The sequence below is a fragment of the Microcoleus sp. A2-C3 genome (assembly GCF_036706065.1).
In the GTDB taxonomy this organism is placed as follows: Bacteria; Cyanobacteriota; Cyanobacteriia; order Cyanobacteriales; family Microcoleaceae; genus Microcoleus.
Window position 1 is genome coordinate 1 of sequence record NZ_JAUBVX010000051.1, and the last position, 46,051, is coordinate 46,051.

Below are 46,051 nucleotides of genomic sequence, written 5' to 3' on the forward strand. Positions count from 1 at the left end.
GACTTCTTGTTTCGCCGATCATATCTTAGGTTCTTCTGAACCTTTGTGTCAAGCTTAATGAAGATGCTCTTACCCTGCGCTATGTTCGCGGTTGAGTTGGCCTTCATTGGCTTGAAAATCCCAATTTAATTGCGCTAATTTATCTTGTAACTCGCGGTTAAGTGTGCCTTCATTAGCTTGAAAAGCAATATTCATTTCTGCGAGGTATTGCTGTAAATCTCGGTTTGATTCACCTTGTTCCCTTGTGACATCAAGGGTGGCTTGATGTTGCAAGGCTTGGAGAATAGAAATATTTTCTTGTAGTTTTATTTGTTTATTAGCGTTTTCTGAATTAATCTTGGCAATAGAAATCGCAGTATCTGCATTGATGTTAGCAATAGAGAGAGCGGTTTCAGCTTGGATATCTGCTTGATCTTTTGTCGGAAAAAGTTTCGCATTAGCATCATCTCTAATCTGAACCAAAACACTTTTTTTGCCTGGTAATGCTTTCGTCATAAAATTTCCTCCAGTGGTTAATGGTTAAAGTTCGTTGACAAGATTAAGAGAAACTTTCAATGCTAAACTGACTAATCTGCTCAAATCTGATGGTAACTCGCCCAACTTTCTGTCAAAAACTGACTCATTAACAGTGGTAATTTTATCCGCCCTAACTAGAGATGTTTTCAACAAACCAGTCTGCGGAAAATTTGAATCTGTATCTGCAATCAATACCCAAGTTGGAAGTAAATTACCAGGGGGAATTTTAGAAAAAATCCCTAAAATAATTAATTCTTGGCGGTGTCTAGCTACAACTAAAGCTGGCCTAAGTTTACTGATAGTTAAATCACTGAAAGGAAAAGAAACTAACCAGACTTCTCCGGGATTAGGTTTTTGACTCATAAATATCCTCCTCTGGATCGTACCACTCAGAGAAACCACTTTCGGCTAGCTGCATGAATTTCTCAGTTTCTATTTTTTCTTGGATTTGCTGTAGTAAGTCTTCTAATACTGAAACTGGTAGCTGTCCAATAATTTCTTTGATTTCTGCAATACTTAAACTAACGCTCATAGTTAACTATGCCTCGACAAAGGTATGTTACCATTATATATCGATCCTTTTGATTTCCTCTTTGTCCCCAAGAAACCGGGTTTTTCGGGAGTTCTTTCGTAGTAACGAAGTATTTCGGAAAAAACCCGGTTTCTGGGCCGCCGCGTAACCCACGATTAATCAATCAAGTCATCGCGCCGCCTCCTACTACAAATAAGAGGTGGGCTGCACCTTCCAGATTTGTATCAGCGCGTCCTATTTCTTTATGGTCTACATTATAAATGTGACCATTATCTATTTTACCGATAAAATTATCCGCTGAGTGATAATTATATTTATAGACTTCTCCATTGTCTTTGAAGTAACCCACTTCCCACCCAGATGAATTATACATGGCATGGCCTCGAACATCACCGACATCAACGGTGTGACCGTTGAGCTGATGCAGATAAATGTGCCCGTTATCCCGGATATCTATGTGGGGGCCGTTCATGGTACGATCGCCCCCAGGAACAGTTGCATAGGAAGAGTTGACTGTCCAAACTTGTTGATGATGTGAATCTAGGCTTGATGTTTGATGCGAGTCATGGTTTGGGTTACTGTCTGCCCGTGCAGCTTGAGATAAATCTGGTACAATGTCTGGTTGGTTAGTCTGGATAAAATTAGGCTGTTGAGAATAGTCCGGTAAATGATTTGGTGTTAAATTTAGATCTGAATGTTGCACAGTCTGCGGCGTGTCGGTGTCTAAAGATTGCAGAAAATCATTGAGTTGAGATTGCGGGTTATTGTGTCCGGGATCTGGCAGGGGATTATTCAGGGCGAGTCACCAAAATAATAACTATGTAACGATTGTAGTGGGAAAATCAATAATTATCCAGGAATTACGCAAAATTTGGTTGCACCAGAAAGAATTAGTTTAAAGCCTCTTCCTGTTAGAGAGAAATTAAAAGAAAACTATTGATTACGATCGTCCTCTGCTTTCCAGTTAGAAGTCGCCCTCATCATTCAACTGTCAACGATCGACTGTTGAACAACCTCTAACCATCCGCGTCCATCCGCGTCCACCGGCCGTTAAAAAAAATCTTCTGCCCTGAATGTAACTAAAAAATGATTTTATCCACCAAATTATCCAAAACAATTAAAAGGCAACTAAAACTAGCTGCTTGCATTTTACTTGCGTTAAATCTGCTAATATTAAGTGGTTGTCAAAATATCCCCAAAAATAGCGATCGAATTAAACTCACACTGTGGCACGGTATCAATCCCCCGCCCAATCGCGATGTATTTAAGACTCTCACCGACAAATTCAACGAAACACATCCCCACGTCCAAGTAGAACCAATTTATATTGGTCAACCCGACCAACAACTGCCAAAAATCCTCACATCAATAGTAGGAAACGCACCGCCAGACTTGCTGTGGAATACTCCCACAATGGCCGGTAAACTAGCAGAACTGCAAGCACTTAAACCCCTAGAAACCTGGCTCGATAAATCCCCCATCAAAGCCGAAATCGATCCGTCACTGTTCGAGTCAATGGAACTCGGCGGACACACTTGGTCAATTCCCCTGGCCACCAACAACACAGGAATATTTTACCGTCCCAGCTTGTTTGCCGCAGCCGGAATTAAAGAAGTGCCGCAGAATTGGCAACAATTAAAGCAAGCAGCCCGATCGCTCACACGAGACACCAACGGAGACGGCGGCACCGATCAACACGGCATAGTGCTCCCCCTAGGCAAAGGAGAATGGACAGTATTCACCTGGCTGCCATTCATGTTCAGCGCAGGTGGCGAACTCAAGGCCCAAACACCTCAAACTCCTGTACCCCAAATAGACAATCCGGGTTCTCTCGCGGCCTTGGAATTGTGGAAGGACTTATTAACAGAAGGTTCAGGAATACTATCAGCACCGGAGCGTGGTTACGAACTCGACAACTTCATCGCCGGCAAAGTTGCAATGCAAATCACCGGGCCGTGGACTCTAGCACAATTGCAGCAAAGTGCGATCGACTACGCAGTGATGCCTATACCCGCCCTCAAACGCCCCGCAACCGTTGTTGGTGGTGAAAACCTATTTTTAATGAAAACCTCGCCAGAACACGAGAAAGCAGCCCTTGAATTCTTAGAATACGTTCTTGGCGAAGAATTCCAAACAGCCTGGGCATTGGGCACAGGTTACTTGCCAATTAACTTAAAATCAAGACAGAGCAAAGCTTATCTAAGTTTTGTCGAAAAAACCCCTGTTTTGAAAGTATTTTTAGCACAAATGAACTCAGCCCGATCGCGCCCAATCATCTCAGGTTACTCTCGCGTGTCAGAAAACCTTGGCCGCGCCATAGAAGCAACTCTTCTCGGCCGCAATCCCCAAGACGCTCTTAAAGAAGCTCAAGAGCGTTTGACACTAACTTTAGATATTGCAAAGTGAGGTACAGATTTGTCAGTGGTCAGTGGTCAGTGGTCAGTGGTCAGTGGTCATTGGTCATTGGTCATTGGTCATTGGTCATTGGCAAGAGAAATGGCGATTATTCACGAAATTCGAGAATCACTCTATTGCAACAATCAAAGGGAAATAGAGAATGTTTTTTTGATGTAAATTCTCCGCTTTCACTGTATTCGAGGAAAGACTTCAAACCTCGATTAATTGGTTGAAAATCTCATGAAAATCATTCCCGCCTGCACTTCTAGTCAGAAACCGGGTTTCTTGCCACTAACTTACCTAAAATCTGAGATTTAGCTTCACTGTTATCGGCTTATTCGGTATAGCAACCGCCCAGACAGTGAAGACGTTCTTAATTTCGGAAACATGAGTTATTATATTACTTCTTCCTTCTTCCTTCTTCCTTCTTCCTTCTTTCTTCTTTCTTCTTCCTTCTTCCTTCTTCCTTCTTCCTTCTGCTATATTATTGAGAATGGTGCAAAATGTTAGGATGAATTGAGTTGCGATCGCCCGACACGAAAAGACACCCGCAGTGGCTCGGTCATAAATCTTTAACAAAAACCAAAAATTAACCCACCGAATGCTGAGCCATCACCGATATATTAGCAAAAAAGGGATGCTCCCGAAATTTATACCCAGATGCGATCGCACAGCAAAAAAACCGAACCCTCAACCGCTCCACAAAAAGTTATATCGGTTCTCAAAAAAAGTGAGGAGAGCCTCATGCCCTATGCCCTATGCCCTATGCGGTTCGCGTACCTAATATGAGAGCTCGAAAGGCTAGATCTCAACAGATTCTCCCCCTACCTACCACCCATGACCTACGATCACCTAATAGAAGGATTTTCCCTACCCTGTGCCCGTCCCGTGCCACCTACTGAGACCCCAACAACCGTTAACCTTTTCCCCAAACGACAATGCAGAAAAAGTTCCTTAACGCCATCAAAGGACATTCCTGGCGGTACTTCCTCGCAGTAGGGGCGATCGCCCTAATCTACTATTTGGCATCACAATTCGCAATTTCCACCCTCACCCTGAGTTCAGAAATCTACCCCATGTGGCCAGCAGCAGGAATTGCCCAAGTCGCCCTGCTGCTGTTCGGGCGGCAACTGTGGCCGGGAATTGCGATCGGAGGCTTCCTGTTCAGCATGAGCGCACCGTCGACCAACATCGCCACGGCATTGATCTCAGCGGGCGCCAGAACCTTGCAAGCGTGGACGGGAACTTATCTGCTACAGCGAATTAACTTTAGCGCCGGACTCGATCGGCTCAAAGACGTTTTAGGAATAGTCGGACTAGCAGCCTTCGCATCTACCCTGATCAACTCCACCATCGGCAGCATCATCGTGTGCCTGACTGGTTTATCTAAGTGGAGCAATTTTGGCACAATTTGGGGGACTTGGTGGGTAGGAGACGCGATGGGAATTTTGCTCGTCGCCCCGCTGCTGCTGACCTGGCGCAAATTGCCCAAAGTCCCAACTAATCCCAAACAGATAGCTGAACGAGCGATTTGGCTGTTGCTGTTGCTAGCAATCGGCTGGCTCGTCTTCTGCTCCCGCACCCGCGCCGCCTACGCCCGCTACCCCCTGGAATACTTACCATTTCCCCTAGTAGTTTGGGCTGCCTTTCGATTCGGCCAGCGCTACACGGCCCTCTCCAACTTCATCCTCTGCGGCTTCGCCATCTGGGGCATAGCCAGAAGCAGCGGCCCCTTTTTCAAACACGCCAGCAGCATCCCCCAAGCACTGTTATCCCTGCAAGCCTTCATCGCCGTCATCGCCGTCACAGGCTTAGTCTTGGCCGCCACCGTCGCCGAACGCAACCAAGCAGAAGCCTCGCTGCGCGCCAGCGAAGCCAGCCTCGCCAACGCCCAGCGCATCGCCCAGCTAGGAAACTGGGACTTAGACCGCAACAGCCAGCATTTGCGGTGGTCAGAGGAAATTTATCGCATCCTGGGACAGCAACCGGGAACTTTTGAACCCAGCCTCGAAGCCTTCTTGAAATACGTGCACCCCGAAGACAGAGAATTGGTCAAAAGCTCGATCGAAGCCGCTTTATTTCAGCAACAGCCTTACACCATCGATTACAGGCTCCTACTCCCCGACGGCAGCAACCGCACAGTCTGCGAACAAGCAGCAGTCAACTCCCTCTACATCACCAGCACCGTCCAAGACATCACAGACAGAAAGCGGGCCGAAGTCGCCCTGCGTTCTTCAGAAGAAAGATTTTCCAAGGCTTTTCACGCCTCCCCAGTCGGCATCAGCATCTGCACCCTCACAGACGGACGCTTCCTCGATGCCAACGAAAGCTTTTTGCGCTCATTAGGCTGGCGGCAGCACGAATTTATCGATCGCACCGCCAACGAATTAGGAATGTGGGTCAATTCAGAAGACGGGCGGCGGCTTGCCCAGATGTTGCAGGAACAAAATTCGATCGGCAACCAAGAAATCAAAATTCGCACCAAAGCCGGCGAAGTGCGCGACTGGCTGCTGTCTCTAGAACTCATCGACCTCGGCAGCAATCAGTGCGTTTTAATCATGACTAGCGACATCACCGAACGCTTGCGTTCCGAAGAATTCCGGCGGGGAAAAGAAGCCGCCGAAGCTGCAAATCGATCGAAAAGCATTTTTCTCGCCAATATGAGTCACGAACTCAGAACTCCTCTCAACGCCATCATCGGCTACAGCGAGCTCCTGCAAGAAGACGCGCGAGATATTGGTGCCGAAGAGTTCATCGACGACCTCCAAAGAATTAGCACGGCGGGCCAGCACTTACTAGCGCTAATTCAAGATATTCTCGACTTCTCTAAAATTGAAGCAGGCCGCATCGACTTGCACATCGAAACCTTCACCATTTTAAATCTGGTTGAAGAAGTAGTCGCCATGATCGCGCCGATGGCAGACAAAAATAGCAATATCTTAGAAATACAATGCCCTGAGGATATTGGATCGATGCAGAACGACTTAACTAAACTCCGCCAGTCCCTGCTCAATCTCCTCAGCAATGCCTTGAAGTTTACCTCATCGGGCGCGATTACTTTCACCATTACCCGCTGCGCCGAAACCCCCGCCGAGACTGCCCAGAGACGCAAAAAAATTGGAGCCTATAGAGGAATTAGCCCATCTGAAAATAGCTCCTCTTCCTTATCTTCCTCTCAAGATCGGATTGTTTTTACAGTCAAAGATAACGGCATTGGCATGAGTTCCGAACAGTTAGCCAAAATCTTCGATCCTTTCACCCAAGCCGATTCCTCAACTACTAAGAAGTACGGGGGCACTGGTTTAGGGCTGACAATTACTAAGAAATTCTGCGAAATGATGGGCGGAGACATTACCGCATTCAGCGAGTTGGAGAAAGGTTCTATTTTTACAATTCGACTGCCAGCTATGCTCAGCGAAACTTCGTTCTTCCTAGAAAAATCTGATCAATAATAATTTTTGTGAGTTGTCGGTATCTGCCAATTTTATTAGTTTCCGCAATTTGCTGATTCTTTCGCTACCAGCTAAAAAACTCCAATCATTTTATCATACCCGAAATACTCTCGATCCATCAACCCAGTTTTTTCACTTAAATCTAGCTATCCCCAAAAGCGAGTTGTGGTGCAGAATGATTTTTTTTAGCGTCATTTAACTTGCTCTGATGATACATTTTTTGAGTGAATTCGATATTCCGATGATTGGCTTGTTAACAATCTAAATTTATTTGATAATACAGCAACCGTCAAGAGGGCTAGGATGTTATGAATTGCTAAGATTGTCATTTTTATTGATTCTTGTTCCGGGATTTTGTTATAAATAGAAGTAGCACATTTTTAAATATTTTGGATAGAAATGCTCCAGATCGCCTGATCCATAAAATTTGTGATAGAGTTCGATCGCCTACCTGTTCACTAAATATCTACCTGCGTATATATACTATTAATTTAAAAGATATACTGTAAAAAGTTGCCTTCCCAGCGCCAGAAATTATGCATCCCCACCTCCAGCGCCAACTCGAACAGCTCGGTTTAGCCGGCGAGTCCCCCCCTCTCACTGCCGAGCAGTGGCAGCTATTCTTAGAGCAGGTAAGTTGTAGCTACGATGGCGCTCCAAGTCAGCAGCAACCGCTGGCGCTACAGGATTTGACATCCTCGCCCCAATCCCCTCAAGATTCTCCAACAGCTTCAGAATTCGATCGCCTGCGATCCACTGTCAACACTTTAGGGGCGGGATTGTGTATCCTAGACGGCAACGGGTTGGTGATCTCGGTGAATCCAGAGGCTGAGCGCTTGCTGGGGTGGCGAGAGTCGGAACTTACAGGCGTGGCGCTGCTAGAGCGCATCGCCAGTCAGCAACAGCAAGGCAAGAAATCCCCAGTTTTGACGGATCGGAAACAGAAACGAAGCAAAAGTGCAGATGGGGCGATCGCACCTACACTATCTTTACAACAGGCGATCGCCGACCGTCAACCTTGCAGCAATTGGGACGACGAGTTTCTCTGTCGCGATGGCAAAATCTTACCAGTTTCCTATTTTTTCAATCCCGCAGTTGATGGGAGCGAAATATCAGTTTTGGTGTTTTTTGACATGACAGAACACAAGCGATCACTCTCGATGCTGCCAGCAGTTCTAGAATCTACAGATGCTGGAATTCTCGCGGTTGACAACAACGGCAATGTATGCCACTATAATCAGAGATTTGTCGAGATGTGGGGTTGGTCTGAAGCAGCAGGAAAGTTGAGCCGATCGCCCACAAGCTCAATCAAAAACAACATCGCCACAGAATTCTCCTTCGCCAGAGAACAATTAAAAGACCCCCAAGCATTTATCCAAAAGGCGATCAAAGTGTCGGCAGATCCAGATACTCAAATCAGCGAGATATTAGAATTCAAAGACGGAAGATTTATCGAATTTAATTCATTGCCATCAAAAGTCGGAGCGAACATAGTCGGCAGAGTCTGGAGCTTTCGAGACGTTACCGATCGCCAAAAAGTAACACAATCTTTGCAGAATCGAGTAGAATTCGATGGGTTGATTGTCAGTTTGTCAACCGATTTGATCGGCCAGCTCGGATCGGAAATAGACAAAGGCATCGATCGCACTCTCGAAGCAATCACCCAGTTCAGCGGCTTTGATCGCAGTTACATCTACCTGTTATCTTTCGACAAAACTCGCGCCCACAAAACCTACGAGTGTTGCTGCGACGGCATTGCGTTAATAACAGATAGCACCGACAAAGAAATAGACATCGCACAAATTCCTTGGATTGCAGAAAAGCTCGATCGCGCCGAATGCCTGCACATCAGAGAAATCAGCGAACTTCCGCCCGGAGTCCAAGCCGAAATTGCCCGGTTGACAGGCAAAAATTCAGCAGAATTCCTGACTGATTCCCCATCCCAAACAGCGATCGCACATTCCCGAAAAACTAAATTAAAAAAACCGCAAGAAAATCCGCGATCGCTAATCATTATTCCGCTAATGTGCGGTAAAAACCTAGTAGGATTTCTCGGATTAGACAGTTGCAAACCCGCAGTCGATCGATCGACCGAAATATCCACTCCTCTAAAAATGGTAGGAGAAATGCTCGCCAATGTCCTAGAACGCCACCGCGCAGCAACAGTTTTAAGACAAGCCGAAACCAAATACCGCAGCATCTTTGAAAACGCAGTCGAAGGCATATTCCAGACCGCCCCAGACGGATGTTACCTCAGCGCCAACCCTGCACTAGCCGGAATTTACGGCTACGAAACAGTCGCTCAACTGCTCGCCGAACTCGCAAACCTCAACCGCCAACTTTACGTTGACCCCAACCGACGGGCGGAGTTTGTAGCCCAATTAGCCGCGCACCACCAAATTTCAAAATTTGAATCCCAAATATACCGCCGAGACGGCAGCACGATCTGGATTTCCGAAAACGCCCGCAGCATCTGTGACGAAAGTGGCAGGGTTTTGTACTATGAAGGCACAGTCATTGACATCACCCATCGCAAACTTGCAGAATCCGCCATGCAATCGGCCCTAGAAGTAGCAGAATCAGCCAACCGGGCAAAAAGCACATTTCTCGCCAACATGAGTCACGAATTGCGCACGCCCCTCAATGCCATTATCGGCTATAGCGAAATGCTTCAAGAAGAAGCCGAAGACTCTGGCGATCCAACCTTCGTCTCAGACCTCGAAAAAATCCGCACCGCCGGCAAACACCTGCTGTCGATGATCGATGACATCCTAGATATATCTAAAATTGAAGCAGGTCGAATGGATCTTTACTTAGAAAACTTCGACATTTATAACTTAATTGAAAGCGCTGTCGCCACGGCCAAGTCGCTAGTCGAAAAAAACGGCAACACGGTAGAAGTTTACTGTCCAGAAAACCTCGACACCATGCACGCCGATATGACCAAAGTCCGGCAAGTGCTACTGAACCTGCTCAGCAACGCTGCCAAGTTTACCAAAAACGGGAAAATTGCGATCGGAGTTGAAAGAATTACCAATGAACAATTAAGAATGAAAAATCAAGAGGAATCTGCCCAAATTTTAATTTCTAACTCCGAATTTTTAAGTTTCCGCGTCACCGACAGCGGCATCGGCATGACACAAGAGCAATTGCAGCGAGTTTTTCAACCTTTCACCCAAGCTGATGCCTCAACTACTAAGCAATATGGTGGCACCGGTTTGGGACTAGCTATCAGCCAGCGCTTCTGTCAGATGATGGGTGGTAACATTGAGGCAAGCAGCACCTTGGGCGAAGGCACCACTTTCACTGTACTCTTGCCCAGCGCCATCAAACAGCCGGAAATCGCCAACCAAGTCCGCGACAGCACTAGGGTAGCAGATGCACCTGCTGTCGGCACGGTACTGGTAGTTGACGACGACCCTATTTCACAGGATTTGATCAAGCGTGCCCTGGCTCGCCAAGGACTGCACATAGAAGTCGCCGGTAGCGGCGAGGAAGCCCTCATGCTCGCTAAGCAACTGCGGCCAGACGCGATTACCCTGGACGTGATCATGCCCGGAATGGACGGCTGGGCGGTGCTTTCCGCCCTGAAGGCAGATCCTGATCTTGCCGAAATTCCCGTAATCCTGCTATCCTTTGTGGGCAACAAAAGCCTCGGCTTTGCATTGGGCGCTTCGGACTACCTCACCAAACCAGTGGACGGCAAACGACTGGTTGCTTTGTTGAATAAGTACCGACGCGACAAGGACGGCGTTGTGGCTCACAGTTTGTCCTGTCAGATATTAGTTGTGGAAGATGATGATGCCACCCGCAAAATACTGCGGCGCATACTAGAAAAACAAGGCTGGGCTGTGACGGAAGCTGACTGCGGACGCACTGCTCTTGAACAGCTAGCGGTTGCTCGCCCCCACCTGATCTTGCTGGATTTGATGCTGCCAGAAATGGATGGTTTTGAGTTGATTGCTGAACTTCGCAAGTCGCATTCTGAAGATCCTATACCGATCGTCGTAATTACCGCTAAAGACCTGACTACCGCAGAAAGTCAGCAACTCAACGGTTATGTCGATCGGGTTTTACACAAGGGAGTCTACAGTTGCGATACTTTACTACGTGATGTTCGTTCTATAGTGAATGACAGGCTCGATCGCAGGTACGACTCGAAAGGCAAGGAGAACACCAATGGCTAAAATCCTGTTGGTCGAAGACAACGAAATGAATAGAGATATGCTTTCTAGGCGTCTGGCCCGCAAGGGACATGAGGTTTTTATTGCAGTTGACGGTGCTGAGGGGGTTTCGATGGCCCTCGACAAAGTACCGGATTTAATTCTGATGGATATGAGTCTGCCAGTGCTTGACGGGTGGCAAGCCACGCAGAAAATTAAGGCAGATCCTTCAACTAAAACGATTCCGGTGATTGCGCTGACAGCTCACGCAATGGCGGGCGATCGTGAAAAGTGTTTAGCGGCCGGGTGCGACGATTATGACACCAAACCGGTGGAATTTCCCCGACTTTTGAGTAAGATCGAAACGCTTCTGAAAGAGGCCATGCAATGAAAACTGGCGAAGGCAGCGTCCTGGTTGTTGACGATAATGAGGTGAACCGCGATTTGCTGGCTCGCCGACTTCAGCGTCAAGGCCACACGGTGACTGTTGCTGAAGATGGTGTGCAAGCTCTGGCACTGATGCGAAGCGAGCCGTTTGATTTGGTGCTTCTGGATATTATGATGCCGTTAATGAACGGCTATCAGGTGCTGGAAAATCTGAAAGCTGACGAGAATTTGCGCCACATCCCGGTGATTATGATTTCGGCGGTGGACGATATCGATAGTATTGTCCGCTGTATTGAGTTGGGCGCGGAGGATTATCTTTCTAAACCTTTCAATCCGGTATTGCTGAAGGCTCGGATTAGCGCTTGTCTGGAAAAGAAGCGGCTGCGGGATCAGGAACAGACGTATTTGCGGGAGTTGGCGCTGGAAAAGGAAAAGTCAGAGCGTTTGCTGCTGAATATTTTACCAGGCCCGATCGCACAACGCCTCAAACAAGGGGAAATTACGATCGCCGACAGTTTCGCTGAAGTAACAGTAATGTTTGCCGATTTGGTCGGTTTTACGAAGCTTTCGGCTCATTTGTCGCCGGCGGAGTTGGTAGAATTGCTCAACGAGATTTTTTCGGCTTTTGATGAGTTGGCCGATCGCTACGGACTTGAGAAAATTAAGACGATCGGCGATGCTTATATGGTGGTTGGCGGTTTGCCTAAGGAGACTAACGACCACGCCGAAAAGATTGCAGAAATGGCGATCGACATTCTAGCAGCAATCGCTAAGATTCGCACCAAGGGAGGACAGCCGCTCAGCATCCGCATCGGCATTCACACAGGCCCGGTGGAAGCTGGGGTAATCGGTACTAAAAAATTTACTTATGATTTGTGGGGCGACACAGTAAATACAGCTTCCCGGATGGAATCTCAAGGCGTACCGGGCGGCATTCAGGTGACAGTTGCTACCTACGAACGCCTGCAGGACAAGTACGTTTTTGAAGAGCGTGGCGTGATTCCAGTGAAGGGAAAAGGCGATATGATGACTTATCTGCTTGTGGGCCGAAAAGGCTAATTAGTCATTAGTCATCAGTCATTGGTCATTGGTCATCGGGTATCGGTAACTAATATCAACAGTCAACAGTCAACAGTCAACAGTCAACAAATGAACGTAAATTCTAATCTTTTAATGTACGCTCAATGGGCGGGAATTCTCACAGCAGCTTTGTTTGTTTTAACAATCATAGCATTTATCTTGAAATGGGGTTTTCGCTTCCGATTGGTAGGAGTGACCAGCTTTATGGCCGTAATCGCTGCGAGTGTATTCGGTCTCGGTTTGGGACTTTTTGCCCGCACGGAAATTCCCGGCGCAGTTCGCTATTCTTTAGTTTACGATACTGGCGGCGCTCAAACAGTAGTTACCGTGCCACCTTCGATCACTGAATCAGAGTTAGAAGCAACGATGCAGCAAGTAGCTGCGGATTTGTACTCTCCAGGGCGCTCTGGAAGTGGCAGAGACTACATGACAATCCGCGTTCGGACGATCGTACATCCCGAACCTGGTTTGTCGCAGCCGCTGTTTTTGGGCGAGGTGCGCCGATCGCTCGCGACTAGGTATGATGAGAAAATGGCGATCGACATCTTCCCCGAAAAAGTCGCAACCCTGAAAAAATACCAAGCCTAAAAACAAAGGTTCGTAGTGAGGAATTTATTCCTCTCTACCTAATTAAAGTTGTAGGGTGCGTCGCCATTGACAAGCCATAAATATTGACAGACAATCTCATAGCGACGCACCAGACTCACTGTCGAGTCGAGGAATAATAAAAAAATGATTGCAACCACCAAACAAAAAGTAAGTTTTAACGAATTTATTGAAATTTGCCCGGAAGATGGTGTCTATGAATTGGTGAACGGAGAGATTGTCAAAATGGCAACTACCAGAAATCACGATGACGTTGCTGAATTTGCAGACAGACAGTTTTATCAAGAGTGCGATCGGCAAAAACTCAACTATGTCGTAAAACGAGGCATCACGATCCAAACTACCACAAAAGAAGGTACAGAGCAAGGACGAGTTCCTGATGTCAGTGTTATCGATCGCACTTTGTGGCGTGCCCAACGCAAATCCTATACCGCACTCGAATCGCCGATTCAGTTAGCTGTGGAGGTAGTATCAACTAATTGGGAAGATGATTATGTTGACAAGCTAGATGAATACGAACGTTTGGGTATTGCTGAATACTGGATTATTGATTATTTGGCAATTGGGAAAAGAGAGTATTTGGGAAACCCGAAAGTTCCGACGGTATTTGTTTTTTCGCTAAATGCTGAAGGGAAATATCGGCGCACTCTGTTTCAAGGTGACGAACAAATTGTTTCGCCGACTTTTCCAGAATTGGTTTTGACGGCGAATTTGGTATTATTAGCTTAGTGGTAGGGTGTGTCGCCATGAAAAATTCTTAACTAAATTTCGACAATCTCATAGCGACGCACCGGACAAAATAGTGATTCTTAGGTGCGTCATGGCCGAAGATTTTAACCACTTACTCAAGGATTTTCCCCTGATGCACCCTACGGTTATACTTGGAAAATTGAGAGTTTGATGAAGAGGAATAAATGATGAATATAGAAGATGAACAAACTTTAAATGCCCAACAAAAACGGGAATTGCTGAGAATTCAAGCTTTAATTGATGAAGATGGGCAAACACCAGAACAAAAAGCTAAATTGTTTTTTGAACAAGCTTTACTTTATGGCTATTCTCAACAATATGCAGAGGCGATCACCTTCTTCGACAAAGCCTTAGAAATCAAACCCGATTATCACGAAGCCTGGTATTATCGGGGCAATACACTGTATAATTTAGGAAGATTTGAAGAGGCGATCACCTTCTTCGACAAAGCCTTAGAAATCAAACCCGATTATCACGAAGCCTGGTATTGTCGGGGCAATACACTGTATAATTTAGGAAGATTTGAAGAGGCGATCGCATCCTACGACAAAGCCTTAGAAATCAAACCAGATGACCACGCAGCCTGGTACAATCGGGGCAATGCACTGGCTCAATTAGGCTTGTGGGAAGAGGCAATAGCCAATTACGACAAAGCTTTAGAAATCAAACCAGATAAAGACGAAGCCTGGAACAATCGGGGTAATGCACTGGCTAAATTAGGAAGGGTTGAAGAGGCGATAGCTTCCTATGACAAATCTTTAGAAATCAAACCAGACCACCACGCAGCCTGGTACAATCGGGGTTCTAAACTGGCTCAATTAGGCTTGTTTGAAGAGGCGATCGTCTCCTGCGACAAATCTTTAGAAATCAAACCAGATAAACACGAAGCCTGGTACTATCGGGGCAATGCACTGGCTCAATTAGGCTTGTTTGAAGAGGCGATCGCCTCCTACGACAAAGCCTTAGAAATTAAACCAGATTATCACGAATCCTGGAACAATCGGGGCAATCCACTGGCTAAATTAGGCAGAGTGGAAGAGGCGATCGCCTCCTACGACAAAGCCTTAGAATTCAAACCAGATTATCACGAAGCATTTTATAATAAAGCTTGCTGCTATGCGTTAAACGGTCAAGTTGACTTATCGATGCAAAACTTGCAGCGGGCGATCGCCCTAAATCCTGACGAATACCGAGAAATGGCAAAAACTGACTCGGATTTTGACAGCGTGCGATCGCACCCTCAGTTTCAAGCCTTGATTGAAGAATAGTGATAGCTAGCAGACGCGATCTGATAGAATAATTAATAATGAGGCAAAAGAAAGATGACTCAACTAAATGTAACTGTAATTAATGGCAGATTTCCCGAACTCATCGCCAGTATTGAAGATAGTGGAGAACGAATCGTCATAGAACAGGAAGGAAAGGCGATCGCTGCTATCATTACTTATGCTGACCTGAAGCGACTGGAAGCACTAGAAGCTGCCCTCATTAACAAAGCAAAACTACAAGAATATGAATGGCTAAAAGCTGCGATCGCAAATCCAGCCTTTGATTCCCTTAGAGACTCAGCCGAAGATATCTACACTTTAGCTGATGGCAAGCCATTCTACGACTCAGAATGGATTAAAACAGTAGCGATCGATCCTGATTTTGGTTCGATTCTTGACCCCGAAGAAGACATTTATAGTATAACTGACGGTAAACCATTCCATGACCAAGGGTAAGATTTTCCTAGTACCGTTTCCCTATGATGACTTATCGGCCAACAAACTGCGTCCAGTAGCTTGCTTGACTAACCCTTTGGGAGCGAGGCGTCATGTTATTATTGCTTATATTACAAGTCGCCTGCCCACAAATCTACTGGAAACAGATATCGTATTAGATGCTTCTCATCCTGACTTTCCGGGTTCGAGACTGCGGGTTCCATCTGCTATCAGGCTGCATCAACTGGTGACTGTTTCTACAGTGATTGTTCAGCGTGAGTTGGGTGAAGTGTCATCAGATACACAGGCTCAAATTGCTGAGAAACTGTACAATTTTCTAAGGTGACATTTTCTAATTCAGTGATGGCCGATAGGTAAAAATTATATCTTGCGTGAGACTTGGGAATTCTTAGCCCAGATGCGATCGCCTCCTACGACAAAGCTTTAGAATTGAAACCAGATGACGACAACGCATTTTACAATAAAGCTGTCTGCTATGCACTACAAGGTCAGATTGACTTATCTATTCAAAACTTGCAGCAAGCCATCAATATAAATCCTGACAAATACCGAGAAATGGCAAAAACTAACTCGAATTTTGACAGCGTGCGATCGCACCCAAAATTTAAAGCGTTAATTTAAGGATAGTTCGTTAGCTAAGCCCTCGAAGAGGATCACACCTAACGCGGAATTGGGGCGATCGAACTTCTGTCGGCAGTACGAGCATTCCCATTTACCAGAATATAATTTGCTTGTTGCCTGATATCTTGAGTAGCACGATTTTTGACAATTAACTGATAACTCATGTCTGTTGCGAATCGCCACCGAAAACCGATGCGCGCAACTTCTGTCAGTATGCAGCAGTCATGGGTTCGCTATCTGAGTCTAAACCCTCTTGCAACAAATTTTCTAATTTGGCTTGTGCCTGTTTTCGCTGGCGATCTTGCTGCACCAAATCTAGGAAATACTCTACCGCACTGGTGTAAGCCCCTGCCTGAATTTGAGCTTCAATATAGGTTTGCAGATCTTCTGGTATGGCAAGAATAACGTTCATCGTCACCACAGATTTAGGATATCTATCATTGTAGCAACTGGCTCTAGGTACGGATATCAGCCTAAAATTTATTGCATAAATTGTCACCATCAGGTTTCTGACCTGCTGAGCAACACAACCGCTGCTACCGAATACGGTATAATTTCCTCATGACATAAAAGCATTTTATAATAAATATGCACTGCACGCTCGACTCGATTTATCCATGTAAGTTGGGTGAATTGTCATCAGATATACAGGTTCAAATTGCATAAAAATTGTACAATTTGTTAAGGTAACATTTTCTAATTCAGTGATGGCCGATAGGTGACAATTAGTTAACCTTATTTTAACAGTTATTCACCTCTCGATTGCTAGTGGCTAATATTCCTTCCCGCCGACCCAAAAGCCAATAGGTCATCATTTCTCCTCTTCCCTTGACCTCGATCGTACCCCTTGGCTCTAGTAAGTATTTATTCTGTAATTTGAGATAAGTCGCATCCGTGACTTGAATGTATCCCGGTTTACCGTGGGATTCCATTCTTGAGGCGACATTCACCGCATCACCCCAGAGGTCATAGATAAATTTCTTAATCCCAATTACTCCCGCAATTACAGGCCCCGTATTAATCCCGATCCGAATTTGTAGAGATTCCCCAAAAATAATCTCCACATCTTGCATATAGGCTTGCATATCCAACGCCATGTTGGCGATCGCTTCGGAATGATCCGGTCGAGAAACGGGTAAACCACCAACTACCATGTAGGCATCCCCAATGGTTTTAATTTTCTCTAAGCCATACTTTTCAGTGAGTTGATCGAAGGCAGAGAAAATTTGGTTCAAACCTGATACCAATTGCATCGGCTCTATCCGTGCCGAGATACTGGTAAAACCTACGATATCCGCAAACAAAATTGTGGCTTCTTCAAAATGCTCAGCAGGGGATTCATTAGTCCGCATGAGGCGATCGGCAATTTCCGCAGGTAAGATATTCAAAAGTAATTGTTCTGACCTTTCTTTTTCTTGGCGCAGTTCTCCAGTTCTTTGATCCACTCTAGCTTCCAACTCTTCATTTGCCAAATGGATGGTATCTAGAGAATCCTTCAGTTGTCTGGTCATGCCGTTAAAAACGTTGGCTAATTTGCCAAGTTCAACGATGGAACTAACCTCCACTTGTTGGTTGAGATTGCCCTGAGCGATCGCTTCCGCAGCAGTGGTGATCCGCTCCACAGGACGGATAATCCAGCGAGCAGTCAGGATACCTAATAAAATTGCCAAAATCAAAGTTGCTAAACAGAGCAGGATTGTAGTCTGAGTATTGGCATTAATCTGATCCATAAAATCTGCTTCTGGAATAGTCACCACCACTAACCAATCAATACCTTTACTATCTTGAAAAGGATCGACTTGGGCAAAATAATTTTTACCCTCGACAGTAAATTTCAGTTGATGAGATGCTTGGATATTTTGAAAATCACGAAACTGCTCTAGCAAAGCTTGACTCGCTTTTTGGGTGAGGGCATTGCTACTATTAATAACGTTGAGTCGTTCAATTCGTTGTTCTGGCAGTTGGACAACCTTGTCTGGGTAATATTGAAAGGGCTTTTCCCCTGTAGAGGTAGCAATCATTTCTCCAGAACGTTCCAGAATAAAACTTTGCCCTGTTTTACCGATTTTGAGTTTGCTTAAAAAATCACCAAACATTACCATATTTAAGCTGGTCATCCACACTCCTTGGAACTCTCCCGTCTTGGTATATATGGGTTTGCCAGCCGCAATATATAGGTATTTACCTGTAATGTGAGGATACAGTTTTGCCCAAACAGCTTGCTTTTGCTGGACTGGAATTTTATAGTAGGGGCGTTTGCGGGGGTCAAAGTTAGATTTCCCAGCGTTGGTAATTTCCCGACGTTCCCCCTCTGGACTGCTGGTATAGGTAGTCAAAGTGTGGTTATTTTCTACCTCCGAAGCACGGATGACGATCGTGCCATCATCCTGCCGCTCACCAGCAAAAAACTCCTGATTGGGGGTAACAAAAGCTGCGGCAGCAACAAGGGGAAAGGCAGGGAGTTGTCCCCATAGAAACTTCTCTACGTCTCTCCCATTATTAAGATCGATACGGTTTTGGCTCAGGGCTGTATCATAGTTTTCAAAGGATTGAAAGGGAATAGCAACCAGATAAGTTAGATTTTGCTTGATGTGATCGCTAGTCTGATTTCGCAACTGAGTAGCTACATCATTTACTGCTTTTTGACCGTTTCTATAGGAAAGATAACCAACAATAGTCACTGCTCCAACTGTTTGGACAACAAATGGAATAATTAGGAGTATTTGTAGGGGAATTTTCCTAAAAAGTCCAAGTGATAAGGGCCTCCTTGATTTACCAAGCATAGTGAATTCTCCCGACATTGATACCTAGCATAAGTTAATAGGAATTTAATTTGCATACGCTTACACCCTATACCTCATACCCCACAATCATTTCGACAATTTCAATATGCAATTTATTGCTCTTGCGTCACTCTGATGGGAGTATAATAGCCGAAAACCACCCAAACTCAGTTGCTGTCTATGGATGAAGCCCGCCCATCTCGACTCACCATCAATTTTATTGATGAATATTGTGCCTTTTTTTTGAGGGTGACAACCCGCCTGAAACCGATATTTAGTAAGGATTGAGCCAACTTGTGGTAAAAAAAGATAGGCAGCAGATTTTCCTAGTACAGTTGGGGATTGTCATACCGCAGGCCGATCGCCCTTTCCTCTCTTCTACCAATACCTCGGACAGTTTTTTAACAGCCCTGTAAGCCTTATGGAGGAAGCCCTGCCATTTTTAACGCATTTTCTGAAACTTAGCGCGCTTACTTAAACCTTAAAAAAATAGTCCAGCATATAGCCAGCCAGGGTTTAGGACACTCGATTAGATCTAAAACTGTCCTAAGTATTGTTTTACGCACTTCCCAAAAATTAGTATTAATCTATACGTAGAAACTCAATACTTACGTATATAGCAGACAAAGTTGAAAAGATGGCAGAGTTCTTGTAGAATTGCCATAAATAATCAATTATCGGCGATCGCTAGCCTTCAAACTCCAGCGAAACCTTAATATAAAAGCAAAATCGACAATTGGTTTAAATAAAATTAATGAGGTGAAAACCCTTGCAAAATGTAGTTAGCAAAGAAAAGCCCCTCGAATCCGTGGAAAAAATCAGCTCCGTCAACTCCCCAAAAGCTCAAACGCTGTACGATCGCGGTAACGCCCTAGAAGCAATGGGACGGCTGTCAGCGGCGATCGCATCTTGGTCAAAGGCGATCGAACTTGAACCGAAATTTCACGAAGCTTGGTACAACAAAGGCGTAGCCCTCAGAAAATTGGGACAGCTACCCGAAGCGATCTCCGCTTACAACAAATCTTTAAAAATTAAACCAAAAAATGCAGAAGCGTGGTATAATCGCGCGAACGTTTTGCGGAAGATCAACAGACTCTCAGACGCCATCGTCTCCTACGAACAGGCGATCGAACTCAAGCCAAACTATCACGAAGCTTGGACGAACCGCGGCAACACCCTCGTAAACTTGGGAAAATTATCAGAAGCGATCGACTCCTACGACAAAGCGATCGCCATCCAAGCAGACTACTCCGAAGCTTGGTACAACAAAGCATTTGCCCTCAGAAACTCCGGGCAAAATACAGCGGCGATCGCATCCTACGACAAAGCGATCGAACTAAAACCAGACTTGTATCAAGCCTGGTACAACCGCGGGTTAGTCCTAGCCGATGAAAAACTCTACCCCGAAGCCGTCGCCTCCTACGACAAAACCCTGCAACTACGCCCGAATTCCCCCGAAGTCTGGAACAAACGCGGCACGGCGATCGCCCAAATGGGAAAATTTGAAGCAGCGATCGTATCCTGGGACAAAGCGATCGAACTCAAGCCAGACGACAGCGAAACCTGGTACAACCGCGGCCTGGCCTTGGCCAACTTACAACAGTTTGAAGAAGCCATCGCCTCTTGGGACAAAACCTTAGAGTTGCAGCCAGACAACATCGAAGCCTTATACAACCGCGCTGTCGCCCTCAAAAAAATCCAACGATTTACCGAAGCAATCGCTTCCTACGATCGCATCATAGCCATCACACCAGACGATCCAAATCTTTACTATCAAAAAGCCTGCGTCTGGGCCCTAGAAAAAGCCGTGGGCGATCGCACAAACAGCCCCGAAGCTGTAGCAACCAGCATCCAGAAAGCTATCGAAAACTTATCAAGGGCGATCGAACTAAATCCGGACAAATACCGGAAACTATGCCAAAATGACTCAAAATTGCGTACAATACGGGAAGAAGTGCGGTTTTTAGCTTGATTTCAGGGTAGCAATGATTGATGGATACCAATGCCGCACTGTAACCTTTTTAGGCAAAACAGTACCTCCAACCCCAATCATGCAAACCCTAGACAAAACTCAAGCAAAATTTGCTCAACTTGCAGCCCACCTCAGAGAAGTTACTGACATCGAATCAGCCTCGTCGCTGCTGCATTGGGATCAGGCGACTTATATGCCCGCCAAAGGTGCAACCGCCAGAGGCCGTCAGTTGGCCACTCTCAAACAAATATCCCACGAAAAATTTACTGACCCCAAAATAGGCGAACTCCTAGAAGACTTGCGTTTCTACGAACAAACCCTTCCTTACGACTCCACCGCAGCCAGCCTGATCCGCATCGCCCGCAGAGACTACGATCGCGCCGCCAGAGTCCCCGCAGCCTTCATGTCCGCACTTTGCCGCCACCAAGCCGACTGCTACGAAGTTTGGGCCACAGCCAAAGCAGAAAACAACTTCGCAACCGTCGAACCCTATCTCGAAAAAACCCTAGAATTAAGCAGACAGTACGCCGACTTTTTCCCCGGATACGAACATATCGCCGATCCTTTGATCGATCGCAGCGACTACGGCATGAAAGTATCCCTGCTGCGCCCGCTGTTCGCCCAACTGCGTCAAGAATTAGTCCCAATAGTCGAAGCCATCACCTCCCAACCCGCCGCCGACGACTCCTGCTTGCACCAATACTTCCCAGAAGCCCAGCAACTAGAATTCACCCGCACAGTAGTACAACGCATGGGGTACGACTTCCAGCGCGGACGGCAAGACACCACGCTTCACCCCTTCATGACCAACTTCTCCATAGACGACGTGCGTATCACCACCCGCGTCTACGAAGATCATTTGGATCAAGCTTTGTTCAGCAGCATCCACGAAGCCGGACACGCCCTCTACGAACTCGGCAATTCATCGGAATTTGAAGGCACACTTCTCGCCGGTGGCATTTCCTCCGGTGTGCACGAAAGCCAGTCGCGACTTTGGGAAAATTTAGTCGGGCGGAGTCGCGGTTTTTGGCAGTGTTTTTACCCGCAACTACAAAGCCTATTTTCGCAGCAGTTGGGCGACGTATCCCCAGACGCATTTTACCGGGCAATTAACAAAGTCGCGCGATCGCTCGTCCGCACCGACGCTGACGAAGTAACCTACAACCTCCACGTCGCCATCCGCTTTGACCTAGAATTGGCAATGGTAGAGGGCAAACTAGCCGTCCGTGATCTACCCGAAGCCTGGAACGAACGCTATAAAACTGACCTCGGCGTTGTCCCCGCCACCGACAGCGATGGTGCGATGCAGGACGTTCACTGGTACGTCGGGACGATCGGCGGAATGTTCCAAGGTTACACCCTCGGCAACTTGATGAGCGCTCAATTCTACGAAACCGCAGTCAAAAACAATCCCGAAATTCCCGCACAAATAGAACAGGGCAATTTCAGCGTACTCCACGACTGGCTCAAACAAAACATCTACCAGCACGGCCGCAAATACACTCCTGTCGAATTGATCGATCGCGTTACCGGTTCACCTTTAAGTATCGATCCCTTTGTCCGCTACATTCGCCACAAATACGGAGAATTTTATGTCATTTGACGGATAGCAATTTCAGATTGCAGACTTTAAAATGAGATTAAAAAAAGTAGGCGCTCGAAAAGATAGGGCGATATTCAGATAGTATCGCTCTATTTTTCAGGTCAAATAAAAAATTTCAAATAAGGGAGTATGTATGTCTGAACTCTTTCAGGCTGTTATTGCCAGCGACGAAAAAACCGACTTGCGGCAGTTTGCCAGCGATTTGCGGGCTTTGGGGAATAAATATTTACTGCGAAACGACATAGTTAGCGCTTTTGCCGCCTACTGTACCAAATACGAAAAGCCCGAACAGTTCCATCAATCTTCTCATTTGAGCAAACTGATTTATTACGTTCAGGAAATTATTCTCGAAGAGGCCAGCCTTTGCGTCCTGCTGCGGCCAAAAATTGCGACAATGGAAATAGTGCGAGTGGGAGATGACTTGACACTGGAAGCGATGACAGTGCAAGAATTGCTCGATGTGCGCGATCGCTTCGTCAACCACTTTCACCCCCAAGAAGGCGACATCCTCGAACTAGATTTCGGCCCGTTTTACGACTATTCCCCCTCCATTCGCGACCCCAAAAATATCGGCAAAGGAGTACAATTCCTCAACCGATACCTGTCCAGCAAACTGTTTCAAGACTCCAAACAGTGGCAGGAAACTCTATTTGATTTCTTGCGCATTCACCGCTACAACGGCGTACAGTTACTAATTAACGATCGCATAAAAACCCAAGAACAACTTTCAGAACAAGTCAAAAAAGCCCTCACCTTTGTCAGCGAACTTTCTGAAGACGAACCCTACGAAAGATTTCGATTTGTCCTGCAAATGATGGGTTTGGACGCAGGTTGGGGAAATACCGCAGCCCGCGTCGGAGAAACCCTAGGAATTCTCGACGAATTAATCGATTCCCCCGATCCGCAAACCCTAGAAGCATTTATTTCTCGCATCCCGATGATTTTCAAAATCGTCCTAGTTTCTCCTCACGGCTGGTTCGGCCAAGAAGGAGTTTTGGGGCGGCCGGATACGGGAGGACAAGTAGTTTATGTCCTAGATCAAGCCAAAAATTTAGAGAAACAACTGCAAGAAGACATTCATCTTGCCGGTCTCGATAGTTTAGGCGCAAAACCTAAAGTAATTATTCTCACCAGGCTAATTGCTAACAGCGACGGCACGCGCTGCAACGAACGTTTAGAAAAAGTTCACGGCACCGAAAATGCTTGGATTTTGCGGGTTCCCTTCCGGGAGTTCAATCCCAAACTAACTCAAAATTGGATTTCGCGTTTCGAGATTTGGCCTTATCTGGAAACTTACGCGATCGATGCCGAAACCGAACTGCTGGCTGAGTTTCAGGGGAAACCGGATTTAATTATTGGCAATTATTCAGACGGCAATTTGGTAGCATTTTTGCTGTCGAGAAAACTGAAGGTTACTCAGTGTAATATAGCCCACGCGCTGGAAAAATCTAAATATTTGTTCAGCAATCTTTATTGGCAAGAATCTGAAGAAAAATATCATTTCGCGATGCAATTTACTGCTGATATAATTGCGATGAATGCGGCTAATTTTATTATCAGCAGCACCTATCAAGAGATTGTGGGTAAACCCGATAGTGTCGGGCAGTACGAATCGTACAATTGTTTTACTATGCCGGATTTGTACCACGTTGTGAACGGCATTGAATTGTTCAGCCCTAAATTTAATGTTGTGCCGCCGGGAGTCAACGAAAGCGTGTATTTTCCTTACACGCGGACAGAAGACCGGGTGCAGGGCGATCGCGATCGGCTCAACGAACTGCTGTTTACCCTAGAAGACCCCGAACAGGTCTTCGGAACGCTCGACGACCCGCAAAAGCGCCCTTTATTTTCGATGGCCAGGCTCGATCGCATTAAAAACATGACAGGCTTAGCAGAATTGTTTGGTAAAAGCCAAGAATTGCAAGAAAAATGCAATTTAATTCTGGTAGCCGGCAAGCTGAGAGTCGAAGAAACCGAAGATTACGAAGAAGCAGAAGAAATTAAAAAGCTCTACACAATTATCGAGCAATACAACCTGCACGGTAAAATTCGCTGGCTGGGAGTGCGGCTTTCCAAAAGCCTGTCCGGCGAAATCTACCGGGTAATCGCCGATGGCCAAGGTATATTTGTTCAGCCAGCCTTATTTGAAGCTTTCGGTTTGACAATTCTCGAAGCAATGATTACCGGCATTCCCACTTTTGGGACACAGTTTGGCGGCCCGCTGGAAATCATTCAAGATGGGGTAAATGGGTTTTATATCAACCCGACTAACCACCAGGAAACTGCCCAAAAGATTCTCGATTTCTTCTCTAAATGCGAACAAAATCCCAACTATTGGTATGAAATTTCAACGCGAGGAATTGACCGAGTTTACAGCACCTATACCTGGAAAATTCACACTAGCAGGCTGCTGACTCTGGCCAAGACTTACGGTTTCTGGAACTACTCGTCTCAGGAAAACCGCGAAGATATGCTCCGCTACATAGAAGCGCTGTTTTATCTGATTTACAAGCCGAGAGCGAAGGCTTTATTGGCAGAACACGCGAACCGATAAGTGACGATTTTGGATTTGTAGGGGCCGGTTGAGACAAAAAACTTGGCCTCGGAGCGATCGACTTTGTACAAGACCCGCTAGTAAAGATTTGTGAAGGAGAGCAGGTTTTGTACAATAGGACTTACGCTAAAAAATCCAGTTTCTACGACAATATTGGCTTTGGTAACGAAACATCTCCTCAAAAACCCGGTTTTTGAGGAATCGCCCGAAACGGCCCCTACTTCCAATTCGTAACTTCCAACTAGCAACTCCTGACTGCTGCTGTCCCATTGCCGAACTTCTAAAGGCTTGGAAAGATATTTCTTAGAAAGCTATCCGGGTAATACAATGAGATTGAGAAACATGAAAACAGGGAAACCTTGTCAAACTTTAGCAACAGGATCAAACTTATGCGTGTAACTACTGTTACGATTTTCAGCTTGCTCGCTCTGCTCGCTCCAGGGCTGACTAAAAAGGCAAATGCAGCCTTCGAGTCCAAACCCTTTGTGCAGGAACAACAGTATCGCAGAGACTTTACAGCTCCCGCCGATCCAGGTGCGTCGGTACAGCCCGATGCGAATTCCCAAGGAGATATGTTTAACAAGCCTTTTTATGCAGGGGAGCAAAAGCCTGTCAGAAAGGAAAAAACTATCTCAGCAGGAGCAGACGGCCCAGAAGTTGCGGCCATACAGCAGCGGTTGCAAGTTCACGGTTTTGCGATCGGGACGATCGACGGTTCCTATGGTTCTCGCACCACATCTGCTGTCAGTTCTTTTCAGAAGTCTAAAAGCTTGAACTCCGACGGGATCGTGGATAAACAAACTTGGACAGCTTTAGCAGCAGATCCGGCGCGGGCTCCTGAAAAATTGCAGAGCGATGCTCCAATTCAGAACAGCGATTCAATTCAGAGCAATGCTCCAACTCAGAACAGCGCTCCTGTTCGCGGCAATCCTGCAACTGCTCTGACTAAAGGTGCTGCTGGTTCCAAGGTGAAGACGCTACAGGTGCGTTTGGAAATACAGGGTTACGAGCCGGGCCCGATTGACGGCATTTTTGGCGCTCGCACTGCTACGGCTGTCAAGAAATTTCAGGAGTCTAAGGGTTTGACGACTGATGGCGTGGTGGACGAAATCACCTGGAAGGCGATCGGGCAAAACTAAGTGACGAGTCCGAAATTGGGAAAATTCCTGTGGCAATAACTCATCATTGAACCCGGTGTCCAAAAATGACCGGGTTTCTCGATGTTGACATATCGCTATGTTGTATGTTAGGATAGTTGAATGTCCAAATGCGGATATGGCGAAATTGGCAGACGCGCCAGATTTAGGTTCTGGTTCCGAAAGGAGTGAAGGTTCAAGTCCTTTTATCCGCATAGAATATCCGGCGGTTGAAACCGCTTCTATACAAACAAAACCCGCTTCCGCGGGTTCAAGAGTGATCAGTTAAAATCACCAGATTCTATTAATTATCCTCAGTCCGCAGAGGCGGACTTCGTTTGTGTAGACGCGGTTTCAACCGTACGTCGTATCTTAAAACCAGCGCTTTTTCAGTTTCTTTAAGTGCGATCGCCTCAAATTGTCCACCAATTTCCGCAACTGAGCCAAATTTCCCGCTTCACCGCCATACTTCCAGCGCACATAAGCCTGCGAAACTTCCTCAATTACCTCAGCTTCATCAGTTGGATGATTGCCGCGCATTGCCTCAGCATACTCCAAAGGCGTTTGAGCTTTCTGCTTGGCAAATCCCCGACTTGCCAAATCCTTCAGCATTTGCTGATAAACTCCCTCCACCGGCGGCAATTTCCCTAGCCAGCGCCGGTAGCGCCATTTGCGCCAACCTTCCCAAATTAACCAGCCAATAAAGCCAAAGCCGATCGCACTAATCAACCCAGTAAACAACCCCACCCAACCCTTAGCAAACTGTCCCATAAACCAGCCCAGAATCAAACTGATCCAGCCAATCACAAAACCGATAACTGAATCGAGCCCGCTTCTGAGAGGCGTCGGTAGCCAACCCGCGATCCACTTCCAAAACGATTCGATCGCGCTAAAAGTCTGGTTGTCTTCCACCGAAGCCGGAATCAGCGGATAACCGGGAATCGGATTAAAAGCGAACCAGCCGTAATTAGGAAAATATACCTCCGTCATCAAAAAAGCGTCAGTATTTTTCACAACATACAAACCAGTAAACGGGTTGAATTCCCCCGTATCGAAACCGCCAGCCATTCGCGCCGGAATCCCGATCGATCTGAGCATAATAGTCAGTACCGTCGAAAAATGGTCGGGATATCCGCCTGTAACTTTTTTGCCGTCTTGCGTGTTTTGATAGCCAAACAGAAAACCCTCGACTAAATCTTCACTTTCCTCTAAATAAGGCAAAGCTTTTACAAGTTTGTAGTTCGGGTTTTGCTTCAAATATTGAGCTAAGTACAAAGCTTTTTCGTAAGGAGAATCGATCGCCCTGTCCGACTTAGCCACTCTTGTTCTCGCCAACAAAATTTCTTCAGTTTTTTCTCGCACCTTGGCGGCAATTTTCGGCGGCAAATCCAAATAGAACTTGCGAACATTTTTCGGGTAATTAGTACCAGTTTGCCCCAACAAAGAGCGATCGCGAAAAGGTACGTTAGAAATCACCGTATATGTCAAACCATCCGCCAATTCCACAGGCGATCGCAAACCTCCCTCCGCATCAATCGCCACTTCCGTCGTCGGAAAATAAAGTTCCTTCGGCTTGCTTAAAGCCGGAATCAAATTCGGCAACTGAGCAAGAATAGTATAACTTTGAATCACCTCTTGAGTGCGAGGTGCATTGGGAAAAGGATTCAGATAAAATTGATAAGACCAGCGAGGTCGATTCACCTTAAAAGCTTGTTCGTTGCGAGAAATTTCCCAACCCTGACCAGTGTATTTGTCAAAGCCTAACACCCGCCAAAAACCCGCCGCCTGCGATCGCACGCGCATCACCACTTGAGGTTTCATTTCCCCCCGCAAATTTTGATTGATGCGCTGGTTGAAACCGTAATAAAAAGTAGAGTCCACATCTCCTGGCCCTTTGTCTGGGTTTCTCCCCCTTCCTCCGCCAGTTCCTTTTTGATTTCCTCCCTTGACATACCCCGGATTCAGAATGCTGCGCGAGTCAAACTCCCCCTGATATTGAATGGGAGCACTCACGGGAAAAGTCCGCAATTGATAGCCGGGGAGGCGCGGCAAAAACGCAAAAATACTCAGTCCCAACCCGACAGTTATCAGCAGCAGCCAACCAAAATACTTGGGGGATAAAGTAGCAGCAAATAACGACCAGTTGTTATTTTTTCCTTTACCTTCTGTCGAATCGCGAATGCTTTCTAGCTTCGTCGATGATAGTCCCAAGCGCGATCGATAATCCAGCACCAAAGTTGGCAGCGCTAAAGCCAAAAACACCAACAGCAGCGGCCCAAAAGTCAGCGTTTGGCTGATCGTCGCTGCTACACTCAACAGAATCAGCCCGATGACGATCGAATAGCCCAAATCCTTGCGGCGGGGCAAATCGAAGCTGTGCAGGACTTGAATGTTAATTAACAGTTGCGCCAAAACTAACCGCGTATCGTTTAATTCTCCTACCAAACGGGTAAAAAAAGCGAACAGCGCCACCAGCATGGCAATAGCTATGCAGAATTTAGCAGCTATATTGCGATCGCGGCGGCGATACCAACTCCAAGTTGCTCCCACAATACTGACAGGCACAGCCCACAGGTTCAGGCTTTCTTCAGCAGCAACGTCAGTAGCTACAATTCCCACAATTACCAACAACTGAACCAGGATTCGCAGCAGTAAAGAATCCTCAATCACCGGCGGAGGCATTGCCTCAATCTGCTCCCACAGCTTACCTAAAACAGGTATCTTTCGCAGGTTATCAGTTGTCATGTGCACCCATCCAAGTCAGTCTATTTTAGATTTTGGATTTTAGATTTTAGATTTTCTCGCAGCTTTGAATCTGGGAGGGCTTTAACTAATTTCTAAAATTTTTGGCTTTCCACGACAGAAGTCGGGGGATTGCATTTGTTTTTGTGTGAGGTCAAACCGCAGAGTAAAACATACATTGTTTACTCTAATTTTACCAGAAAGAATTGGTTTAAAGCCTCTTCCTTGTAGGCAAAAATTAAAATCAGACTATTCATTACTCCAATCCTCTTCCTTCCAAATAGAGGTAGCTGTCAACTGTCAACTGTCAACTGTCAACTGTCAACTGAACTTTCTATTTGCTGTTTTGTCTTCACAAAGTTGGACGAATAGCAAACATCAGAGGTCGGCTATCGAAGTTTTGGAATCTCACTTCTAGAGCATAAGTCTTGTCAGGTTGCGGGTCAAACAACTCTACACTTAAATGCCCGGAATTCGGACGATGTGCAGTTGCTTCGGCATCTCCTCCCTTGAGTTCCAAACTTCCTCCCCCAGGAAATTCGCACTCAACTCTTAAACACGGCCTTGGTGGTTCTGTATTGCGGTTCGATAGGTATTGAGCTTGCAGAGTCAGCGAGCCCAAAGCAGTCAGCCACTCCCGCGAAACCGGGGGCTGATTTACAGGACAATTCAAAGTTAAAGACTCAATGATTTGTCGGGCGGCCAACAGCGACATTAGCATTTGTTGATCGGTAGTTGCCTCGGAGTAATTCGGTAAATCTTCTACTTCTGAAGCTGTAATTCCTCTGGCCGCACCCATGAGTACAAAACCAGCTAATTCGTTAAGTTCCTGAGACTGGCCCGGAAACAAACTATCTACAGCGCGAACTAACTTCGCACCTTCCCGCAGCGACGACATTACCAGTTCCTGACAAGGTTCTAGCAGTTGAGCAAAAACCCCTTGGGCGATCGGAATTGGCAGGCGACCCCATCTAATATTTTGTAGTTGGGGAGTCCAGATATGTAGGGGGGGAACCCATTGGGGGGCTACATCGTCTGGGTAGTCGTGTTCGTAGCTTTTGATTTCTGTTTCCCAGGGGAACAGTGGCGGGTTGGATTCAATTTCGGCTCTAAGCCTTTGTTTTAACAAGGTCTGAAAACGGTCTTGCACGGTCGGTATATCTCCAATAGTCAGCGGTTGTGCGGGTGCATTGCTGTGCGCCCCCACTTGATAATCCAGCGGGTCTGGTTCGTCCCATTCCCAGTATTCCACCCCAGAATTCTCTTCGTCGCCCCACTCTTCTGAGGGATGGGGCTGATTGAGGTTGTCATGATCTTCGCTAGAGGTATTCGCGATTGGCGCCTGCAATATCCAGTCTAAGAAATGGCGATCGAAAGCCTCTGCATCCCTGTTCGTTTCGTTATTCATCAGTAGATGCCCCTTCTCCGGAATCTGAACGATTTCGCAATTCCCAGGCAAGTTCGAGTAATTTAAACCACCGTTTCTGTACCTGGGCTACCGTGCTGCCGAGGGTTTGCGCGATCGCTGACTCTGACAGACCCTGTTGTTTCAACTTTAGCAAACGCTGTCCCTCTGGGCCAATTTGCTCACCAAAAATTTGCCACTCAGAAGGCAGTAAACCCAGATTGCGATCTAAGTCTGCTTCCAGCCACTGGTGAACCAGTTCCCAGCGGTGCGACATGGCAAACCTGAGCAAATGGTACTTGAAGCGCTGCTGCAAATAGTCCCTTTGGCGCGGAGTTATGTTTAGAAGCGACTCTATTTCATTAGTCGGCAAGTCTTGCAAGCGCAATATGAAATAATCGGCGCATTCTTGTTGGTTGCGCTCTTTCAAGTAAGCGACTAATTCGTCAATCACATTTTGGCGCAAAGATTCTGACTCGTCGCCTTGGGGGCGAATTGCCGAGGAACCCTGTCCCGCCATTGCTTCCCGCACCGAGTGCACCGAGGTGTCGTTCCAAGTTTGGTCGGAATCTGAAGCCCCACCGTCGGCGGCTTGTTCCATATCCACGGAGGTTTCTTTGGGTTGTTGCTGGGAAAAGGTTTGGGCCCGCAAAATAATTAGTTGCTGGCTCCGGTTGCGAGGCAAAGGAATGCGCCGCTTGCCGAAACGCTCTACAAAAGCCATGTACTCTGCTAGTTCTAAGCGAGTGCGGGGACTGTAGGTAGGTGGCAGTTGGGTTTCCCGCCGGAATGCCTTTAAAGCTTCCAGATAAAATCCCTGCAAGAAATCTTTGATCAGTTCTACTCGCGCCTGATAGCTAGACTGCACCTGGGGAGGGGTGATGTAGCGATAGACGATCGCGCTGAGGGTACTGTGCAATTCTACTCGCCCGGGCCCGGAGCCTAAATTTTCATAGTGGAGACATTGTTGCAAGCGGTGCCGGGCGAGGCTCTCGGCTGCACCTTCTATGTCTCCTGAGTCTTGAATCCGCTGACTTTCTGTGCATATCCTGGTGACTTCTGCTGCGAGTCGCCCTGCTACATCTTGGCAATTCTGCTCAGACGCGCGAGTGGACTTTTTGAGTTCGTCTAACAGCAGTTGAAATATGGTTTCCACGCTCTGGCAGATTTCCCGCATGATTGTTTACAGCTCACATTGAAATTAGCACACTCTGGTACGTTAAATTTGGGATTTTACATTTTATAGTGGGCAGTGCTAGGTATCACATACTTGCACCTGCACCTGTTACCGTGAAATTCTTAAACTCAAATCTCAAATTAACTGACTAATGGATTTAGATCTACAGATTCGATCGCTGATCGACAAAGCTCCGCCTGACGGTTCGACGCCACAAATCTTAGAGGCGATCGCCCCGGCGCTGGTTTTAATTGCCCAACAGCTACAGCACCTCGAATACTCGATCCTGCAATCGGTAGACGAAAGTTGGGCGATCGTGGTTTTGAGCAATCTCAAGCAACCGGGACGGGAGAAGAAGGTGATTTATGCTTTTCCTACTTTTCAAGATGCTTCCTCCGCTGCGGCGGCTGGGGGCGATCGCGTGAGGCCGGTGCCTTTGCCTGTCACTCACATTTTATTTCAGATGATCGCTCTAGAAGGTCTCGACAGCATTGTTTTTTTTGAAAATCCCGGCAATCAGGAAGTCGGGACGGAAATCCCTCGCCAGCAAGTGCAGGACTTAATTAACCTTTACTTGCAACAGTATCGATCGGCTCCACCGCCAGATATTGCATAAATATAGCCTTTCTCAAGGGCCATGAGGCACTGGACGGTAATTGGTAATTGGTAATTGGTAATCGGTAATATGTCATTGCTCGCGCTCTCCCGAATTCACTTAAGAAGCGCCATAACTCAATTTCTTATGAATTGGCAATAGGAAATTCCCCACTACCAATTCCCCATTACCAATTCCCCCTACCATGCAACTTTTTAACCTCTAATACAGCCTGCTCAAAACATAATCTGCCAAATCAATCAAGGCTTGACGGGACTCTGAATGGGGCAGCGCCGCCAAGTATTCGACGGCTTTTTGGGCGTGATTTGTGGCTAGTTCTCGCGATCGCTCTATGCCTTGAGAATCTTCTACCAGTGCCAGGGCCTGCTCTATATCTCCTTCTTGGGCGAACTCCCGTTCTATGAGAACTTCCAAATAAGGCTTTTCTTCTAGGGCAAATAGCGCTGGCGCTGTCAGATTACCGCTGATTAGATCCGATCCTGCGGGTTTCCCCAAAGTTTCCGTTGAAGCAGTGAAATCCAATATATCATCTACTATTTGGAAGGCTAAACCAATGTTGCGACCGTAGTTGTACAAATCGTCTGCTATTTCCGCTGAAACCTCGCTCAAACAGCCCGCTGCTTTAGAACTGTTGGCAATTAAAGACGCTGTTTTGTAATAACTTTTTTCTAAGTACGCTTCGATCGACAAACTGGTGTCAAATCCATTTAGTCCCTGTTGAATTTCCCCCTCAGCTAAATCCATAATCACTTCTGAAAGCAGTTTGACTACTGGCAGATTGTCCAGATTTGCCAAGTGCCAACTCGATTGAGCAAACAGAAAATCTCCCGCCAATACTGCCACTCGGTTGTTAAACCGACTGTGTACCGTCGGTACTCCCCGCCGCAGATCGGACTCGTCCACCACGTCGTCGTGGACTAGACTGGCTGTGTGGATCATTTCGGTGATTTCCGCGAGGCGGCGGTGTTTTTCGGTGATTTCCCGATCGGGCATTGTCGCCTTGGCCATCAACAAGACTATTGCGGGTCTCACCCGTTTTCCCTTTGTGCCGAATAAGTATTCCGCAGCCGCGTACAAGATGGGATGACGGGCACCCACTAACTGTTTCAAGTTTTCTGTCAACAGTCGCAGGTCTTCTTCAACCGAGGAAAATAGGAGAGTGCTAGAGATCATGGATACGCCGACTCAAGCCGTAAAGTAACAAAATTTTACATATCATATCTTTATTTTAAGGTAATTCTCTGCAATAGGGAAGAAGAATCTAGGCGATCGGCAGTTATTTGTTGTCTGCCACCAGCTAGGACTGGCCCAACTGCCAGAGGCGGGTAGCCGACTGTCAGAGGGATTGTCCCTATTGTATCGAATTGTTAAGGACAGTGATCAAAAATATCTAAATCCCAGAAACCCTGTGCTATTATAGTTATTAAGGATTTAAACAATTCTATACATTAAGTACAGGCTGTACTTGAACCTAGCTGGCAGGTAGTTTTCAGATGCCTGTAAGAATTTCGTAGAGCCAGCCTTGTTAGTCGATCGCAGCGAAAATTTCTGGGACAGATTTTTAGTTCCTCGCGGCTAAAAACTTTCAGGAATTAAGACTAGCGCATGAGATGTGCACGGTAGCTCAAAGCAGCTAAAGTGGATGGTTTTACGCTGTTCAAGCATTTGTAAAGCAGTAAATCATTATTGACCCCGCCCAAAAACAGGTAGAAGCCGCGACAATCGTCGTGGAGATCCCAAAATTTTAGACATTAGTTGAAGCTCCCAGATTCATCTGCCGAGTCAATCTAAAATCTAAAATCTAAAATCGACTAACCGGGAACGCCTAAGTGTTCCGGGAAGCCTGATATGGAAAAGTAGCCTTCAGAACCAAGGCATAGTCTTGCGTGCTGACTTAATGTAGTAGGTCTTGAACTTGTCCCCCTCCTCCTCCTCGTCCTTGACTTTTGGTTCTAATTATGATTTATCGCGATATTCCTCTAATTATTCCCATTCTGGCCGCCGGTTATGTAATGACTATTTATATAGTGTTGATGTTGGCCGAACGTAGCTCTAAAATAACTCGATTGGGTGAGTAGTTAACAGCTTGTTAGCCGAATCCGGCCTCGCTCGCAATGGACTACTCGCTCAGAATTCCGAATACTCAATAATAACCCTGCCTTGACTGCTTGCGCACAAAGGCAGGGTTATTGTTTACAATTGCGGGCATCGTGATGTTTAGCGGTACGAGTGACGATCGATCTCTAGTTTACCGCGGAGTGCGATCGACCGACAGCCCGCAATCTTCAAGATACTCAAGGTGGAAATCGCCGATTTTTTCCACAAATATCCCCAAAGGCTACTCGAATTTACTGACGCTGCTGCCAAAATACCAGCCGCGGCTGTTTCAACCGAGAAAAACCCCAGATTAAAAGAGCTTTTGTTCGGCAGCTATCAAACAATTCTGTGGCAAATCATGAAACAGTAGCCGACACTTTAGTTGACATCGGCATTTACGACAATATCGAATCAATTTTGGAGCATCTCAATCAATGCAAAAAGCATTTTTTGACAGTGCGAGCTCGCAAGCGCTCGCGAGTCTTTTATTGATCGCGAGTTATACGAGTTCGCACTATAAATGCCAAAATGAGATAATCCCAATCAATTGGGTGCATCTCATTTTTGTCAAAAGCATTTTTTATGTTATGGAGCGTCCCCGCACGGGCTTATAGAAGCCCGTGCGAACTCGTATAACTCTCACTCTTAAAGCAAAACTGAGATGCACCCAACGACTTTTACCGCGCCAATTCCGATCGCCATTTAGCCCTATCGCACTAGAAATCATACCGATGCGCGACAAAAAATGCAACTTTAGACTGATGTCAAACCTGGATTTCGGTCAGCGTGCCATCACTGTCAAATATCAAATCTAAAATGGTATTAATTGCGGGCTCTGCCTGGATCTCTCCCCCTTGATTTACCCATGTCAACCACAGTTTCTGATACCCAAAGCTTGCTAAAACAGGCGATCGACCCCAAACTGCCGGTGCTGCCTCCAGACACATTGAAAGTTGCGATCGCCGCGATGACTCAGGCGAGCGCCAGTTGCGTTTTGATCGCGTTTGAACAGCAACTGATCGGCATTTTTACGGAGCGCGATGTTGTGAAAATAACTGCTAACGAAATACCACTAGCAGGGATGATAATTGCTGAGGTAATGACTCAAAGACCGATCGCCATTTCCCTCGATCAAGCGGAGAATATCTTCAAGGTATTGGACATATTGCGATCCTCTTCGTTGGCGTAGCCCCCGTAGGGGCGGGCTGCGCTAACGGCAAAAATCCGTCACTTGTCCCTCACAGACGCACGCGGAAACTTGCTGGGCGTCATCACCGGCGAAAGCATCCGTCAAATCCTGGAAGCGGGCGACTTGCTGCAAATGCGACGCGCCCAAGAAATTATGACCGCAGAAGTAATAGTTGCCTCAACTAGCACCTCAGTTTTAGAAGTCGCAAAACAGATGACAACTCAGCGCAAAAGCTGCATAGTCATTTGCAATGAGTGCGACAATAAAAAGCAGAAACCTGTGGGCATAATTACAGAATGGGACATTGTTAAATTCCAAGCTGCCGGACTCGATTTTGCTGGCACTCGCGCCGCCGCCGCGATGAATTTTCCGCTGATACCTTTGCAAGGAGAAGCCACATTGTGGGAGGCTCACCAGTTCATGCAGCAGCACCACATCCGGCGCTTGGTGGTGGTGGACGAGGGAGGATATTTAGCCGGAATTATCACCCAAAGTACCCTGCTGCACGCCTTAGATCCGGTAGAAATGCACGCGAATGTCGAGCTTTTGCAGGAAACAGTTGCCGAAAATATCCTGGAGTTAAAAAAAGTGAACGAACAATTGCAAAAAGAAGCGCTGCGGAGAACCGAAGTAGAAGAACAGTTGCGGCTATTAAATGAAAATCTAGAAGAACAAATTAAACAGCGAACTTTAGAATTAATTAACACGAACAGTCAGTTAAAGAAGGAAATACAAGACCGCGCCACCGCTGAAGCTGAAGTCCGCCGCCTCAACACCGAACTGGAAGAGCGAGTTCGAGAGCGCACGGTTCAACTAGCAGCCAGCAACCAAGAATTACAGCAAAAAATTTGCGATCGCAAATTGCTAGAAGAAAAACTACACTTTTCTGAAACCAAAGTCCGCGCAGTTTTTGAAGCGATGACAGACATCGTTCTCGTGCTAGACATTCAGGGCAATATAGAAGTGTTGCCGACAAATACCACGGCAGTTTATGAGCCAGATTGCGATCTAGTCAGCCTGACAATAGAACATTTTTTTGACGATGACAACCCCGATGATTGGTGGATGCTAGTTCAACAAGTGTTAGAAACGCAACAAACACTCAATTTCGACTACAGCTTAGCAGTTGGCGGTCGCGAAATTTGGTTTTCCGCCTGCATTTCTATGTTCTCAACAGATGCAGTAATTTGGGTTGCCCGCAACATCAGCGATCGCAAACTAGCAGAGTCAGCATTGTCCCAAAAAAATACAGAATTAGCTCATACGCTGGAAGAACTGAAGCGCACTCAACAAGAACTGATTCAATCTGAAAAAATGGCTGCCCTCGGACAGTTAATTGCCGGAGTTGCTCACGAAATTAATTCTCCTTTAGGGGCGATTCGCTCCTCGGTGCAGAACATCGCCGACTTCTGGGCCGAACAATTGCACCAGTTGCCAATATTTTTCAAGCAACTATCCCCGGAACGGCAGCAGGATTTTTTTGCGCTGCTGCACAAGTCAAGTCAAGAAACAGACACCTTATCTAGTAAAGAAAAACGTCAGTTGAAAAAAAGTTTACAACGGCAATTAGAAGCAGAAAAAATTGACGACGCCGACAGCCTTGCCTGTACTTTATTAGATATTGGTATCTGCAATAATGTAGAACCTTTTTTACCTTTGTTGAAAGACCGCGAAAGTCCAAATATTTTACAAATCGCCTATGAATTTGCTACGGTACAAAAAAGCACTAAAAATATTGCTACTGCGACAGATCGGGCAGCCAAAATCGTTTTTGCATTGAAAAGCTACTCTCGTTACGACCAGTCTGGTTCCAAGGCGAACGCTAATATTACCGAGGGCATTGATACTGTTTTAACGCTTTACCACTATCAAATCAAACACGGTGTGGAAGTCGTCAGAAACTATGGTACTGATTTGCCCTCTGTGCTATGCTATCCTGATGAACTAAATCAAGTTTGGACAAATTTGCTTCACAATGCTTTACAAGCGATGGGCAACAAAGGAGTGTTGAAAATTGATGTCAAACACCAAAATAACGCGATATCAGTCAGTATAACCGACAACGGCCCCGGCATTCCCCCAGAGATTATGCCGAGAATTTTTGAACCGTTTTTCACGACTAAACCTCCAGGAGAAGGCACTGGTTTGGGATTGGATATTGTCCTGAAAATTATTGAAAAACATCAAGGTAAACTGCAAGTAGAAAGCGTGCCAGGTCAAACCAAATTTACTGTATATTTGCCTATTGAAATCACTGATGGCAATTAAAAACCTGGGGTCAAATGCCCTGAAGAATTAAATAGAAGTGAAAAAAAATATGCCCAAGCCAGTAATTTTGTGTGTTGACGATGAAGTTGTAATCTTAAACAGTTTAAAAATCCAACTTAAAAAGGAATTTGGCGATGTTTACCTCTATGAAGTAGCAGAAAATGCCGATGAAGCTCTGGAAATTATCGAGGAAATTCAAGAAGAAGATGAAAGCGATATTTTGGTCATAGTATCTGACTGGTTGATGCCGGGTATTAAAGGAGATGAATTTTTGATCCTGGTTCACCAAAAATATCCCAAAATCGTGAAAGTCATGCTGACCGGGCAAGCCGACGCAGTAGCAATAAAACGGGTGAAAGAGCAGGCAAACTTGCACCGCTGTTTGTACAAGCCGTGGGATAGCCAAGAATTAGTAGAAACTATAAAATCTGGTTTGGCAAAAATATGAACAATAAACCTGTGATTATTTGCGTGGATGACGAACCTATCATCCTTGAAAGTTTGAAGATTGAGTTAAAAAAAGCCCTGGGAGAAGAACATTTATTAGAAACCGCTGAAGGCGGCGAAGAGGCTTTAGAGTTAATAGATGAATTACTGGCAGAGGGCTGCGAAATCGTGGCCCTGATTTCCGACTACCTGATGCCGAATATGAAAGGGGACGAATTGCTGAAGCAGATTCACAAAATTTTGCCCAAAACTATCAAAATTATGCTGACGGGGCAAGCAGACCTCGAAGCAGTGGCGAATACTATTAAATATGCTAAATTGTACCGCTACATATCGAAGCCTTGGCAGTCAGAAGATTTGAAGTTGACCTTAAAAGAAGCGGTCAACAGCTATTTTATGGAGAAGCAATTAGCTGAACAAAATACTCAACTCCAAAAGCTGAATCAAGAATTGGAAACTTTAGTTGAGGAGCGGACTGCACAACTGCGCTTGTCTGAGGAAAAGTTTGCTAAAGCTTTTCGTTCTTCTCCCAACCCGATTACTATTGCTAGACTTAAAGACGGTCGTTATTTAGAAGTTAATGAGGCTTTTTGCCAGACAATCGGTTATTCGGCAGCAGAAATTATCGATCGCACGGCGCTTGATTTCAATCTTTGGGAAAGCAAACCAGCCCGCGCCAAGTTGTTTGCAATGTTAGACGAACAAAAAATTGTTCGCAACTACGAATTTGATTGGCGCACTAAAACTGGAGAACTCAGAACCGGGCTGCTGTCAGCAGAAATCATTGATATTCATGGCGAAACCTGCGTGATTTCTGTGATTCAAGATATTAGCGATCGCAAATTAGCCGAACAAAAACTCCGAGCTGTAGCGGCCTCTTTAGCAGCAGCGCAAAGAATCGCCCGCCTGGGGAATTGGGAATGCGATTTCTCTGCCGATACAACTACTTGGTCGGAAGAATTATCTCATATTTTCGGTCTCGATGCAACCCAGGCTGCGCCCACACTAACTGAGTTTCCGCAATACGTGCATCCAGACGATCGCCCAAAATGGCAAACAACCATCGACGCTGCTATTGCTAGCGGGCAATCCTACACTTTAGAATATCGCATCCTGCGCCCGGAATCGACAATCGCTGCGGATCATCGCCTGTCACAAACAAGTGAAGGCGGCTTCATCCGCTACATCGAATCCAGAGGAGAAGCAATTGTCAACCAACAAGGACAAGTGACAAAACTCTTCACAACTTTGATGGATATTACCCCCCGCAAGCTAGCAGAAATAGCCCTAGCAGAGAGCGAAGAAAAATACCGTCATTTAGTTGAAACTTCCCAAGATATTATCTGGTCTTGCGATGCTGAAGGACACCTTACTTTTGTGAACCAAGCAGTCAAACAAATCTACGGTTATGATCCTGAAGAAATGCTCGGCTGTTCTTTTGGCGATTTCTTAGCTCCAGCACAAATAGACCGAAATATGGAACTTCAGCAGCGATTGCTGACGGGAGATGATGTCTTTCAGTACGAAAGTATAGTATTAGGAAAAGACGGCAGGCAGATTGATGTCAATACGAAGGCGATCGCGCGCTTGGACGCCGAAGGAAATATCACTGGCACAACAGGAACAGCCAGCGATATTACTGAGCGCAAACAAGCAGAAATAGCCCTGCAAAAAGCCAAAGAAGAAGCGGACAGAGCCAACAAGGCGAAAAGTGAATTCCTCTCGAATATGAGCCACGAATTGCGAACTCCCCTCAACGCAATTCTGGGTTTCAGCCAACTGCTGACCCGCGATACAGCCCTCGGTGCCGACCAACAGCAATACTTAGGAATTATTAGCCGCAGCGGGGAACATTTGCTCGTTCTGATCAACAATATTCTGCAAATGTCAAAAATTGAAGTTGGGCTGGTGACAGTTAATAACAGCACCTTTGACTTGCACAAAATGCTAAAAAATACTGAAGAAATGCTGAAGTTGCAAACAGATAAAAAAGGGTTGCAGTTGATTTGTGATTGTCCGCCCGACGTGCCTCAATATGTAGAAACAGACGAAAGCAAGTTGCGCCAAGTATTGATTAATGTGGTGGGAAATGCGATTAAATTTACGGCGGAAGGTGGTGTGAATTTGAGAATTAAGCATGAACTATTGGAAAATAAAAATCACGGACAGATTCCGCCAATTGACAATTGCTGCTTGCTATTTGAAGTTGAAGACACGGGGTCGGGGATTGCTGCGGCAGAAATGGATAATTTGTTTAAACCTTTTGCGCAAACAGAAAGCGGGAGAAAAGCTCAAGAAGGAACAGGTTTAGGCTTGCCGATCAGCAAACAGTTCGTGCAGTTAATGGGAGGGAAAATGACGGTGACAAGCAGTGTCGGTAACGGCAGCATTTTTAGATTTGACGTTAAGGTTTCGCTCCCTAATGCAGTGGAAATTCAGGTGGCTCAAACCGCTCGCCGCGTTGTGGGCCTGGAACCGGGACAGCCGGAATACAGGATTTTAGCTGTGGACGATCGCCTGGAAAGCCGTTTGCTGTTGTTCAGAATGTTGTCATCCCTCGGTTTTTCTGTGCGGCAGGCTGAAAATGGCCTTCAAGCTCTGTCGATGTGGTCGAGTTGGGAACCTCATTTGATTTGGATGGATATGCGGATGCCGGTGATGGATGGCTATGAAGCTACTAAACAGATTAAAGCGCATTTGAAGGGTCAAGCAACGGTGATTATTGCTCTGACGGCGAGTGCTTTTGATGAGGAGCGATCGGTTATTTTGTCTGCTGGTTGCGATGATTTTGTCGCGAAACCTTTTCGGGAGCAAGTGATTCTGGAAAAGATGGCTAAGTATCTGGGAGTTCGCTATGTTTACGATCGAGAAGCTTCACCGAGTTCTGATGCTGTGGCTTCCGGTGATGTTTCCGCGCACACTGGAACGCCTCCTTTGCCTTTTACGCTGAATGCTTCATTTTTTGAAGCTATGCCTTGTGAATGGGTTGATGAGTTGTACGCTGCTGCGGATGCGGTGGATAATGAGCGGATTTTTGCGCTGCTGTTGTTGATTCCTCCGATTCATGCTAGTTTCGGCAGTGCGATCGCCGATTTGGCGCATAACTTCCGGTGCGATCGGATTATTGATTTGATTGAGGAATTTAGAAATGTTTGAGGGAAGTTCGGCAACGGATTATATAACAGATTTAACGGATTTAACGAATGGATATTCAGTCGTAGAGTGCGTCGCCATGAAAAATTTCCAGAGAAATATCGACAATTTTATAGCGACGCACCTGACAAACTCTCGTTCGTGTAAAAATAACCAACATTTGTTTCGTAGCAATAATTTTTCCAATTGGTATTACTGGCATCTATCGTATTAAAAAAACCAGTTTCTTGGATTGGTGTGTGTAAGTGATATAAATATGAAAGTAGTTGATTTACGATCAAGTGCTATCATAACGATTTAACTGATTTTTTTCATAATTTCAGCAATTCCTAAGTTGGCAAAAAAAATACCTAGCGATGACCAGCAATCAAACAGAAGATAATAAAGGTAACATATTAATTGTTGACGACACTCCAGAAAACTTGCAAGTTTTATCGGCAACGCTGTCGGATCAGGGCTACAAAGTCCAGGGTGTAATTAATGGCAAAATGGCAATCAGAGCCGCGCGATCTAGTTCTCCCGACCTGATTTTGCTCGACATAAAAATGCCAGAAATGGACGGCTACGAAGTCTGTACGCAGCTCAGATCAGATCCGAAAACATCAGAAATTCCAATTATTTTTATCAGCGCTTTAGATGAAGTATTAGACAAAGTAACCGCCTTTAAAGTTGGATGCGTAGACTTTATCACAAAACCGTTTCATGTAGCAGAAGTTTTAGCGAGAATCGAACATCAACTGACTATCCAAAGACTGAAAAGACAATTGATCGATCGCAATATCGAACTACAACAAGAAATCATAGAACGCAAAAAAGCCGAAGAAGCCGCGGCCGCTGCATCCCTAGCAAAAAGTCAATTCGTTGCCAACATGAGCCACGAATTGCGGACTCCCTTGAACGCCATCCTAGGTTTTACCCAAGTCATGAGCCGCGACTCTTTGCTCAGCCACGAGAATATCGAAAATCTCCGAATTATCAACCGCAGCGGTCAACATTTGCTGGAACTAATTAACGATGTTTTAGACTTGTCGAAAATAGAAGCAGGGATAATTGGCTTAGATGAAAGTAGCTTTGACCTTTATCAACTCCTCGATACTCTCGAAGAGATGTTTCAAATCAAAGCTGAAACTAAAAATTTGCAACTGAGATTTTTCGTGCAGGCGGATGTTCCGCAATATATAAAAACTGACGAAAAAAAGCTGCGCGTCTGCTTGATCAATCTGCTGGGAAATGCCATAAAGTTTACGGAAAACTGCGGCAGTATTTGGCTGCGTGCGACCGTGCAAGGCAATCAGCAGTCGGGAAAATGGGAGATTTATCCTAACTCTAGTTTGGCAGAGGAATGTGTAATTTGCTTTGAAATTGAAGACACGGGAGTTGGCATAGCAGAAGGAGAAATTCACAAGTTATTTGAGGCTTTTGTGCAAACAGAAGCTGGTAAAAAAGCGGCTGACGGTACGGGATTGGGTTTGACAATTACCAAAAAATACGTAGAAATAATGGGGGGAGATATTGGGGTAGACAGTGTTTTAGGTGAGCGAACCACTTTTAAATTTAATATCCGAGTATTTCCCGCTGTTTCGTCTGAAATAACAGTGGCGACGTTGCAACGGGTAATGGAATTAGAAGCAGATCAACCGGTTTATCGGATTTTAGCGGTTGACGACAATCAAGAAAATCGGCTGCTGCTGGTTAAAATGCTGCAACCAATTGGTTTTGAAGTCCGAGAAGCGGAAAACGGCCTCCAAGCTGTTGAACTTTGGGAAAGTTGGCAGCCTGATTTAATTTGGCTGGATACGCGAATGCCAGTAATGGACGGTTTTGAAGCTGTCAGACAAATTAGAGCTAAAGAGAAAGAGAAACAAAATCAGCATCAGCGGCAAACTATAATTATTGCTCTGACTGCTAGCACTTTTGAGGAAAGAAAAGGCGAAATTATCGCCGCAGGTTGCGACGATTTTATACGGAAACCTTTTCAAGAACAAATCCTGTTTGATAAGATGGCTGCCTACTTGGGAGTGCGCTATATTTATCAAGAGTTGTCCGGGCTTCCTGTCGGGGCTTTACGGCGTTATTTTGTGAGCGAAAAACCGGATTCATTTTTCTGGCCGCTGCTGGCCCAGATGCCTCGAAATTGGGTGCAGGAACTCTACGATGCAGTTAATGATGTTAATGAAGAGTTGGCGATTCAAATTGTCGATCGCATTTGGGAAAGTCATCCAACTTTAGCTGAGGCTTTAAAAGATTTGCTGGCAGATTACCGACTCGACAGGATAATGGATTTAACTCAATCGATTTTAAAATAAATGGATCATCGTGAAATTAGGCGTTACTGATTTACGGTATGAAAGGCTAAATATGCAATTCATAAAAACCAGCGTCTACAAAGCTTCTGGATTTTAAAATTATTTATTTCATACCCTGATTAAGCAACGCCCAAATTTAGTGCTGTCTTGGCAAAAGAGTTCCCGTTTTGTGACGAACTAAATAGCATGGTTCGGCAAGCAAGCGCAGAAAGAACATGGTCGGTAATTTCCCTATTTTACGACAATTGCAGAAAGAAGAATCCTGGTAAGAAAGGATTTCCGCAATTTCAAAAATAGAATCGCTCAGTTGTATACAAAACTAGCGTTTGGAAATTAGCGTCAGATCGGAAATTTATCACATTCACCGACAAAAAAGGAATTGGAAAACTGAAGCTGAAAGGAACGCGCGACTTGCACTTCTATCAACCTACTCAAATCAAACGATTTAGGCTGGTAAAGATTTTGCTATGAAATTAGCTCTCCGGTGTCATCCAGTCCAACGACTGCGTAGCCTAGGTCTACTTGAGGATTAAAAACATGGTAAAAAATTGCTGTCTAGCCAAATCAATTAACGATGCTTCTTGGTATATGTTCCGGGTCTGGATGGAATATTTCGGCAAAGTATTCGGAAGAATTACGATTACTGTAACAGCCAGTGGAACAAGGCAAAAATGTTCTAGTTGCGGAACAATTATCAAGAAAAGTCTATCAACACGAACCCATGCCTGTCGGTAGAGTGTCAATTTTCTATTCCTGTATCAAAGTGAAGTCAGTAGTCCGCAGGCAGCATTCAACAGCCATTTATACGATTTTAGATTTTCAATTTTAGATTTTCAATTTTAGATTTGAAAATTTGAAATGACTAATGGCGATCGGGATTTGGATCGCGGGACAGCAGTTGCATTCTTTTTTGAAACTGGTTTGACTGCAACTGTAAAAATCTTTATCGTTTCTTTACACAAATCCTCAAAAAGTGTAGCATATTCACTGATGACATTGAGCGAAAGATCCATCAGTATAAATTAATACGGTTTAGGTAAGACTGATCCCCGTAACACCCCTTAACAAGGGGGGACAAGAGTATTCTCTTTCGTTCCCCTTCTGAAGGGGGATGCGAGGGGGATCTCCGAAAACAAACACTGTTAACCCAAGCGTATGGCAGTATAAATCTATTACCTCGATCCCTATACAACTTAAAATCAGCGGTGCGCGCCAGACTTGTCAGTTTGTTTCAACTGTATGCAGAGGATCTTGTTTTGGGATGCAGTAGTTTCCGTAGTAATTCGCGGACAAGCATTTCTGATGTCTTTGGTGTTTGAGGGTTCTCGGACAGACTGCCAAGTGAAACAAGTATTAGTGGTAAACCTTCGCAAATTATGCAAAAATCGTCAATTGCTGCAACACAAATTCAGTGTCGTCGGTCAGATTTGCCTGATGATGCCAACAGATGCTTTGCAGGCGATCGGAAACGGCTCCAAGTCCCGCCCACAAAATTCGTTAGTGAGGCAAAGACGTGAATTATCAAAATAAAAATGAAAATAAAAAATTTACTATTTTAATAGCAAACGATGATGAGGACACGCGCTTTTTGGTGAAGGAAGCACTGCGAGAAGTTCGATTAGCAATTAGTAGCGAATTTGTGGAAAATGGAGAACAAGTGCTAGACTATTTGTACCGTCGCGGTGAATATGCTGCTGGCAGCAATTGGCATCGACCAGATCTGATACTTTTGGATCTGAATATGCCGAGGCTTGACGGGCGAGAAACACTAACTTTGATGAGGTCTGACCCCAACTTGCAACAAATTCCGGTTGTGATTCTAACAACATCGCACCGCAGCGGAGATATCTTGCTTTGCTACCGCTTGGGTGCGAATTCTTTTATATCCAAACCAGTCACTTTTGAAGGATTGGTGGAAGTAATGAAGACTTTATGCCAGTATTGGTTTGTAATCGTTTCGCTCCCGCCCCAGGCTCTGTAAGCTTTAATTTAGGGCTAGATCGATACAGCAGTTCTCAGAAAGATGAGGTATGGCAAATTCTCCTACAATCACTAGGAAGAAGATGCACTGCGGGCGATTATTTTTACCTCCAGAAACCTCAGTCAGCTTATAGGAACTACCAATTACCCATGACCAATTACCCATGACCAATTACCCATTACTAATTACCCATTACCAGACATACCTCATCTTTCTGAAAAAGGCTATAGTTTGAGTGTAAACTGAATTTTATAGACCGACATATTGCTGCAATACGATTCTATTAAGCCCGATCGCCCCTTGCCAAGGCCACGGTGCAATACTTCTCGGTTAAGCCCTATCGTCAAGTAAACTGGTGTTGATTCGTGGATCAGCGAGGGTAAAATTGATGGCA

38 protein-coding genes, 1 tRNA gene and 1 pseudogene are annotated in these 46,051 nt (G+C 45.7%); 26 read left to right on the forward strand and 14 right to left on the reverse strand.

Annotated elements, in window-relative coordinates; genetic code table 11:
* Positions 1–69 precede the first annotated feature (69 nt).
* From QUB66_RS23230 to QUB66_RS23245, 4 genes are all read right to left on the reverse strand, one after another.
* Entirely contained in the window at positions 70–495 is a 426-nt protein-coding gene (locus tag QUB66_RS23230) for a hypothetical protein (protein WP_332969885.1), read from the reverse strand.
* A gap of 24 nt (positions 496–519) precedes the next feature.
* Positions 520–879: a type II toxin-antitoxin system PemK/MazF family toxin gene (locus QUB66_RS23235; protein ID WP_332969884.1), complete on the reverse strand. Its 360-nt coding sequence runs from the start codon at positions 877–879 to the stop codon at positions 520–522.
* The gene (locus QUB66_RS23240; protein ID WP_332969883.1) at positions 863–1,048 is read right to left on the reverse strand and encodes a hypothetical protein; all 186 of its coding nucleotides are present in this window, start codon (positions 1,046–1,048) and stop codon (positions 863–865) included. The genes QUB66_RS23235 and QUB66_RS23240 overlap by 17 nt, the downstream gene beginning before the upstream one ends.
* A 163-nt stretch (positions 1,049–1,211) precedes the next feature.
* Positions 1,212–1,751 carry a hypothetical protein gene (locus QUB66_RS23245; protein ID WP_332969882.1) on the reverse strand — a complete coding sequence of 180 codons (540 nt, stop codon included), beginning with the start codon at positions 1,749–1,751 and terminating at the stop codon, positions 1,212–1,214.
* Between the two features lie 383 nt (positions 1,752–2,134).
* On the opposite strand from QUB66_RS23245, the gene QUB66_RS23250 reads away from it, so the two are divergent.
* Complete coding sequence (locus tag QUB66_RS23250) at positions 2,135–3,454, forward strand: ABC transporter substrate-binding protein (protein ID WP_332969881.1); 1,320 nt, start codon at positions 2,135–2,137, stop codon at positions 3,452–3,454.
* Positions 3,455–3,745: 291 nt separating this feature from the next.
* Here QUB66_RS23250 and QUB66_RS23255 read toward each other — a convergent pair whose 3' ends face one another.
* Entirely contained in the window at positions 3,746–4,024 is a 279-nt protein-coding gene (locus QUB66_RS23255) for a hypothetical protein (protein WP_332969880.1), read from the reverse strand.
* 359 nt (positions 4,025–4,383) lie between these two features.
* Here QUB66_RS23255 and QUB66_RS23260 point away from each other — a divergent pair, with 359 nt between their 5' ends.
* From QUB66_RS23260 to QUB66_RS23305, 10 genes are all read left to right on the forward strand, one after another.
* Positions 4,384–6,897 carry a sensor histidine kinase gene (locus QUB66_RS23260; RefSeq protein WP_332969879.1) on the forward strand — a complete coding sequence of 838 codons (2,514 nt, stop codon included), beginning with the start codon at positions 4,384–4,386 and terminating at the stop codon, positions 6,895–6,897.
* 536 nt (positions 6,898–7,433) lie between these two features.
* On the forward strand, positions 7,434–11,084 hold the full coding sequence (locus QUB66_RS23265) for a response regulator (protein WP_332969878.1): 3,651 nt from the start codon (positions 7,434–7,436) through the stop codon (positions 11,082–11,084).
* On the forward strand, positions 11,077–11,451 hold the full coding sequence (locus tag QUB66_RS23270; protein WP_265233387.1) for a response regulator: 375 nt from the start codon (positions 11,077–11,079) through the stop codon (positions 11,449–11,451). Before QUB66_RS23265 ends, QUB66_RS23270 begins: the two co-directional genes overlap by 8 nt.
* The gene (locus QUB66_RS23275) at positions 11,448–12,506 is read left to right on the forward strand and encodes an adenylate/guanylate cyclase domain-containing protein (protein WP_332969877.1); all 1,059 of its coding nucleotides are present in this window, start codon (positions 11,448–11,450) and stop codon (positions 12,504–12,506) included. The genes QUB66_RS23270 and QUB66_RS23275 overlap by 4 nt, the downstream gene beginning before the upstream one ends.
* Positions 12,507–12,596: 90 nt before the next feature.
* Entirely contained in the window at positions 12,597–13,115 is a 519-nt protein-coding gene (locus QUB66_RS23280; protein ID WP_332969876.1) for a Ycf51 family protein, read from the forward strand.
* A gap of 144 nt (positions 13,116–13,259) precedes the next feature.
* A complete protein-coding gene (locus QUB66_RS23285; RefSeq protein WP_265233384.1) occupies positions 13,260–13,862 on the forward strand; it encodes a Uma2 family endonuclease in 603 nt (200 codons plus the stop codon).
* 185 nt (positions 13,863–14,047) lie between these two features.
* The gene (locus QUB66_RS23290; protein WP_332969875.1) at positions 14,048–15,151 is read left to right on the forward strand and encodes a tetratricopeptide repeat protein; all 1,104 of its coding nucleotides are present in this window, start codon (positions 14,048–14,050) and stop codon (positions 15,149–15,151) included.
* 54 nt (positions 15,152–15,205) lie between these two features.
* Positions 15,206–15,607 (forward strand): type II toxin-antitoxin system Phd/YefM family antitoxin, encoded by a 402-nt coding sequence (locus QUB66_RS23295; protein ID WP_332969874.1) that lies wholly within the window; start codon positions 15,206–15,208, stop codon positions 15,605–15,607.
* Positions 15,594–15,932, forward strand: a complete 339-nt coding sequence (locus tag QUB66_RS23300) for a type II toxin-antitoxin system PemK/MazF family toxin (RefSeq protein WP_332969873.1) — start codon at positions 15,594–15,596, stop codon at positions 15,930–15,932. The genes QUB66_RS23295 and QUB66_RS23300 overlap by 14 nt, the downstream gene beginning before the upstream one ends.
* Before the next feature lie 53 nt (positions 15,933–15,985).
* On the forward strand, positions 15,986–16,228 hold the full coding sequence (locus QUB66_RS23305) for a TPR end-of-group domain-containing protein (protein ID WP_332969872.1): 243 nt from the start codon (positions 15,986–15,988) through the stop codon (positions 16,226–16,228).
* A 38-nt stretch (positions 16,229–16,266) separates the two neighbouring features.
* Here QUB66_RS23305 and QUB66_RS23310 read toward each other — a convergent pair whose 3' ends face one another.
* From QUB66_RS23310 to QUB66_RS23320, 3 genes are all read right to left on the reverse strand, one after another.
* Positions 16,267–16,392 carry a hypothetical protein gene (locus QUB66_RS23310; protein WP_332969871.1) on the reverse strand — a complete coding sequence of 42 codons (126 nt, stop codon included), beginning with the start codon at positions 16,390–16,392 and terminating at the stop codon, positions 16,267–16,269.
* Between the two features lie 44 nt (positions 16,393–16,436).
* A complete protein-coding gene (locus QUB66_RS23315) occupies positions 16,437–16,730 on the reverse strand; it encodes a ribbon-helix-helix domain-containing protein (protein WP_332969870.1) in 294 nt (97 codons plus the stop codon).
* A gap of 238 nt (positions 16,731–16,968) precedes the next feature.
* Positions 16,969–19,011, reverse strand: a complete 2,043-nt coding sequence (locus QUB66_RS23320) for an adenylate/guanylate cyclase domain-containing protein (RefSeq protein ID WP_442923319.1) — start codon at positions 19,009–19,011, stop codon at positions 16,969–16,971.
* Between the two features lie 769 nt (positions 19,012–19,780).
* Here QUB66_RS23320 and QUB66_RS23325 point away from each other — a divergent pair.
* The 5 genes from QUB66_RS23325 (at position 19,781) to QUB66_RS23345 (ending at position 26,491) form a co-directional block, all read left to right on the forward strand.
* Positions 19,781–20,983, forward strand: a complete 1,203-nt coding sequence (locus tag QUB66_RS23325; protein WP_332969868.1) for a tetratricopeptide repeat protein — start codon at positions 19,781–19,783, stop codon at positions 20,981–20,983.
* 79 nt (positions 20,984–21,062) lie between these two features.
* Entirely contained in the window at positions 21,063–22,586 is a 1,524-nt protein-coding gene (locus QUB66_RS23330; RefSeq protein WP_332969886.1) for a carboxypeptidase M32, read from the forward strand.
* Between the two features lie 133 nt (positions 22,587–22,719).
* Entirely contained in the window at positions 22,720–25,140 is a 2,421-nt protein-coding gene (locus tag QUB66_RS23335) for a sucrose synthase (RefSeq protein ID WP_265233378.1), read from the forward strand.
* 389 nt (positions 25,141–25,529) lie between these two features.
* On the forward strand, positions 25,530–26,279 hold the full coding sequence (locus QUB66_RS23340; RefSeq protein ID WP_265233377.1) for a peptidoglycan-binding domain-containing protein: 750 nt from the start codon (positions 25,530–25,532) through the stop codon (positions 26,277–26,279).
* Between the two features lie 130 nt (positions 26,280–26,409).
* A tRNA-Leu gene (locus tag QUB66_RS23345) sits at positions 26,410–26,491 on the forward strand.
* 157 nt (positions 26,492–26,648) lie between these two features.
* Here QUB66_RS23345 and QUB66_RS23350 read toward each other — a convergent pair.
* The 3 genes from QUB66_RS23350 to hetZ all read right to left on the reverse strand — a co-directional run bounded on the left by QUB66_RS23350 (position 26,649) and on the right by hetZ (position 31,600).
* The gene (locus QUB66_RS23350) at positions 26,649–29,021 is read right to left on the reverse strand and encodes a transglutaminaseTgpA domain-containing protein (protein WP_332969867.1); all 2,373 of its coding nucleotides are present in this window, start codon (positions 29,019–29,021) and stop codon (positions 26,649–26,651) included.
* 349 nt (positions 29,022–29,370) lie between these two features.
* Entirely contained in the window at positions 29,371–30,426 is a 1,056-nt protein-coding gene (locus tag QUB66_RS23355; protein WP_265233374.1) for a hypothetical protein, read from the reverse strand.
* Positions 30,419–31,600 carry a heterocyst differentiation protein HetZ gene (gene hetZ / locus QUB66_RS23360; protein WP_265233373.1) on the reverse strand — a complete coding sequence of 394 codons (1,182 nt, stop codon included), beginning with the start codon at positions 31,598–31,600 and terminating at the stop codon, positions 30,419–30,421. Before hetZ ends, QUB66_RS23355 begins: the two co-directional genes overlap by 8 nt.
* 151 nt (positions 31,601–31,751) lie before the next feature.
* On the opposite strand from hetZ, the gene QUB66_RS23365 reads away from it, so the two are divergent.
* On the forward strand, positions 31,752–32,216 hold the full coding sequence (locus QUB66_RS23365; RefSeq protein WP_265233372.1) for a hypothetical protein: 465 nt from the start codon (positions 31,752–31,754) through the stop codon (positions 32,214–32,216).
* Between the two features lie 201 nt (positions 32,217–32,417).
* Here QUB66_RS23365 and sds read toward each other — a convergent pair whose 3' ends face one another.
* On the reverse strand, positions 32,418–33,389 hold the full coding sequence (sds, locus tag QUB66_RS23370) for a solanesyl diphosphate synthase (protein WP_332969866.1): 972 nt from the start codon (positions 33,387–33,389) through the stop codon (positions 32,418–32,420).
* A gap of 1,016 nt (positions 33,390–34,405) precedes the next feature.
* Between sds and QUB66_RS23375 the strand changes: the two genes are divergently transcribed.
* The 5 genes from QUB66_RS23375 to QUB66_RS23395 all read left to right on the forward strand — a co-directional run bounded on the left by QUB66_RS23375 (position 34,406) and on the right by QUB66_RS23395 (position 41,373).
* Complete coding sequence (locus QUB66_RS23375; protein ID WP_332969865.1) at positions 34,406–34,627, forward strand: hypothetical protein; 222 nt, start codon at positions 34,406–34,408, stop codon at positions 34,625–34,627.
* Between the two features lie 551 nt (positions 34,628–35,178).
* Positions 35,179–35,502 carry a CBS domain-containing protein gene (locus tag QUB66_RS23380; RefSeq protein ID WP_265233369.1) on the forward strand — a complete coding sequence of 108 codons (324 nt, stop codon included), beginning with the start codon at positions 35,179–35,181 and terminating at the stop codon, positions 35,500–35,502.
* Between the two features lie 42 nt (positions 35,503–35,544).
* Complete coding sequence (locus tag QUB66_RS23385; protein ID WP_265233368.1) at positions 35,545–37,770, forward strand: ATP-binding protein; 2,226 nt, start codon at positions 35,545–35,547, stop codon at positions 37,768–37,770.
* 49 nt (positions 37,771–37,819) lie between these two features.
* Positions 37,820–38,218: a response regulator gene (locus tag QUB66_RS23390; RefSeq protein WP_265233367.1), complete on the forward strand. Its 399-nt coding sequence runs from the start codon at positions 37,820–37,822 to the stop codon at positions 38,216–38,218.
* On the forward strand, positions 38,215–41,373 hold the full coding sequence (locus QUB66_RS23395; RefSeq protein WP_265233366.1) for a PAS domain S-box protein: 3,159 nt from the start codon (positions 38,215–38,217) through the stop codon (positions 41,371–41,373). The genes QUB66_RS23390 and QUB66_RS23395 overlap by 4 nt, the downstream gene beginning before the upstream one ends.
* A gap of 55 nt (positions 41,374–41,428) precedes the next feature.
* Here QUB66_RS23395 and QUB66_RS23400 read toward each other — a convergent pair whose 3' ends face one another.
* Complete coding sequence (locus QUB66_RS23400) at positions 41,429–41,572, reverse strand: hypothetical protein (RefSeq protein WP_332971281.1); 144 nt, start codon at positions 41,570–41,572, stop codon at positions 41,429–41,431.
* Between the two features lie 154 nt (positions 41,573–41,726).
* Between QUB66_RS23400 and QUB66_RS23405 the strand changes: the two genes are divergently transcribed.
* From QUB66_RS23405 to QUB66_RS23420, 4 genes and pseudogenes are all read left to right on the forward strand, one after another.
* Positions 41,727–43,676 carry a response regulator gene (locus QUB66_RS23405; RefSeq protein WP_332969864.1) on the forward strand — a complete coding sequence of 650 codons (1,950 nt, stop codon included), beginning with the start codon at positions 41,727–41,729 and terminating at the stop codon, positions 43,674–43,676.
* Positions 43,677–43,799: 123 nt separating this feature from the next.
* Positions 43,800–44,408, forward strand: a pseudogene (locus tag QUB66_RS23410) (zinc ribbon domain-containing protein); the annotation flags it as partial.
* 507 nt (positions 44,409–44,915) lie between these two features.
* Entirely contained in the window at positions 44,916–45,206 is a 291-nt protein-coding gene (locus tag QUB66_RS23415; protein WP_265233363.1) for a hypothetical protein, read from the forward strand.
* Positions 45,190–45,657: a response regulator gene (locus QUB66_RS23420; RefSeq protein ID WP_265233362.1), complete on the forward strand. Its 468-nt coding sequence runs from the start codon at positions 45,190–45,192 to the stop codon at positions 45,655–45,657. Before QUB66_RS23415 ends, QUB66_RS23420 begins: the two co-directional genes overlap by 17 nt.
* Positions 45,658–45,660: 3 nt before the next feature.
* Here QUB66_RS23420 and QUB66_RS23425 read toward each other — a convergent pair whose 3' ends face one another.
* Positions 45,661–45,822, reverse strand: coding sequence for a hypothetical protein (locus QUB66_RS23425; RefSeq protein WP_265233361.1), 162 nt, complete (start codon positions 45,820–45,822; stop codon positions 45,661–45,663).
* Between the last annotated feature and the right edge of the window lie 229 nt (positions 45,823–46,051).

Bases quoted from the DNA above. Each gene is read 5' to 3' on its own strand.
- sds (WP_332969866.1), bottom strand. From the start codon at position 33,389: ATGATCTCTAGCACTCTCCTATTTTCCTCGGTTGAAGAAGACCTGCGA.
- QUB66_RS23300 (WP_332969873.1), top strand. From the start codon at position 15,594: ATGACCAAGGGTAAGATTTTCCTAGTACCGTTTCCCTATGATGACTTA.
- QUB66_RS23285 (WP_265233384.1), top strand. From the start codon at position 13,260: ATGATTGCAACCACCAAACAAAAAGTAAGTTTTAACGAATTTATTGAA.
- QUB66_RS23290 (WP_332969875.1), top strand. From the start codon at position 14,048: ATGATGAATATAGAAGATGAACAAACTTTAAATGCCCAACAAAAACGG.
- QUB66_RS23270 (WP_265233387.1), top strand. From the start codon at position 11,077: ATGGCTAAAATCCTGTTGGTCGAAGACAACGAAATGAATAGAGATATG.
- QUB66_RS23390 (WP_265233367.1), top strand. From the start codon at position 37,820: ATGCCCAAGCCAGTAATTTTGTGTGTTGACGATGAAGTTGTAATCTTA.
- QUB66_RS23405 (WP_332969864.1), top strand. From the start codon at position 41,727: ATGACCAGCAATCAAACAGAAGATAATAAAGGTAACATATTAATTGTT.
- hetZ (WP_265233373.1), bottom strand. From the start codon at position 31,600: ATGCGGGAAATCTGCCAGAGCGTGGAAACCATATTTCAACTGCTGTTA.
- QUB66_RS23295 (WP_332969874.1), top strand. From the start codon at position 15,206: ATGACTCAACTAAATGTAACTGTAATTAATGGCAGATTTCCCGAACTC.
- QUB66_RS23355 (WP_265233374.1), bottom strand. From the start codon at position 30,426: ATGAATAACGAAACGAACAGGGATGCAGAGGCTTTCGATCGCCATTTC.
- QUB66_RS23315 (WP_332969870.1), bottom strand. From the start codon at position 16,730: ATGGTGACAATTTATGCAATAAATTTTAGGCTGATATCCGTACCTAGA.
- QUB66_RS23425 (WP_265233361.1), bottom strand. From the start codon at position 45,822: ATGGGTAATTGGTCATGGGTAATTGGTAGTTCCTATAAGCTGACTGAG.
- QUB66_RS23280 (WP_332969876.1), top strand. From the start codon at position 12,597: ATGAACGTAAATTCTAATCTTTTAATGTACGCTCAATGGGCGGGAATT.
- QUB66_RS23350 (WP_332969867.1), bottom strand. From the start codon at position 29,021: ATGACAACTGATAACCTGCGAAAGATACCTGTTTTAGGTAAGCTGTGG.
- QUB66_RS23250 (WP_332969881.1), top strand. From the start codon at position 2,135: ATGATTTTATCCACCAAATTATCCAAAACAATTAAAAGGCAACTAAAA.
- QUB66_RS23275 (WP_332969877.1), top strand. From the start codon at position 11,448: ATGAAAACTGGCGAAGGCAGCGTCCTGGTTGTTGACGATAATGAGGTG.
- QUB66_RS23415 (WP_265233363.1), top strand. From the start codon at position 44,916: ATGCAGAGGATCTTGTTTTGGGATGCAGTAGTTTCCGTAGTAATTCGC.
- QUB66_RS23400 (WP_332971281.1), bottom strand. From the start codon at position 41,572: ATGCCAGTAATACCAATTGGAAAAATTATTGCTACGAAACAAATGTTG.
- QUB66_RS23230 (WP_332969885.1), bottom strand. From the start codon at position 495: ATGACGAAAGCATTACCAGGCAAAAAAAGTGTTTTGGTTCAGATTAGA.
- QUB66_RS23395 (WP_265233366.1), top strand. From the start codon at position 38,215: ATGAACAATAAACCTGTGATTATTTGCGTGGATGACGAACCTATCATC.
- QUB66_RS23380 (WP_265233369.1), top strand. From the start codon at position 35,179: ATGTCAACCACAGTTTCTGATACCCAAAGCTTGCTAAAACAGGCGATC.
- QUB66_RS23310 (WP_332969871.1), bottom strand. From the start codon at position 16,392: ATGAGTTATCAGTTAATTGTCAAAAATCGTGCTACTCAAGATATCAGG.
- QUB66_RS23335 (WP_265233378.1), top strand. From the start codon at position 22,720: ATGTCTGAACTCTTTCAGGCTGTTATTGCCAGCGACGAAAAAACCGAC.
- QUB66_RS23265 (WP_332969878.1), top strand. From the start codon at position 7,434: ATGCATCCCCACCTCCAGCGCCAACTCGAACAGCTCGGTTTAGCCGGC.
- QUB66_RS23320 (WP_442923319.1), bottom strand. From the start codon at position 19,011: ATGCTTGGTAAATCAAGGAGGCCCTTATCACTTGGACTTTTTAGGAAA.
- QUB66_RS23340 (WP_265233377.1), top strand. From the start codon at position 25,530: ATGCGTGTAACTACTGTTACGATTTTCAGCTTGCTCGCTCTGCTCGCT.
- QUB66_RS23365 (WP_265233372.1), top strand. From the start codon at position 31,752: ATGGATTTAGATCTACAGATTCGATCGCTGATCGACAAAGCTCCGCCT.
- QUB66_RS23235 (WP_332969884.1), bottom strand. From the start codon at position 879: ATGAGTCAAAAACCTAATCCCGGAGAAGTCTGGTTAGTTTCTTTTCCT.
- QUB66_RS23260 (WP_332969879.1), top strand. From the start codon at position 4,384: ATGCAGAAAAAGTTCCTTAACGCCATCAAAGGACATTCCTGGCGGTAC.
- QUB66_RS23240 (WP_332969883.1), bottom strand. From the start codon at position 1,048: ATGAGCGTTAGTTTAAGTATTGCAGAAATCAAAGAAATTATTGGACAG.
- QUB66_RS23330 (WP_332969886.1), top strand. From the start codon at position 21,063: ATGCAAACCCTAGACAAAACTCAAGCAAAATTTGCTCAACTTGCAGCC.